The sequence below is a fragment of the Pseudomonas sp. SLBN-26 genome, from assembly GCF_006715895.1.
Lineage (GTDB): Bacteria > Pseudomonadota > Gammaproteobacteria > Pseudomonadales > Pseudomonadaceae > Metapseudomonas > Metapseudomonas otitidis.
On sequence record NZ_VFOB01000001.1, the window covers coordinates 778656 to 836326 of the forward strand.

Annotated in this window: 31 protein-coding genes (2 of these 31 cut by a window edge); 19 read left to right on the forward strand and 12 right to left on the reverse strand. The window is 69.1% G+C overall.

The window, feature by feature from the left end; genetic code table 11:
- Positions 1 to 439: the 3' portion of a chemotaxis protein CheC gene (locus FBY21_RS03755; protein WP_139233677.1), read on the forward strand. The gene continues 164 nt to the left of window position 1, outside the view; the window shows 439 of its 603 coding nt (coding positions 165-603); its start codon lies beyond the left edge, outside the window; the stop codon is at positions 437 to 439.
- 1 nt (position 440) lies between these two features.
- Entirely contained in the window at positions 441 to 1775 is a 1335-nt protein-coding gene (locus FBY21_RS03760; RefSeq protein WP_074972162.1) for an ATP-binding protein, read from the forward strand.
- Here the strand turns inward: FBY21_RS03760 and FBY21_RS03765 are convergent.
- Positions 1760 to 2437: a DUF6901 family protein gene (locus FBY21_RS03765; RefSeq protein ID WP_142008722.1), complete on the reverse strand. Its 678-nt coding sequence runs from the start codon at positions 2435 to 2437 to the stop codon at positions 1760 to 1762. The two genes, FBY21_RS03760 and FBY21_RS03765, sit on opposite strands and share 16 nt — an antisense overlap.
- Positions 2438 to 2557: 120 nt before the next feature.
- Between FBY21_RS03765 and FBY21_RS03770 the strand changes: the two genes are divergently transcribed.
- From FBY21_RS03770 to FBY21_RS03785, 4 genes are read left to right on the forward strand one after another with little or no spacing between them, the layout of a single operon-like run.
- Positions 2558 to 3844 (forward strand): ATP-binding protein, encoded by a 1287-nt coding sequence (locus tag FBY21_RS03770; protein ID WP_253543633.1) that lies wholly within the window; start codon positions 2558 to 2560, stop codon positions 3842 to 3844.
- Positions 3837 to 5186 carry an HD domain-containing phosphohydrolase gene (locus FBY21_RS03775; RefSeq protein WP_142008725.1) on the forward strand — a complete coding sequence of 450 codons (1350 nt, stop codon included), beginning with the start codon at positions 3837 to 3839 and terminating at the stop codon, positions 5184 to 5186. Before FBY21_RS03770 ends, FBY21_RS03775 begins: the two co-directional genes overlap by 8 nt.
- Positions 5187 to 5190: 4 nt before the next feature.
- Positions 5191 to 5733, forward strand: a complete 543-nt coding sequence (locus FBY21_RS03780) for a response regulator (RefSeq protein WP_044399431.1) — start codon at positions 5191 to 5193, stop codon at positions 5731 to 5733.
- On the forward strand, positions 5733 to 7376 hold the full coding sequence (locus tag FBY21_RS03785) for an EAL domain-containing protein (RefSeq protein ID WP_142008727.1): 1644 nt from the start codon (positions 5733 to 5735) through the stop codon (positions 7374 to 7376). The genes FBY21_RS03780 and FBY21_RS03785 overlap by 1 nt, the downstream gene beginning before the upstream one ends.
- A gap of 70 nt (positions 7377 to 7446) precedes the next feature.
- Here the strand turns inward: FBY21_RS03785 and FBY21_RS03790 are convergent, their stop codons facing one another.
- From FBY21_RS03790 to FBY21_RS03805, 4 genes are all read right to left on the reverse strand, one after another.
- Positions 7447 to 10053, reverse strand: coding sequence for a TonB-dependent receptor (locus FBY21_RS03790; RefSeq protein WP_142008729.1), 2607 nt, complete (start codon positions 10051 to 10053; stop codon positions 7447 to 7449).
- A gap of 647 nt (positions 10054 to 10700) precedes the next feature.
- The gene (locus tag FBY21_RS03795) at positions 10701 to 11726 is read right to left on the reverse strand and encodes a FecR family protein (RefSeq protein ID WP_083422442.1); all 1026 of its coding nucleotides are present in this window, start codon (positions 11724 to 11726) and stop codon (positions 10701 to 10703) included.
- Positions 11723 to 12244, reverse strand: a complete 522-nt coding sequence (locus tag FBY21_RS03800) for an RNA polymerase sigma factor (protein ID WP_044399411.1) — start codon at positions 12242 to 12244, stop codon at positions 11723 to 11725. Before FBY21_RS03800 ends, FBY21_RS03795 begins: the two co-directional genes overlap by 4 nt.
- A gap of 67 nt (positions 12245 to 12311) precedes the next feature.
- On the reverse strand, positions 12312 to 13193 hold the full coding sequence (locus FBY21_RS03805) for a formate/nitrite transporter family protein (RefSeq protein ID WP_142008731.1): 882 nt from the start codon (positions 13191 to 13193) through the stop codon (positions 12312 to 12314).
- Between the two features lie 133 nt (positions 13194 to 13326).
- Between FBY21_RS03805 and FBY21_RS03810 the strand changes: the two genes are divergently transcribed.
- From FBY21_RS03810 to FBY21_RS30055, 3 genes are all read left to right on the forward strand, one after another.
- The gene (locus tag FBY21_RS03810) at positions 13327 to 14070 is read left to right on the forward strand and encodes an AAA family ATPase (RefSeq protein WP_142008733.1); all 744 of its coding nucleotides are present in this window, start codon (positions 13327 to 13329) and stop codon (positions 14068 to 14070) included.
- A 31-nt stretch (positions 14071 to 14101) separates the two neighbouring features.
- On the forward strand, positions 14102 to 14533 hold the full coding sequence (locus tag FBY21_RS03815; RefSeq protein WP_142008736.1) for a hypothetical protein: 432 nt from the start codon (positions 14102 to 14104) through the stop codon (positions 14531 to 14533).
- Between the two features lie 272 nt (positions 14534 to 14805).
- Positions 14806 to 16476, forward strand: a complete 1671-nt coding sequence (locus FBY21_RS30055; RefSeq protein WP_142008738.1) for a methyl-accepting chemotaxis protein — start codon at positions 14806 to 14808, stop codon at positions 16474 to 16476.
- On the opposite strand, the gene FBY21_RS03825 is transcribed toward FBY21_RS30055, so the two are convergent.
- Entirely contained in the window at positions 16461 to 16772 is a 312-nt protein-coding gene (locus tag FBY21_RS03825) for a cyclic-phosphate processing receiver domain-containing protein (protein ID WP_044399400.1), read from the reverse strand. The two genes, FBY21_RS30055 and FBY21_RS03825, sit on opposite strands and share 16 nt — an antisense overlap.
- Positions 16773 to 16776: 4 nt before the next feature.
- Entirely contained in the window at positions 16777 to 17286 is a 510-nt protein-coding gene (locus FBY21_RS03830; protein WP_142008741.1) for a hypothetical protein, read from the reverse strand.
- Between the two features lie 152 nt (positions 17287 to 17438).
- Here FBY21_RS03830 and FBY21_RS03835 point away from each other — a divergent pair, with 152 nt between their 5' ends.
- From FBY21_RS03835 to FBY21_RS03860, 6 genes are all read left to right on the forward strand, one after another.
- Entirely contained in the window at positions 17439 to 18848 is a 1410-nt protein-coding gene (locus FBY21_RS03835; protein ID WP_142008744.1) for an aspartate aminotransferase family protein, read from the forward strand.
- An 18-nt stretch (positions 18849 to 18866) separates the two neighbouring features.
- Positions 18867 to 19844 (forward strand): TauD/TfdA family dioxygenase, encoded by a 978-nt coding sequence (locus tag FBY21_RS03840; protein ID WP_074972187.1) that lies wholly within the window; start codon positions 18867 to 18869, stop codon positions 19842 to 19844.
- 122 nt (positions 19845 to 19966) lie between these two features.
- A complete protein-coding gene (locus FBY21_RS03845) occupies positions 19967 to 23371 on the forward strand; it encodes an amino acid adenylation domain-containing protein (protein WP_253543635.1) in 3405 nt (1134 codons plus the stop codon).
- 2 nt (positions 23372 to 23373) lie between these two features.
- The gene (locus FBY21_RS03850; RefSeq protein ID WP_142008746.1) at positions 23374 to 31278 is read left to right on the forward strand and encodes a non-ribosomal peptide synthetase; all 7905 of its coding nucleotides are present in this window, start codon (positions 23374 to 23376) and stop codon (positions 31276 to 31278) included.
- On the forward strand, positions 31271 to 43564 hold the full coding sequence (locus tag FBY21_RS03855) for a non-ribosomal peptide synthase/polyketide synthase (RefSeq protein ID WP_142008748.1): 12294 nt from the start codon (positions 31271 to 31273) through the stop codon (positions 43562 to 43564). The genes FBY21_RS03850 and FBY21_RS03855 overlap by 8 nt, the downstream gene beginning before the upstream one ends.
- 59 nt (positions 43565 to 43623) lie before the next feature.
- The gene (locus FBY21_RS03860; protein ID WP_142008750.1) at positions 43624 to 44574 is read left to right on the forward strand and encodes an alpha/beta hydrolase; all 951 of its coding nucleotides are present in this window, start codon (positions 43624 to 43626) and stop codon (positions 44572 to 44574) included.
- Positions 44575 to 45236: 662 nt separating this feature from the next.
- Here FBY21_RS03860 and FBY21_RS03865 read toward each other — a convergent pair.
- From FBY21_RS03865 to pvdM, 5 genes are all read right to left on the reverse strand, one after another.
- The gene (locus tag FBY21_RS03865; protein ID WP_160158558.1) at positions 45237 to 47645 is read right to left on the reverse strand and encodes a TonB-dependent siderophore receptor; all 2409 of its coding nucleotides are present in this window, start codon (positions 47643 to 47645) and stop codon (positions 45237 to 45239) included.
- A gap of 114 nt (positions 47646 to 47759) precedes the next feature.
- Positions 47760 to 49409 (reverse strand): cyclic peptide export ABC transporter, encoded by a 1650-nt coding sequence (locus FBY21_RS03870; RefSeq protein ID WP_142008754.1) that lies wholly within the window; start codon positions 49407 to 49409, stop codon positions 47760 to 47762.
- A gap of 283 nt (positions 49410 to 49692) precedes the next feature.
- Entirely contained in the window at positions 49693 to 50547 is an 855-nt protein-coding gene (locus tag FBY21_RS03875) for a formylglycine-generating enzyme family protein (protein ID WP_074972201.1), read from the reverse strand.
- Positions 50548 to 50571: 24 nt separating this feature from the next.
- Positions 50572 to 51861: a pyoverdine-tailoring periplasmic protein PvdN gene (pvdN, locus tag FBY21_RS03880; protein WP_142008756.1), complete on the reverse strand. Its 1290-nt coding sequence runs from the start codon at positions 51859 to 51861 to the stop codon at positions 50572 to 50574.
- Positions 51858 to 53213: a pyoverdine-tailoring dipeptidase-like protein PvdM gene (gene pvdM, locus FBY21_RS03885; RefSeq protein WP_142008758.1), complete on the reverse strand. Its 1356-nt coding sequence runs from the start codon at positions 53211 to 53213 to the stop codon at positions 51858 to 51860. Before pvdM ends, pvdN begins: the two co-directional genes overlap by 4 nt.
- Before the next feature lie 271 nt (positions 53214 to 53484).
- Here pvdM and FBY21_RS03890 point away from each other — a divergent pair, with 271 nt between their 5' ends.
- The 4 genes from FBY21_RS03890 to pcaF all read left to right on the forward strand — a co-directional run.
- On the forward strand, positions 53485 to 55119 hold the full coding sequence (locus FBY21_RS03890) for a twin-arginine translocation signal domain-containing protein (protein WP_142008760.1): 1635 nt from the start codon (positions 53485 to 53487) through the stop codon (positions 55117 to 55119).
- Between the two features lie 190 nt (positions 55120 to 55309).
- On the forward strand, positions 55310 to 56158 hold the full coding sequence (locus FBY21_RS03895) for a CoA transferase subunit A (RefSeq protein ID WP_044399355.1): 849 nt from the start codon (positions 55310 to 55312) through the stop codon (positions 56156 to 56158).
- Positions 56158 to 56943 (forward strand): CoA-transferase subunit beta, encoded by a 786-nt coding sequence (locus FBY21_RS03900; RefSeq protein WP_044399351.1) that lies wholly within the window; start codon positions 56158 to 56160, stop codon positions 56941 to 56943. The genes FBY21_RS03895 and FBY21_RS03900 overlap by 1 nt, the downstream gene beginning before the upstream one ends.
- A protein-coding gene (gene pcaF, locus FBY21_RS03905) for a 3-oxoadipyl-CoA thiolase (protein WP_142008762.1) crosses the window boundary here: on the forward strand, positions 56940 to 57671 show its 5' portion. Its footprint extends 486 nt past the window's final position; 732 of the gene's 1218 nt are visible here — the first part of the coding sequence; its start codon is at positions 56940 to 56942; its stop codon lies off the right edge, out of view. The genes FBY21_RS03900 and pcaF overlap by 4 nt, the downstream gene beginning before the upstream one ends.

Below are 57671 nucleotides of genomic sequence, written 5' to 3' on the forward strand. Positions count from 1 at the left end.
AGAGCTGGGCGGTTGCCAGGTGGTGGACGTCACCCGCCAGTCCTTTCTCGGGCAGATGCGCGGCGAGGCGTTCGTCTGCTTCGGCTGCCACGGTGCCGACCAGCTCGCCGACCTGATGGGCTATGACGAGCACGACACCCAGCAGCGTGAGGAGCTGATGCTGGATGTCACCAACATCCTCAGTGGCGCCTGCATCAACAGCCTCGCACAGCAGTTCGAGATCCCGGTGAGCTATGGCGCCCCCTCGGTGTTCTCTCGCCACGCGTCCTTTCAGGACGCCTTGGGCGCCAAGTCCCTGCAGGACCATCGGGCGCTCATCATGGAGATCCGCTTCGAGGTCGAGGCCTGCGAATTCAGCTGTGACCTGCTGCTGTGCATCGCCGAGGAGACGGTGGGCAGCGTGCTGGCGGTCATCGACCGGTTGCTGAGTGAGCTGTGACATGAGCGCCCCAGGCTCCCCGGGTCCGTCCTCCTCGGTGCTGGAAACCGTGCTGGAGAACATCAATCTGGGGGTGCTGGTGGTGGACGCGGATTGCCGCGTGCTGTTCTGGAACCGCTTCATGGTCATCCACGGTGGGCGCATGCCGGAGGATGCGGTCGGACGCTCGCTGTTCGAGCTGTTTCCCGAGCTGCCCGAGCGCTGGTTGCGGCAGAAGGTGCGCGGGGTACTGACCCTGCGCAACCTGGCCTTCACCACCTGGCAGCAGCGCCCGCACCTGTTCCCCTTCGGCGGCACCCGGCCGATCACCAGCCAGCTGTCGAGCATGTACCAGAACTGCACCTTCTTCCCCTTGGAGAACGAGCAGGGCGAACCGGCGGCGGTGTGCATCACCGTTGCCGATGCCACCGACACCGCCGCTCGCCAGCAGGACCTGGAGCGCCTCAATGCCCTGCTGGAAGTGGAGAAGGAGCAACAGGCGCAGTTGATCCGCCGCCTGGAAGAGGCCCAGGCGCAACTGCTGCAATCGGAGAAGATGGCCGCCATCGGCCAGCTTGCCGCCGGTGTGGCCCACGAGATCAACAACCCGGTGGGATTCGTCTATTCCAACCTCAACAGCCTGCGCGGTTACCTGGAGCAGCTCATGGGGTTGGTGGACGGCTTGCAGGCGAAGATCGAGACCTGTGGTGATGCGTCCCTGGTGAGCGAGTGCCGGGCGTTGAAGCAGGCCGCCGATTACGACTTCCTGCGCGAGGACACGCCGATCCTGCTCAACGAGTCCTGCGATGGGCTGGAGCGGGTCAAGCGCATCGTCAAGGACCTGCGGGATTTCTCCCACGTGGACAACGGCGAGTGGCAGATGGCCGACCTGCACCATGGGCTGGACAGCACGCTGAACGTCATCTGGAACGAGATCAAGTTCAAGGCCAAGGTGGTCAAGCACTACGGCCAGCTGCCGCCGGTGCAATGCATCGCCTCGCAGATCAACCAGGTGTTCCTCAACCTGATCGTCAATGCCGCCCAGGCCATCGTCGATCACGGCACCATCACCCTCACCACCGGCACCCAGGGCGACGCGGTGTTCATCGACATCCAGGATGATGGACCCGGTGTGCCGGAAGACCTCCGGCGGCGCATCTTCGAACCCTTCTTCACCACCAAACCGGTGGGCAAGGGCACTGGGCTCGGGTTGTCGGTTTCCTACAACATCATCGAGCGCCACCACGGCACGCTCAGCGTGACGTCGCCTGCCGAGGGCGGGGCCTGCTTCCGCGTCGTGCTACCGGTGCGCCAGCCCCCCGGCGAGCTGCCAGCCTCGCCTCAGGTCTCCAGGTAGGGCGCGAACAGCTCGCCCAGCATCTCCTCCGGTGATTGCAGGTTCTCCAGGGTTTCGGCTGCCAGCACATCCAGCAGCACCAGGCCATTGACGCTCTGTTCCGCGCGACTGGCGGAGCGCAGGCGCTCGGCCAATCCCAGGTTCACCTCGCGCAGGGCCCGGTACATCGCCAGAAGGCCGTCGATGTCGTAGTTCGCGCTCATTCCATGCCGCTGACGCAGGTATTGCCCGATGAAATAGGTGCCCAAGGCCCGGAACAGGGTCTCCCCAGCACCGCTGAAGGGCTGGTGGAAGTGCGCCATCGGGGCCAGCAGCCGGGTGCGCGGGCATCCCGAGGTTGCACCGATCAGGCCGATCAGCGAGCTGAGCACCCGCTGCAGTGAGGTCACCTGCTCCAGGTGGCGGCCGTGCCAGTCTATGCTCACTCTCACCATGTCGAACGAACGCCTTCCCTCCAGCGCACGCAAGGGGCCCGTCAGGGCCAGGGCGAAGGGGCAGTAGGGGGTGACCTCGGCACGCAGGGGGCAGTTGCGGCACTGGCAATGCTCCAGCCGTGCCCATTCCGGGGCGGGGTCCGGCTGGGGGGAGGGCGCCTCCAGCGACACTTCGGCACCGTCCTCGAACGTCAGGTGGTAGTGCGCTAGGGAATTCGTCGCGTGCATGGGACCTCCCGGCGTGAAACGGTTTCCGACGAAGTGACAGTAGACTGACGTCAAATTGCCATCATCTACAATCCGCGTGCCTATACTCAGCTTAGGCCCGATGTGAACAGGTGCTCTCCCATGAGCTCGACGGTTCTCCAGCAACAGATGGTCGCAGCGGTGGAGCAGATCCCCGCCGGCTTCCTGCTGCTGGACGGGTCGCAACGGGTCCTCTACTGCAACCCCTTCATCCACCAGCGCTGCTCGCGTGACCTCTCCGGCATCGTCGGCATGCACCTCGTGGAGGCCTTTCCTGAAGTCGACACGCCGCGCTGGCACGGTCTTTTCGACCAGATCCGGCAGGGCGGCCAGCCGGTGCAGACCATCTGGCACGACCAGCCCTACCTGATCCTGCTCAGCACCCAGCCGGACGATGACGAGCCGACACCGCTGCCGATGCTCCAGGCCACCCTGCTGTACCGCATCGAGTCCGACCCCGGCGAGGCGATCTACGGCCTGGCGATCTTCGACAGCAGCCGCGCGGCGGCCAACCCGGCGCTGCAGCATGCCCTGATCGCACTGCGTAGCAAGCATGGCGAGTTGCACGAGCTGAGCATCAAGCTGCAGGCCGCCAACCGCCAGCTGCTGCAGTCGGAGAAGATGGCCGCCATCGGCCAGCTCGCCGCCGGCGTCGCCCACGAGATCAACAACCCGGTGGGCTTCGTCGCCAGCAACCTCAAGACCCTGGTGGGTTACGTGCATCAGCTGCTGCAACTGGTGGACCAGATGAGCGAGTGGGGCGGCCTGGAACTGGAGCGCTTGAAGAGCCAGTTCGACTACGACTTCATCCGCGACGACATCAACGGCCTGCTGAGCGAGTCCGCCGATGGCGTGGAGCGGGTCAAGCGCATCATCTCCTCGCTGCGCGACTTCTCCCACAGCGGGGACGAGCGCTTCGTGCCCGCCGACCTGCACGAAGGCATCCGCAGCACCCTCAACGTGGTCAACAACGAGGTCAAGTACAAGGCCGAGGTGGTGTGCGACTTCGGTGAGCTGCCGCTGGTGGAATGCATACCCGCACAGATCAACCAGGTGGTGATGAACCTGCTGGTCAACGCCGCCCAGTCCATCGAGAGCTTCGGGCACATCGTCATCCACACCGAGCGCATCGGCGACGACGTGCTGATCGAGGTCAGCGACAGCGGTTGCGGCATCCCCGAGAGTCAGCTGATGCAGATCTTCGACCCGTTCTTCACCACCAAACCCGTCGGCAAGGGCACCGGGCTGGGACTCGCGCTATCGTTCAGCATCGTGGAGAAGCACGGCGGCAGCCTCACCGTCACCAGCGAGGTGGGCCAGGGCTCGACCTTCCGTATCCGCCTGCCGATCCACCAGGGAGAAACCAGTGGAGGAGCACACCATGACTGACGTACAAGACAGCCTGCCGCGCCCGCGCGTCATGCTCGTCGACGACGAGGAGAACATCCTCAACAGCCTCCGACGGTTGCTCCGGGGGCAGCCCTACGACCTGGTCATGGCCCACAGCGGTGACGAGGCACTGCAGCTGTTCGAGACCCAGCCCATCGACCTGGTGGTGTCCGACGCACGCATGCCCGGCATGGACGGCGCCACGCTGCTGGCCGAGATCCACAAGCGCGACCCGGGCTGCATGAGCGTGCTGCTCACCGGCTATGCCGACATCAACACCATCATCACCGCCATCAACGAAGGGCAGATCTACCGCTACCTGAGCAAGCCCTGGAACGATGAAGAACTGCTGCTGACCATCCGCCAGGCCCTGGCCTACCAGTTCGCCGAGCGTGAGCGCGAGCGCCTGCAGCAGCTGACCCAGGAGCAGAACCAGCAGCTCAAGAACCTCAACGACAACCTCGAGAAGCGCGTCCAGGCGCGCACCGCCGAGCTGCAGCAGACGGCCGACATGCTCGACCTCGCCTACGAGGAGCTGCGCCGCAGCTACGTGCTCAGCACCGAAGTGTTCTCCCTGCTGGTCAACCAGCGCCTGCCCCGGGAGAAACAGACCAACCAGCAGATCATCGCCCTGATCCGCGCCTTCGCCGCCGACCTCGGCATGCCCGAGGACCAGGCCCGCGACCTGAGCATGGCCGCCGCCCTCTACAACATCGGCAAGCTGAGCCTGCCGGATGCGCTGATCACCGGCCCCTCGGACCTGATGCACAGCAAGGACCGTGACCTCTACCGGCGCTACCCCTCTCAGAGCGAATCGGTGCTGATGGCCCTGGAGCCGCTGCACGACGCCGCCCGCCTGATCCGCCACCACCAGGAGCGCTGGGACGGCTCCGGCTTCCCCGACCACCTGCGGGGCAACGACATCCCCCTGGGCTCGCGCATGCTCAAGCTGGCGGTGGACTTCGTCGAACTGCAATGCGGCCTGGTGCTGGAGCGCCGCCTCAACCGCGACGAAGCCCTGCTGTTCATCCGCAAGTACGCCGAGCGGCTCTACGACCCGGAACTGGTGGAGCGCTTCGTCACCATCTGCTCCACGGTCATGCCCGACGTCACCATCGGCGACCCGGGCGTGCGGGCGGTGGACACCCGGCATCTGGAGCCCGGCATGGTGCTGGCGCGCAACCTCCACGCCGACAACGGCATGTTGCTGCTCAACGAAGGCAAGGTCCTCTCGGACCTGCTGATCCGCAAGCTGATTGCCTTCGAAGGCATCGAATCGGCTTCCTACACCTTGTTCGTCCGTGAGCCTGAAGCGGCCAAGCCCCGCGCTCACCTGGAGTGATGCCATGTCCAGATTGCTGCTGCTGGATGACGAGCCCGCCGTGGTCAATGCCATCTGCCGTGAACTGCGCGGAGAGGGCTGGCAACTCGACGCCTTCACCGACCCCCAGGTAGCCCTGGAGGCGTTGTCGCAGAACACCTACGAGCTGATCCTCTCCGACCTGCGCATGCCCGAGCTGGACGGCATCGCCTTCCTCCAGTTCGCCAAGCAGCTGCAGCCCGACGCCCTGCGCCTGCTGCTCAGCGGCGACAGCGACCGCGAAACGCTGGTGCGCGCCATCAACCGGGCCGAGGTCTACCGCTTCATCTCCAAGCCCTGGGACGCCTACGAGCTGCGCAGCACCCTGCACACCTGCCTCGAACTGCAGCACAGCCAGGTCGAGCGCAAGGCGCTGCTCGAACGGGTCAGGCAACAGCAACACGCCATCGACGCCCACGAGGCGCACCTGCGGAAGATGCGCCAGGAACACCCCGAGATCTTCGCCGTCGCCCGGAGCGAGGACGGCGCCATCCTGCTCGAGGACGAGAGCGAACCGGAGCCTCGCTGATGGACATCCAAACGCCTGCTTCCGCCTCCCTGGCGGACAGGATTGCCGCCCAGGGACCCTGCGCCCCGGGTGCCTTGCTGGCATTGATCGACCTCGACGACTTCCACATCCTCAACGCCCACCACGGCCTGGAAACCGGCGATCTGGTGATGCTGCACCTCGAGGACCGCCTGCGAGAGGCCCTGCGCGATGGCGAATGGCTGTGGCGCAACGGCCCGGACAGCTTCCTGCTGGGCGTGCCGGATGGCCGCGACACCCCCGACCGCCTCGGCGCCTCCCTCTGCGCCCTGGTGGAAGCACCGCTGGAACTGGCCGGGCAGGTGTTCCACCTGCGTGCCAGCGTCGGCCTGGCGGTGGCCTGGGTACGCGACCGCACCTTCGCCAGCCTCTACAGCCGCACCGAGCTGGCCCAGCGCGAAGCGCGCCGCGAAGGCGGCGGGCGCTACCGCTACCTCGACGAAGCCCGCCTGGTGGCTGCCCGACGCGAGGCCGAGCTCTGCGGCCAACTGCGCGCCGCCCTGCGGGAAGAGCAGCTGGTGCTGCACTATCAGCCACAGATCGATTGCCAGACCGGCGAAGTCTGCGGCTACGAAGCCCTGGTGCGCTGGCAGCACCCCACCCGCGGCCTGCTGGGGCCGGACAAGTTCATCCCGGTGGCGGAGCGGCTGGGGCTGATGGTGGGGCTCGGGCAATGGGTGCTGGGCCGCGCCATCGCCGATGCCCGCGCGCTGCTGGCGGAGAAGCACGCCACCCTCGCAGTGAACCTGTCGCCCTCCCAGCTGCGGGACCGCCAACTGGTGGGTTTCGTCCAGCGCACCCTGCAGCGCCACGGCCTGGAGGCCTCGCGGCTGGAGCTGGAGATCACCGAGTCCTGCCTGCTGGACGACGAAGCCCTGGTGCGCGAGCAACTGGCCGGCCTGCGCCGCCTTGGCGTACGCCTGGCCCTGGACGACTTCGGCACCGGCTTCTGCAACCTCGGCTACCTCCAGACCCTGCCGGTGGACCGGGTCAAGGTGGACCGGTGCTTCCTCAGTGGCACCGGCGAGGACGCCCACGCCCTGGCCCTGTTTCGCGCACTGATGGCCATGCTCCAGCACCTGTCCGTGGAAGTGCTCTGCGAAGGCGTGGAGCAGGAAACCCAGATGCGCCTGCTGCAGAGCCTGCGCTGCAACCAGTGGCAGGGCTACTTCGCCGCCCGACCGATGCCCCTGGACGCCGTCGTGCCCTGGCGCGGCCAGGCACGGCGCTGGTTCCCCCAACCGGCCTGCGCCGACCACCCCGACGCTCCCACGCTGCTGCTGGTGGACGACGAACCGGCCGTACACGGCGCCCTGCGACGCGTATTGCGGGGTCGTGGCTGGAACGTGCTGTGCGCCGGCAACGCCGAGGAAGCTTTCGCCCTGCTGGCCAGCCAGCCCGTGCAGGTGATCATTTCCGACCACAGCATGCCGGGCATCACCGGGGTGGAACTGCTCAGCCGCGCACGCCAGCTCTACCCGGCGTGCCGGCGCATCCTCCTCACCGGCCACAACGACGCCCAGACGCTGATGCAGGCCATCAGCCAGAGCGCGGTCTGTCGCTTCATCAGCAAGCCCTGGAACGACGCACACCTGGTTCAGGCGGTGGAGTTGGCGTTGCAGTAAAGGACGAGCGGCATGGATGCTGCGCTGAAAAAAGGGGCCCTTGGGCCCCTTTGTCGTGTCGAGTGGTTGCTCAGATATCCCACACCAGATTGACCGCGAAATTGCGCCCTGGCTGGGTCAGTCGATCGAGGTTGGCCGGGCTGGTCACGCCGGCCTCGCCCACACCGTCGTAGCCCCGCACGTCATCCCACAGCCAGTACTTCTTGTCGGTGAGGTTGTAGAGGCCCGCGTTCACCGTCAGGTCGTCGGTCAGTTTGTAGTAGCCGGTCAGGTCGAGCACGCCGAAGCCCGGGGTCTTGAACTGGCTGCTGCGGCCATCCGGGGCGTTGAAGTCACCCTGGTCGATGCGGGTCTTGCGCTTGACCAGGGTCCAGCTCAGAAGGGTGCCGTAGGTGTCCTGCTCGTAGCCCAGGCCGAACACGCCGGTCAGCGGGTTGACGCTGTTCAGCGCCGCGCCGGTGTCGTCGTCGCGGCCCCGGGCGTAGGCGATGGAGGCCTGGCTGTAGAGGCCGGTCGGGGCACCGAAGGCGTCCAGGTTCAGCCGGCCCTTGGCCTCGATGCCACGGATGCTGGCGTGGGCGATGTTCACGCTCTTGAAGGTGGTGCCGCTGGTGGCGACGCTGGCGTTCTCGTCGATGAAGTCGCGGTACTCGTTGTAGAAGGCCGCCACGTCGAAGCTGCCGGCATCGAACTGGCCGCGCAGGCCCGCTTCCACGCCGCGGCTCTTCTCCGGCTCCAGGTTGGGGTTGGGCTCGACCACGTAGCCGCCGGCGATGTTCTCGAAGCGGCCGTAGAGCGCCTTGGCGCTCGGCGTGCGGAAGCCCTCGGCGTACTGGCCGAATGCGGTGTAGTGCTCGTCGAAGTCGTAGGTGACGCCGAACTTGGGCGAGACGCGGTCCCAGGTCTGGGCCTTGTCGCTGAAGGCGGTGACGCTGGCGTTGCTGATGGTGGCGAGGAACTCGTCGGTCAGCTCGGGCTTGAGGCGGGTGTAGTCGTAGCGCAGGCCCGGCAGGAAGGTCCACTGGTTCCAGCGGATCTGGTCCTGCAGGAACAGGCCGTAGGTCTGGATGGTCGGGTCCGGGAAGTCGCTCTGCGGAGCCAGGCTGTCGCTGGCGGTGGGGCTGGTCTGGCCGACGCGGTTGGTGCAGCTGCCCACCGAGGCTACGCACACGGCGCTGCCGCTGCGCAGGCCGGTGACTTCCTCGCGCTTGAGGCTGGCGCCGTAGGTCAGCAGGTGTTCGGTCTCGCCCAGGGAGAAGGCCTTGTCGAACTGCGCATCGAGCACCCAGAGGCGGTCCTTGTAGGTGGTCTCGCGGTAGCGCATCACGTCACGCAGGGTGTTGCCGCCGAATCCGGGCGCATAGCGCTCCTGGGTGCTCTGGTCGGTCTTGGCGATCTGGTAGTTCAGGCTCCACTTCAGGTTGTCCGCCAGCAGGCTGTCCAGGGCCAGGGTGTGCTCCAGGCCGAAGCGCTCGCGGGTGATGGTGTCGTTGCCGCTGCGGGCCTTGTAGTAGCCAAAGCCGCTGCCGGCGTTGAACGGTCCGCCCACGGCGCTGAGCTGGTTGGTGTCGCGGTCGTCCTTGTACTTCTCGTAGGTCAGCTGCAGGCGGTCGGTGTCGTTGTAGTTCCAGCCCAGCTTGGCCAGCAGGTTGGTGGTGCGCACGTCTTCCGGGTTGGCTTCGGTGCGGCCCAGGCCGGTGCCGCCATGGCCGCCGTAGGACTCGGTCTCGTGGCCGTTGCGCTGGGAGAGATGCAGCAGGGCGTCGAACTGCTCGTGACGGCCGGCGACGGTGCCGGAGGTGAGCCAGCTGTCGTCGGCGGAGCTGTAGCCGGTCTTCAGGCGGGCGCCGGTGTCGCGGCTGGGCTTGATGATGTCGTCGGCGTCCAGGGTGAAGTAGCTCACCGCACCACCGATGGCGTTGCTGCCGTACAGTGCCGAGGCCGGGCCCCGGAGGATCTCCACGCGCTTGACGATCTCCGGGTCCACGTAGTTGCGGTGGGTCTGGGCGTAGGGGCCGTAGAAGAAGCTGTTGGGCACCTCGACACCGTCCACCTGGGTCAGCACCCGGTCACCGTCGATGCCACGGATGTTGTAGCCGGTGATGCCGGCACGCTGGCCGGCGCCGCCTACCGATACGCCGGGTTCGCCACGTACCAGGTCCTTGATGCTGTTGACGTTGCGGCGGTCCAGCTGCTCGCGGCTGGCCACGCTGACGCTGGCAGGCACCTCGCTGGCTCGCTGCTCCTGGCGGGTGGCGGTGACGGCCAGGGGTTGCAGTTCCATGGCCAGGCCCGGGGTCGCGGTCTTGAGCAGCACCACGCTGCGTTCGCCCACCAGCTTGTAGTCCAGCCCGGTGCCGTTGAGCAGGCGCTTCAGGGCCTGTTCGGCCGGCAGCCGGCCGTTGACGCCCGGGGACTGGAGGCCGCTGGCCAGGTCCGCCGAGAGCCCCACCTGCCAGCCACTGGTGGCGCTGAAGGCATTGAGCGCATCAACCAGGGGCTGGCGGGCGATGGTGAAGCTGTAGCCGCCCTGGCTGGCCAGTTGGCCGGTTGCCTGGGGCGCAGCGCCTTGGGCGCTGGCGGGTGCGCTGCCCAGAGCGATGGACAGGGCCAGCAGCGAGAGGCTGGCAGGGTGGGCGAGGCGACGCAGGGCGGGGGAGGTGGAACGCGTGGTCATGGGTTCGGCTCTCTTCGGTCCGTCTGGTGATGCGCATCTAATGCGAATCAGTTGCATTGGCATCTGACCAGACGAACGTCCCGCCGCAATCGCGTAAAAAAACTTTCAGCCGGCTTTGCCGCAGAGCCGCCACGCGCCTGGAACGGGCCTGAGCGACTTCCCGGAAACGGCAGCCGCGCCGTTGGCGCATCGCGGATCAATCCGCTCCCACCGGGTGCCGCCAGGCGGGTTGGGACATTCCCTGTATGGCCGTCACGTACGGGGCATCGATGCGGTTCGCCGGGCTCACCGCATCCTACGGGCTTCACACAAAAGGCAGCGCGCCATTGGCTCGGCGCGGAGTGGATGGCGCTTTTTCCATCCACCAATTGCGTTCGCCGTGACCCCGCAGGGTGGACCGATGAAGCGCGGTCCCCCCTGCGTCCTGGCAAGGACCACCTTTGCCGTGATGAGAAATCAGAAGCCCTATCGACCTCGCCTCGCTACGGCAAATGGACATGGAATTTCCCACGCGGGCACCAACGTAGCCCGGGCTTCAGCCCGGGGAATCCGCGCGCAAGGCTCCCGGCCCGTGCCGCCAGCAAGCGCGCAGGGGCCCGCATCCGAGACAGTCATGTGGCGTGGAGGAGGGTGGCAGGGCGCCGGGATCAGTCGATGACCACCAGCGCGGGGTACTCGTGCAGGCGCGCGGCGGTGATGTCCGCCAGGGCGCGGACCACGGCGATGGGGTCGTCGAGGCGGTAGTTGCCGGTCACCGCGCGTTCGCCCAGGCGCTCGTCGGTGTTGATGATCCAGCCGGGGTAGTAGCGCCGCAACTCCGCCAGCACCTCGCGCAGCGGGCAGTCCTGGAACACCAGGCGACCACGTACCCAGGCCAGGTCCTCGGCGGCCAGGCGGCGCCGATCACTGAAGCCATCCGGGCCGATGCGCACGCTGTCGCCGGCGGCGAGGCTCATGCGCGCATCGCTGCGACGGGAACGCAGGTCCAGCTCGCCGCGTTCCACGCTGACCTCGGCTTCGTCCCCCAGGTAGCGCACGGCGAACGTGGTGTCGCGTACCGACAGGCTCACGGGGCCGGCTTCCACCTCGAACGGGCGGCTGGGGTCCCGGGCCACGTTGAAATAGGCCTCGCCCTGCAGCAGGCGGGCGCTGCGCTGGGTCGGGTCGATGTCGGCGGCGAAGGCCGTACGGGTGTTGAGCAGCACCCGCGAGCCGTCGGCCAGCTCCACGGTCTGGCGCTGGCCGGTGGCGGTCAGGTGGTCGGCCTGCACGCGCAAGACCAGCTCGTTGTGAAAACCCACGCCCACCGCCAGCAGCACCGCGGCTGCCAAACCCCACAGCGGACGCAGCCGGCGGCCGGAGCGGGGACGGGCGAGGGTGGGTTCCAGACGGGCAGCGGCTTCACCCAGCAGCGGGGCGTTCCACATCCGCCGCGCGGCCTCGAAGGCGCGGGCGTGCTCGGGGGACTGCGTGCGCCAGCACTCGAAGCGCTGGCGGCACGCGTCATCGGCTTCCTCCAGCAGGATCAGCCAGTCCAGCGCCTCGCCCAGGCAGGCCGGGTCCACCGGTGGGTGGGCATCGGAAGCAGGGCGGTGATCGTCGGGCACGGGCGCGTCCTCGGGGCGGGGGGCGCCTATTCTTGTCGAACCCGGGCAGGAGCGAAACCCCGTCATGCGGGCGGGTCCAGCCGGCTCATCAGGGTGAGGCAGAGGGTCATGATCAGTTTCAGTTCCTTCTGCACCGTGCTGGGCGAGACGCCGAGCTGCTCGGCGATCTCGCCGTAGCTCAGGCCATGCAGGCGGCTGAGCACGAAGATCCGCTGCTGGCGGGGCGTCAACTGGCCGAGGGTGTCGCCCAGGCGCTCCAGCAGGCGCTCGGCGTGCAGGCCGTCCTCGGTGGAGGAGGTGGGGGCCGCCACGGCCTCGATCACCGCCTCGGGCACGTCCTCCAGCAGCGTCCGTGATTGCATGCGCACGCGCCGCAGGTGATCCAGGGCCAGGTTGCGCCCGGTCTGGAAGAGGAACGGCTCCAGGTGGTCGATGGGCCGCTCGTGGAGGGTCCGCGCCACCCGCAGGTAGGTTTCCTGCACCAGGTCCTCGGCCACGCTGGGGCTCTTCACCATGCGGGCCAGGGTGCGCAACAGCGGCATGCGCTGGGCGAGGAATACGGCATCGAGGTTGGAAGGGGTCACTGCGACATCCGGCCACCAGAAAGTCGCAAATGATAATTGCTTTTATTTGTGTTGGGTAGCGGCCCGCTCAGCTCCGCTTGCGCTGCCTTGGCGCCTCCGCCTCGGCCGTGCGCGCATCGTGCAGGCGGCGCGTGTCGCTGCGCACCTGGGCGTGGCTGATCAGGGCGAAGATCAGGCTGCCGCCGACGATGTTGCCCGCCAGGGTGGGGCCGGCGAAGTCGAGCCAGAAGGTTGCCCAATCGAGGTGCCCGGCGAACACCAGGTAGGACACCTCAGCCGAGCCGACCACGATGTGGGTGAAGTCCCCCAGGGCCATCAGGTAGGTGACGAGGATGATCAGCAGCGGCTTGGCGCTTTCCTGGGAGGGGATCATCCACACCAGGGTGGCGATCATCCAGCCGGAGACGATGCCCTTGGCGAACATCTGGCCGTTGTCGTTCTCCATCACCTTGCGGCCGATGTCGAGGAAGGCACGGTCCGTGGCGCCGTCGAAGATCGGCAGGTGCAGCATCACCCAGGCCACCAGCAGGGTGCCGGCCAGGTTGCCCGCCAGCACCACGCTCCACAGGCGCAGCAGGCGGCCGAGGTTGTGCAGGGTCGGCTGGCTCATCACCGGCAGCACGGCGGTCAGGGTGTTCTCGGTGAACAGCTGCTGGCGCGCGAGGATCACCGCCAGGAAGCCCGCCGAGTAGCCCAGGCTGGCGATCACCTGGCTGGAGGGGCTGTCCGGCAGGCGCGCATGCAGCAAACCCATCGCCATCAGCGACAGGCCCATGGTCAGGCCCGCTGCCAGGGCCGACCACCACAGCGCGGCGGCCTTGCGCTCCAGTTCCTGGTCGCCCTGGGTGCGGATGATCTCGTGGAGCACCGCCGCCCGGGGCGGCTGGTTCTCGTTCACGTCCTGGCGTTCGCGGGGGGACAGCCCCGGTGTCTTGCCGTCTTCGCTCATGGTGGGCTCCTGCAGGTGATGCAGGGTTGATCCTCGCAAGCGGCGTTTGGTTCGGCTGCGTTTCGTGCCGCTCGGCGGCTGGTGGAAGGAGTCGCCGCTGGCTAGGATGGCGGCCTGTTTTCGGAGGCCCGCGATGGACACGCGCTACCTGATCGACATGCGCCTGAAGGCCGACAAGGCCGAGGGCCGCAGCGACTACCCCTATTCGCTCCCGGCGGTCAGGCACCTGGGGCGCCTGGAGTTCAGCCCCACCGTGACCTTCCTGGTGGGGGAGAACGGTTCGGGCAAGTCCACCCTCATGGAGGCGCTGGCCGTGACCCTGGGCTTCAACCCCGAGGGTGGCACCCGCAACTTCAACTTCGGCACCTGGGCTTCCCACTCCGAACTGCACCAGGCCCTGCGGGTCGGCAAGGGCGTGCGCCGCGCCCGCGACGGGTTCTTCCTGCGGGCGGAGAGCTTCTTCAACGTCGCCACCGAGATCGAGCGGATGGACGCCGAGCCCGCCCCGGCGCCGCCGGTGATCGACTCCTACGGCGGGCTCTCGCTGCACGAGCAGTCCCACGGCGAATCCTTCTTCGCACTGATGATGAATCGCTTCGGCGGCAAGGGCGTCTACCTGCTGGACGAACCCGAGGCCGCGCTCTCGCCCCAGCGCCAGCTGGCGATGCTGGCGCGCATCCACGACCTGGTGAAGGACGACTCGCAGTTCGTCATCGCCACCCACTCGCCGATCCTCATGGCCTACCCGGGCGCCTGGATCTACCAGTGCGGGCCCCAGGGCCTCGAGCGGGTGAACTACGACGACACCGAACACGTGCGGGTGACCCGGGGCTTTCTCGCCAACCCCGCACGCACGCTGCGCACCCTGCTGGATTGAACCTGCCCACCACCTACGGACGGACCCGACCATGGACGACCTGTTCCCCAACCCCTTCCTGCTGGCCGGTGGCGCACTGAGTGCGCTCGCCGCGCTGCTGCACCTCGGCTGCATCCGCTATGGCGCGCCCTGGTACCGCTTCTTCGGCGCCGGTGAGCGCATGGCGCGCCTGGCCGAGGCCGGCAGCCCGTTCCCCACGCGGGTGACCCTGGGCATCACCTTGGTGCTCGGCCTGTTTGCGCTGTACGCGTTCTGCGCCGGGCTCGGCCGGCCGCTGCCCCTGAGCCGCCTGGCCCTGGGCGGGGTCGCCGCCGTCTACCTGCTGCGCGGAGTCGCCGGGCTGGCGCTGATCCCTGTCGGGCTCGGCCGCAGCCCGGCGTTCTGGCTGTGGAGTTCGCTCATCTGCCTGACCCTGGGTGGCCTGCACCTGGCGGGATTGCTGCAGGCCTGGCCGGCGCTCTGAGGCCGCCTCCAGGCGCGCCAGGCTGACGGCCCGTAGCGCGTGATGGCGGTGTGCCCACCCAGCCTTCAGCGGGAAATGCCGCCCCGCTGCGTCAGGTCGTTCGACCCGCCTGGCGCCGCTTTTCCTACAGGCTCGGCAGGGCCTGCGCCGCAGACGGCCCGGCATCGGCCGGCTGCCCTCGCTTCGGTTCCAGCCCCTTCGCGTCGCCTCCTGAACAGGGCTGGGCCCTGTGCTAGAACCCGGAGCCAGTTCACTGACCGGAGGGGTGGGAAATGAAGGGATTGTCCATCAAGCAGAAGATCCTCGCGCTGGCCATGCTGCCATTGCTGTTGCTCGCGCTGGCCGGCGCCTGGACCGGCTTCGACCAGGCCCGCGACCTGCGCGACCTGGGGCGTGACACCCTGCGCCAGTCGCTGCTGGATGCGCGCCGCGACCAGTTGGCCAACTACATGGAGCTGGCCCTGTCCGCCGTCGAGCCGGCCCTCGCGCGGGGCGAGCCGGAGCGGGCCAAGGACCTGCTGCGCGCCCTGCGCTTCGACGGCGACAGCGGCTACTTCTTCGTCTACGACACCCACGGCGTGCAGGTGGTCAGTGGCGACAACCCCTCGCGGGAAGGCAACGACTACTGGAGTTCCAGCACCCCGGACGGACGCGCCCTGGTGCAGGAGTACATCGAGGCCGCCAAGCGCGGCGGCGACTACCTGGAATACGGCTGGACCAAGCCGGGCCAGGACGCCCCATCCCCCAAGCTCGCCCACGTCGTCCCCGTGCCCGGCAACGACTGGGTGCTGGGCACCGGCTTCTACATCGACGACCTAGACGCCCTGGTCGCCGCCCTCGACGAGGAGTTCGCCGGAGCCCTGCGCGAGAGCCTGATGCGCGGCGGCTTCTCCGTGGTGCTGCTGCTCGGGCTGGTGGTGGGGCTGGTGATGCTGCTGGTGCGCAGCATCCATGCACCGCTGGGCCAGGCCGTCTCCACCATGGAGGACATCGCCCGGGGCGAGGGCGACCTGACCCGCCGGCTGGACGAATCCAGCGGTCATGAACTCGGCGCCCTGGCCACCTCCTTCAACCGCTTCGCCGAACAGGTGCGCCACCTGGTGCGGCAGACCCGCGAGTCCTCCGACACCCTGGGCCGCGCCAGCGAAGAGCTGGAAGCCTTCATGGCCGGCATCGGCCAGGGCATCGACACCCAGCACCGCGAGAGCGACCAGCTGGCCACCGCCACCGAGGAAATGTCCGGCGCGGCCCAGCAGATCGCCGGCAGTGCCTCCAGCGCCGCCCAGGCCGCCCGTGATGCCGAGCACCGGGTGGACGAGGCACGCAGCCTGGTGGGCGGTGCCACGGCGGAGATCCGCGGGCTGGAAGGCCAGGTGGCGGAAGGCGTCGCCACCATCCGCCAGCTCGGCAGCGAGTCCGAGAACATCGGCGGGGTACTGGACGTGATCCGTGGCGTGGCCGAGCAGATCAACCTGCTGGCGCTCAACGCCGCCATCGAAGCGGCCCGTGCCGGCGAGCAGGGGCGGGGGTTCGCCGTGGTGGCGGACGAAGTGCGCACCCTGGCCGGCCGCACCCAGAGCAGCACGGCGGAAATCCAGGGGATGATCGAGCGCCTCCAGGGGGGCGCCCGCGAAGCCATCGCCGTCATCGAGCAGATCCGCCAGGGCTGCGCCCGCAGCGTCGCCGAAGTGGCCCGGGTCGGTCAGGCCCTGGAGGCCATCAGCGAGGCCGCCGGCATCATCAACGGCATGAACGCCCAGATCGCCGACGCCGCTGCCGAGCAGACCCGGGTCTGCGAGTCGATCAACCACAACGTGCACCAGATCGTCACCATCGCCCAGCACACCGCCGAGAGCAGCCACACCGCCAACGGCATCACCCAGCGCCTGGCCGAGATGGCCGGCGGCCTGCAGCGCCTGGTAGGACGCTACCGCGCCGATTGAGCGTTGCGCGCCGCCAGCGCCTCGATGGCCCGCACCCCGGCGCGCATCCGCGCCACGGCGGCGGAATTGGCCGAATGCACATGGATGTGCGGCGGCACGAACCCCCGCAGCGCCACCGCTTCCTCGATCCACAGGATCACGTCATAGCCGGTGCCACGCTGGTCATCGCCCAGGTCGTGGTCCAGGCTCAGTTCGCTGACCTGGCCGGTCTCCAGCAGCGCGATCACCTCATCCGGCCACCAGGCACGGACCCAGCCCTCGGGCGTCGCGCGTTCGTCGTCCAGATAGACCTTCATTGCATCAGAGCTCCGTTACCCATTGCTCGCTGGCTTCGCTCAGGGGTGGTGGCGGCTGGTTCAGGCGTACCGCCTCCTCATCGCCGCAGTTGAAGAACACCAGGTAGTCACCGCCTTCCAGGGTGATTCTGAAACCCTCCAGCAGGCACGCCTCATGCTGCTGGTAAACGACGTGCAACCCCTCGACTCCGATCACCTGCCGGCCGATGAGATGCCTGGCGTCCAGCGTGGCGAGCAGGTCCTCGGCCCTCCAGTCGCAACGGGCGTCGTCGCTGATGTCGAACCCCTCGGGCACCTGGAGTGCGCGGCTCGCCGCCATGACACTCTCGCCGTCGGAGGCCAGTGACAGCGTCACTGCCTTGCCGCCTTCGCAGGTGAACTCCACCTCGCCGATGGCTTCCGGCTCGGGAGCACCGTTGAACAGGTAGCGGGCATTGCGGACCCGGACCAGCTTCCGCCCCAGCAGTGTGCGAACCGTTTCCAGGCTGGCGCGTGCCTGCTCCAGGGTTTGCATCGTGTCGTCCCACCTCGTTTCGAGGCGCGCAGTGTAGCGGTTCGTCCGCCGCTAAATCCCCATCACCCTGCAACGTCTTCTGTGCACACGGCCGGTATGCGTCACACGCACCCGGCCCGGAGCCAGATGCCACTTTCATCGAGGGTCGAAGGATGCACGTCGCCACCAGCCTCACCACCAGCCAGCCGCACGCCGTTGCCGAAGACGAGACGCTCTACCAGTTCGAAACCTCACCGCTGCTGGCCCGCCAGGCCCGGCAGGAATCCAATGCCCGCAGCTACCCCCGGCGCATTCCCCTGGCGCTCAAGCGCGCGCGTGGGCTGTATGTCGAGGACGTCGAGGGCCGCACCTTCATCGACTGCCTCGCCGGTGCCGGCACCCTGGCCCTCGGGCACAACCACCCGGTGGTGATCGAGGCCATCCGCCAGGTGCTCGCCGACGAGCTGCCGCTGCACACCCTCGACCTCACCACCCCGGTGAAGGACCAGTTCGTCCAGGACCTCTTCGGCCTGCTGCCCGAGGGCCTGGCCCGCGAGGCGAAGATCCAGTTCTGCGGCCCCACCGGCACCGACGCGGTGGAGGCGGCGCTGAAGCTGGTGCGCACCGCCACCGGGCGCAGCACCATCCTCTCGTTCCAGGGCGGCTACCACGGCATGAGCCAGGGCGCCCTGGGGCTGATGGGCAACCTGGGGCCGAAGAAGGCCCTGGGCGCCGTGCTCGGCAATGGCGTGCAGTTCGCCCCCTATCCCTATGACTACCGCTGCCCCTTCGGCCTGGGTGGCGAGGCCGGCGTGCGCGCCAACCTGCATTACCTGGAAAACCTGCTCAGCGACCCCGAGGCCGGCGTGCTGCTGCCGGCGGCGGTGATCGTCGAAGCGGTGCAGGGGGAGGGCGGCGTGGTGCCGGCGGACATCGAGTGGCTGCGCGGCCTGCGCCGCATCACCGAGAAGGCCGGCGTGGCGCTGATCGTCGACGAGATTCAGAGCGGCTTCGGCCGCACCGGCAGGACGTTCGCCTTCGAGCACGCCGGCATCGTGCCCGACGTGGTGGTGCTGTCCAAGGCCATCGGCGGCAGCCTGCCGCTGGCGGTGATGGTCTACCGCGAATGGCTCGACGCCTGGGGCCCGGGCGCCCACGCCGGCACCTTCCGTGGCAACCAGATGGCCATGGCCGCCGGCTCGGCGGTGATGCGCTACCTCAAGGACCACGACATCCCCGCCCATGCTGCCGCCATGGGCGAGCGCCTGGCCGGCCACCTGCGCGAACTGCAGCGCGACTACCCGCAACTGGGCGACATCCGTGGGCGCGGGCTGATGCTCGGCGTCGAACTGGTGGACCCCTCCGGCACGCCGGATGCCCTCGGCCACCCGCCCACCTGCAGCGCCCTGGCCTCGCGCCTGCAGGCCCAGTGCCTGAAGCGCGGGCTGATCCTCGAACTGGGCGGCCGCCACGGCAGCGTGGTGCGCTTCCTGCCGCCGCTGATCATCACCGCCGACCAGGTGGACGAAGTCGCCCGGCGCTTTGCCCGGGCCCTGGTCGCTGCGTTGCAGGAAGCGGCCTGAGGCCGCCGGGAGATCGTCATGAGCACCTTGCTGGAACTCCTCGCCCGGCCCCTGCTGCCGGGCGCGGGCAACCTGCCGCTGCTGGTCCAGGCCCCGGAGCCGGGGCTGGACCTGAACGAGGCGCTGGAGCCGATCCGCGAGCTGGTGGACCGCCACCTGCTCAGCGTCGGCGGCATCCTCTTCCGTGGGTTCGACGTGGGCGGCGCGGAAGCCTTCCGCCGCTTCGCCGCCGGCTTCGGCCACCCGCTGCTGAACTACGAGTTCGGCTCCACCCCGCGCACCAACGTCACCCAGGGCGTGTACACCTCCACCGAGTACCCGCCGCACCAGAAAATCCCGCTGCACAACGAACAGGCCTACACCCGCGAATGGCCGATGAAGATCTGGTTCTACAGCATGGTCGCCGCCGAGACCGGCGGCGAAACGCCCATCGCCGACAGCCGCGAGGTGTTCCGCCGCATCGACCCACGCATCCACGAACGCTTCACCCGCCATGGGCTGATGTACGTGCGCAACTTCGGCAACGGCCTCGACGTGCCCTGGGAGCAGGTGTTCAACAGCGACGACCCGGCGGTGGTGGAAGCCTACTGCCAGCGCCACCGCATCGCCTGCGAATGGAAGGAGGACGGCGAACTGCGCACCCGCCAGGTGTGCCAGGCCGTCGCCCGCCACCCACGCACCGGGGAGGACGTCTGGTTCAACCAGGCGCACCTGTTCCACGTCTCCAACCTCCCCCCGGAGGTGCGCGAGAGCCTGCTGGAGATCGTCGAGGAGGAGGACCTGCCGCGTAACGTCTACTACGGCGACGGCTCGCCCATCGAGGACGCCATCCTCGACGAAGTGCGTGGCGTGCTCGACGACTGCACCATCGCCTTCCCCTGGCAGGAAGGCGACGTGATGATGCTCGACAACATGCTCGCCGCCCACGCCCGTAGCCGCTTCACCGGCGCACGCAAGGTCATCGTCGCCATGGCCGAGGGGCACGGCGCCGATTGAGGTCTGGCGCGAGCGTCCTGCCAGGGCCGCTCGCGCCGCTTCAACGGCTAAATGCAAAGCCAAATCGTTCGTTCATCTGGTATCGCGGAGCCCAGGGCTCCCTCCACCCGATCGGACGACCCATGACCACCCTCGATCAATCCCGCCTCCTGGCCCGTCGGTTCATCGACCTGCCCCCCGAAAAGCGCCACCTGTTCCTCGAAGCCCTCAAGGGCGAGCAGATGGACTTCGCCAGCTTCCCCATCCCCGATTGCAGCGGCAGCCCCAGCCGCGACCTGTTGTCCTACGCCCAGCAGCGCATGTGGTTCCTCTGGCAGCTGGAGCCCACCAGCGCCGCCTACAACCTGCCCGGCGCTGTGCGCCTGCTGGGCCCGCTGGAGCACAGCGCGCTGGACCGCGCCTTCGCCGACCTGGTGGCACGCCACGAGTGCCTGCGCACCACCTTCCACGAGGCCGACGGCCAGGCCTTCCAGCGGGTCGGCGACGGTGCCGACGCCCAGGTGCGCCACCTGGACCTGTCCGCCCTGGCACCCGACGAGCGCCTGCAATGCACCCGCGAAGCGGTCGCCCGTGAGGCTGGCCAGCCCTTCGACCTGGAGCAGGGCCCGCTGCTTCGGGTGGTGCTGCTGCGCCTCGCCGCCGACGAGCACGTGCTGCTGCTGACCATGCACCACATCATTGCCGACGGCTGGTCGATGAACATCCTCATCGAGGAGTTCATGCGCTGCCTGGACGCCCGCAGCGCCGGTGCCGAACCGCAGCTCCCGGCGTTGCCCGTGCAGTACCGCGACTACGCCCTGTGGCAACGCAGCTGGCTGGAGGCCGGCGAGCGCGAGCGCCAGCTCGACTACTGGCGCGGCCAGCTGGGCGAGGAGCAACTGCCCCTGGAGCTGCCCAGCGACCGCCCGCGCCCGGCACAGCCCAGCCATGCCGGTGCGCGCATCGAGTTCGCCCTCGAACCGACGCTGCACGCCGGCCTCAAGGCCCTGGCCCAGCGCCAGGGCGTGACCCTGTTCGTGGTGCTGCTGGCGGTCTTCAAGACCCTGCTGTACCGCTACAGCGGCCAGGGCGACATCCGTGTCGGCGGGCTGATCGCCAACCGCAACCGGGGCGAGGTCGAGGGCCTGATCGGCTTCTTCGTCAACACCCAGGTGCTGCGCAGCCAGCTGGATGGGCGCCTGCCGTTCGCACAGCTGCTGCAGGACCTGCGCCTCACCGCACTGGGTGCCCAGGCGCACCAGGAGCTGCCCTTCGACGCGCTGGCGGAGGCCCTGCAGTCCAGTCGCAGCCAGAGCCAGAACCCGCTGTTCCAGGTCATGTACAACCACCAGCCGCTGGTCACCGACATCCAGGGCATGCGCCTGGGCTGTGGCCTGCAACTGGCGCACCTGGACGCTGAGCAGAGCGTCTCCGGCGCCCGCCACCATGCTGCCGCCAGCGACCTGATGCTGGAGACCCGGGAGGAGGGCGAGCGCCTGCTGGCCGCCTTCACCTACGCCACCGACCTGTTCGACGGCACCACCGTCGAGCGCATGGCCGGTCACTGGCGCAACCTGCTGCACAGCGTGGTCGCCGACCCCAGTCGCCGTCTTGGCGAACTGCAGCTGCTGGCCGGCGAAGAAGCCCGTCAATTGCAGGCCTGGGCCCTGCGCGGCGCCGCTCCCCAGGCACCGGAGCCGGCCCACCTGCGCTTCCAGGCCCAGGCCGCGCGCACCCCCGAAGCCATCGCCCTGGTGCTGGCCGGCGAAGGCGCCGGCGCCCAGCTGACCTACGCCGAGCTGGAACGCCGCAGCAACCGCCTGGCCCACCGCCTGGTGCAACTGGGCGTCGGCCCCGAGGTGCTGGTGGGCGTCGCCCTGGAGCGCTCCCTGGACATGGGCGTGGCCTTGCTGGCGGTGCTCAAGGCCGGTGGCGCCTACGTGCCCCTGGACCCCCAGGCGCCCGGCGAGCGCATCGCCCAGGTGTTCGACGACAGCGGCCTGCGCCTGCTGCTGACCCAGGCCGCAGTGCACGACACGCTGCCCCAGGTCCCGGGCATCCGGAGCCTGTGCCTGGGCCAGGCCGGCAACGGGCTCGAAGACCAGCCGGAGCACGCGCCGAACGTGGCGGTGGCGCCCGGCAACCTGGCCTACGTGATCTACACCTCCGGCTCCACCGGCCGGCCCAAGGGCGTGGCCATCAGCCACGGCGCCCTGGCCGAGTTCTGCGTGCTGGCCGCCGATTACTCGCGCCTGCAGCCAGGCGACCGCGTGCTGCAGTTCGCCACCTGCAGCTTCGACGGCTTCGTCGAGCAGTTCTACCCGCCGCTGTGCGTCGGCGCCCGCGTGGTGCTGCGCGACGGCCGCCTGTGGGACAGCGCGGCCTTCCAGCAGGCCCTGGTGGCGCACGGCATCACCCTGGCCGACCTGCCCGCCGCCTACTGGCACATGCTGGTGCAGGACTACGCCCGGGGTGCCCCGCAGGCCTTCGGCGCGCTGCGCCAGATCCACGTCGGCGGCGAAGCCATGGCGGTGGACGGCCTCGACCTCTGGCGCCGTGCCGGGCTGGCCGGCGTGCGCCTGCTCAACACCTACGGCCCCACCGAGGCCACGGTGGTTTCCAGCGTCCATGACTGCAGCGAGCTGGCCTCGACCGATGTCTCCTGGCGCGGCATCCCCATCGGCCAGGGCCTGGCCGGGCGCCGCCTGTTCATCCTCGACGGCGAGCTGCAGCCGGTGCCGGCGGGCGCCATCGGCGAGCTGTACATCGGCGGGCCGGGCCTGGCACGGGGCTACCACGGCCAGCCGGGGCTCACCGCCCAGCGCTTCCTGCCCGACCCGCAGGTGCCCGGCGAGCGCCTCTACCGCACCGGCGACCGCGCGCGTTTCAACGCCAGCGGCGCCATCGAGTACATCGGCCGCGTCGACCACCAGGTGAAGGTGCGTGGCTTCCGCATCGAGCTGGGCGAGATCGAGATGCGCCTGCAGCAATGCCCCGGCGTGCGCGAGGCCGCCGTGCTGGCCCTGGACATGGCTGGCGGGCGGCAGCTGGTCGGCTACCTGGCCACCGAGCCCGACGGCAGCGGCCCCGACGCGCAGCGCCAGCGCATCCGCGAGGCCCTGCGCGCAACCCTGCCGGACTACATGGTGCCCACGCACCTGGTGCTGCTGGAGCGCCTGCCGCTGACCCCTAGCGGCAAGCTCGACCGCAAGGCCCTGCCCGAGCCCGACCCAAGCCAGCTGCAGGCCGCCTACCGCGCGCCGGCCAGCGAGCTGGAACGGCGCCTGGCCGGCATCTGGATGGAGGTGCTGCAGGTGCCCCGCGTCGGCCTCGACGACAGCTTCTTCGACCTGGGCGGGCACTCGCTGCTGGCGGCCCAGGTCATCGCCCGGATCAAGTCCGAGCTGGGCATCGCGCTGCCCATGCGTAGCCTGTTCGAACGCCCGCACCTGGCGGCCCTGGCCGAAGAGCTGGAGGCCCTGGGCGGCACCGCCGACGAGGACTGGGCCGACATGGAAGCGTTCATGAATTCACTGGAGGAGGTTTGAGCATGTCCCGCACCACCACGCTGCGCATCGCCGAGAAGTTCATCGGCCTGCCGCTCGAACAACGCCGCCAGTTCCTCGACAAGCTGCGCCAGGACGGCAAGGACTTCGGCCTGCTGCCGATCCCCGTGAGCCGCCACGGCCAGGACGCCATCCCGGTGTCCTACGCCCAGCAGCGCCTGCTGTTCCTCTGGCAGCTGGACCCCGGCAGCGCCGCCTACAACATGGCCGCCGGCCTGCGCCTGAAGGGCGAGCTGGACGAAGCCCGCCTGCAGCGCGCCTTCGATGCCCTGGTCGAGCGCCACGAAGCGCTGCGCACAGTGTTCCAGGTGGACGGCGAGCAGCCGTTGCAACGGGTGCTGCCGGCCGCGCCCCTGGCCCTGCGCCAGGTCGATCTCTCCAGCAGCAACGACCCCGAGACCGAGCTGGCCCGCCAGGTGGACGAGGAGGTGGGCCGGCCCTTCGACCTGCTGCACGGCCCGCTGCTGCGCGCCAGCCTGTTCCGCCTCGGCGAGGACACGTGCGTGCTGGTGGTGTGCATGCACCACATCGTCTCCGACGGCTGGTCCATGGACGTGATGGTTCGCGAGTTCGTCCAGGCCTACCAGGCCGGTGCCGAGAGCCTGCCGCCGCTGCCCCTGCAGTACGCCGACTACGCCCTGTGGCAGCGCCGCTGGCTGGAGGCGGGCGAGGGCGAACGCCAGCTGCAGCACTGGCGCGAGCAGCTGGGTGAGGAGCACCCGCTGCTGGAGGTGGCCCCCGACTTCCCCCGCCCGCCGGTACAGAGCCTCAAGGGCGAGACGCTGCGGTTCGATTTCGGCACGGCGCTCTCCAGCCGTTTGCGCGAAACCGCCCGCGTCGAGGGCGTGACCCTGTTCATGCTGGCCCTGGCCGGCTACGCGCTGTTCCTCTCGCGGCATTCCGGCCAGCGCGACATCCGCATCGGCGTGCCCAACGCCAACCGCGGGCGCGAGGAGGTGGAAGGGCTGATCGGCTTCTTCGTCAACACCCAGGTGCTGCGCTGCGTCATCGACGAACGCCAGTCGCTGCGCGAACTGCTGGCCCAGGTGCGCGAGGCCACCTTCGCCGCCCAGGCCAACCAGGAGCTGCCCTTCGAGCAACTGGTGGACGTGCTCGCGCCCGAGCGCAGCCTCGGCCACAACCCGCTGTTCCAGGCCAAGTTCAACCAGAACGTCGGCGTGCAGAAACAGACCGCGCTGCAACTGCCGGGCCTCGTCGTCAGCGAATACTCGCTGCGCAAGGAGGGCACCCACTTCGACCTGGCCCTGGACATCACCGATGACGGCGAGCGCATCCATGGTGAGATGACCTACGCCAGCGACCTCTACCAGCGCGCCAGCATTGAGGGCTTCATCGCCGCGTTGCGGACACTGTTCGAAACCCTGCTGGAGCGCCCCGACGCACCGTTGCACAGCCTGGCCGAACCCCCTGCGCCGCAGCCCGCCGCCGAGCGGCCGCAACCGGCCATGGTGTTGCAGCGCTGGGACGAGCAGGTGCGCCGCCAACCCGAGGCCCTGGCCGCCGTCTGCGCCGACCGCCAGCTGACCCATGCCGAGCTCGATGCCCGGGCCAACCGCCTGGCGCAGCACCTGCGCCGCCTTGGCGTCACCCCTGGCGTGCCCGTGGCGGTGCTGATGGAGCGCTCGCTGGACTGGCTGGTGAGCCTGCTCGGCATCCTCAAGGCCGGTGGCCTGTACATGCCGCTGGACGTCAAGGCACCCACCGAACGCCTGCAGGGCATGCTCCAGCGCAGCGGCGCCCGGGTGCTGCTGTGTGATGCGGGCGAGACGCGCCAGGCGGCACTGGCCGGCAGCGGCTGCCAGGTGCAGCCGTACCAGCCCGAACACTGGGCTGTGCTGCCCGCCGAGGCGCCTGTGCTTGCTGCGTTGCCCGAGGCTCCGGCCTACGTGATCCACACCTCCGGCTCCACCGGCCAGCCCAAGGGCGTGGTGGTCAGCCACGGCGCGCTGGCCAGCTATGTCGACGGCCTGCTGCAGCGCCTGGACCTGCCGGCGGACGCCAGCCTGGCGCTGGTCTCCACCATCGCCGCCGACCTCGGCCACACCGTGCTGTTCGGCGCCCTGTGTTCCGGGCGGACGCTGCACGTGCTGCCGGAGTCTCTGGGCTTCGACCCGGATGCTTTCGCCGCCTACATGGCCGAGCAGCGCATCGGCGTGCTGAAGATCGTCCCCAGCCACCTCGGTGGCCTGCTGCAGGCGGCCAATGCGGCTGATGCGTTGCCCGAGCACGCGCTGATCGTCGGCGGCGAGGCCTGTTCCCCGGCGCTGTACCGCAAGGTGCGGGAGCTGAAGCCCGGCTGCCGCTTCATCAACCACTACGGCCCCAGCGAGACCACCGTGGGCGTGCTCACCCACGAGGTGCGGGGTGAGCTGGCCGAAGGCGCCGGCATCCCCCTGGGCGAGGCCTTGCCGGGCGCCCGGGTGCAGGTGCTGGACGATGTGCTCAACCCGCTGCCGGCGCGCGTCGCCGGCGAGCTGTACATCGGCGGTGACAGCCTGGCCCAGGGCTACCTCGGCCAGGCCGCGCTCACCGCCGAACGCTTCGTGCCCGACCCCTTCGGCGCGCCGGGTGCGCGCCTGTACCGCAGCGGCGACCGCGTGCGCCGCGACGCTGAGGGGCTGCTGCACTTCCTCGGCCGCGCTGATGACCAGGTGAAGATCCGTGGCTACCGCGTCGAGCCGGGCGAGGTCGCCCGCGTGCTGCGTAGCCTGCCCGGCGTGCACGACGCCGTGGTGCTGGCCGTGCCCCAGGGCGACGACCCGGCTCAGCTGCAACTGATCGGCTGGTGCGTGCCCGAGGACGCCAACCTGAGCGCCCAGGCCCTGCGCGAACAGCTGCAGGCACGGCTGCCGGACTACCTGGTGCCGGCCCACCTGCTGCTGCTGGAGCGCCTGCCGCTGACCGCCAACGGCAAGCTGGACCGCCGCGCGCTGCCCCAGCCCGAGGTGCAGCAGAAGCGCCACGTGGCGCCGAGCACGCCGGTGGAGGAACAACTGGTGGCCATCTGGCAGGCGGTGCTCAAGCGCGAGGCCATCGGCGTCGAGGACAACTTCTTCGAGCTGGGCGGCGACTCCATCCTCAGCCTGCAGATCATTGCCCGGGCCAAGCGCCAGGGCATCAAGCTGACCCCACGTCAGCTGTTCGAGAAACAGACCATCGTCCAGCTGGCCCAGGTCGCCAAGGTGGACAGCCGCCCGGCAGCGCCCCGTGCGCCGGCCCAGGTCAGCGGCGAGATGCCCCTGTTGCCGGTGCAGGCCCGTTTCTTCGAGCGGGTGCAGGCCGAGCCCCATCACTACAACCAGGCGGTCATGCTGCAGCCGCGCCAGCCGCTGACTGCCCCCGTCGTCGAACAGGCGCTGGCGGTGCTGGTGGCCCAGCACGACGCCCTGCGCCTGGCCTTCCGCCAGCAGGCGGACGGCTGGCGTGCGGAACACCAGGCCACCGCGCCGGCCGGCCTGCTGTGGCAGCGCCAGGCGAGTGACGCGGCGCAGCTGCAGGCGATGGCCGACGAAGCGCAACGCAGCCTCGACCTGGGCGACGGGCCGCTGCTGCGCGCGGTGCTGTTCGACCTCGCCGACGGCAGCCAGCGCCTGCTGCTGGTGATCCATCACCTGGTGGTGGACGGCGTGTCCTGGCGCATCCTGCTGGAGGACCTGGAGCAGGCCTGCACGGCGCTGCTCGCCGGCCGCACCCCGGCGCCGGCGGAGAAGGGCACCGCCTTCAAGGCCTGGGCCGAGCGCCTGGGCCAATGGGCCCGCGAGCCGGCCCGTGACGCCGAGCTGGCCTATTGGCAGGCGAGCCTCAGCGGCCAGGCGGATGACCTGCCGGGCGCGCGCCGCGACGCTGGGCTGCAGGTGCGCCACGCCCGCACCCTGCATTGCCGTCTGGACGCCGAGACCACCCGCCAGCTGTTGCAGCAGGCGCCCGCCGCGTATCGCACCCAGGTCAACGACCTGCTGCTCACCGCCCTGGCGCGCGTGCTGTGCCGCTGGAGCGGGCAGGGCAGCGCGCTGGTGCAACTGGAGGGCCACGGCCGCGAAGACCTGTTCGAGGGCGTCGACCTGAGCCGCACCGTCGGCTGGTTCACCAGCCTGTTCCCGGTGGCGCTGAGCCCGGCCGAGGACTTGGCCGGCTCGATCAAGGCGATCAAGGAACAACTGCGTGGGGTGCCCGACCGGGGCATCGGCCATGGCGTGCTGCGCCACCTGGGCACGCCCGCGCAATGGGCTGCCCTGGCGGCGTTGCCCCAGGCGCGGGTGACCTTCAACTACCTCGGCCAGTTCGACCAGGGCTTCGGCGACGAGCGCCTGTTCGCGCCTGCCGCCGAAAGCGTCGGCGCCACCCAGTCGGCCGAGGCGCCGCTGGGCAACTGGCTGAGCGTCAACGGCCAGGTGCTGGGTGGTGAACTGGAGCTGGGCTGGACCTTCAGCCGGGAGATGTTCGACGAAACCGTCATCGCTGCACTGGCCGCCGACTACGCCCGCGAGCTGGCGGCGCTGGTCGGGCACTGCCTGGACGCCCAGGCCGGTGGCGCCACCCCGGCCGACTTCCCCCTGGCGGGCCTGACCCAGGCGCAACTGGACGCGCTGCCGGTGGACCTGCGCGAGGTGGAGGACATCTACCCGCTGTCGCCCATGCAGGAAGGCCTGCTGATGCACACGCTGCTGGAGCCGGGCTCCGGCATCTACATGATGCAGTACTGCTACAGCGTCGAAACCGAGATCGACCCCGAGCGCTTCGCCCGCGCCTGGCAGGCCGTCGGCCAGCGCCACGACGCGCTGCGCACCACCTTCTCCTGGACCGTGGGCGAGCGCCTGCTGCAGATCGTCCGCCGCACCGCGCAGCCGGACGTGCAACTGCACGACTGGCGCGACGTGCCGGCCGCCGAACACGAGGCCAAGCTGCGCGAGGTGCTCGCCGAGGAGCGCCGCCAGGGCTTCGACCTGCAGGGCGCCGTGCCTTTCCGCCTGCGGCTGATCCAGCTGGGCGAGCGCCGCTTCGGCTTCGTCCTGAGCAACCACCACATCCTCATTGACGCCTGGTGCCGCTCGCTGCTGGTGGACGAGTTCTTCGAGCTCTACGCCGCCCTCGGCGAAGGCCGTGAGGCGCGCCTGGCCCCGGCCTCGCGCTACGCCGACTTCATCCGCTGGCTGAAGCGCCAGGACCTGCCGGCCTCCGCGCAGCTGTGGCGCGAGCAACTGGCCGGCTTCGAGCAACCCACCGGCCTGCCTTTCGACCGCCAGCCGCTGAAGGATGCCGGGCATTCGAGCATCGGCGACCTGCACGCCCATCTGGAGGCGCATGAGGGGCGCCAGCTGCGCGAACTCGCCCAGCGCCACCAGCTCACCGTCAACACCCTGGTCCAGGCCGCCTGGGCGCTGGTGCTGCACCGCTACAGCGGCTCCCGTGACCTGGTCTTCGGCGTGACCGTGGCCGGCCGCCCGGTGGACGTGCCAGACATGCAGCGCACCGTCGGCCTGTTCATCAACAGCATCCCCCTGCGTGTGCACCTGCCCGAGGTGGGCAGCGCCACGACGGTGAGCGGCTGGCTGCAGCAGCTGTTCGCCCTCAACCTGCGCCTGCGCGAGCACGAGCACCTGCCGCTGGTGGACATCCAGGCCTGCAGCGAGATCGGCAAGGGCCAGTCGCTGTTCGACAGCCTCTTCGTGTTCGAGAACGCGCCCATCGAGGACGGCGTGCTGACCCAGGTGGAGAACCTCAACATCAGCTCGGATTCCGGGCGCACCCACACCAACTACCCGATGACCGTGGTCATCTACCCCGGCGATGCCCTGGGCCTGCACCTGTCCTACGACCGCCGCTGGTTCGACGAAACCACCGTCAGCCAGCTGCTGGGCGACTTCAAGCGCCTGCTGCTGGCCCTGGGCGAGCACCTGGAGGCGCGTTTCGACGCCTTGCCGCTGCTCGGCACGGACGAACGCGAGCACCTGCTGCACACCTTCAACCAGTCGGACCGCGACTACCCGCTGGACGGCGGCTACCCGCGCCTGTTCGAGGCCCAGGCGGCGCAGCACCCGCAACGCATCGCCGCCAGCTGCCAGGGCGAAAGCTGGAGCTACGCGCAGCTGGACGCACTGGGCAACCGCATGGCCCAGGCCCTGCTGGAGGCCGGCGTGCAGCCCGACCAGAGCGTGGCGTTGCTGGCCGAGCGTGGCCTGCCGCTGCTGGGGATGATCCTCGGCACCCTCAAGGCCGCCGCCGGCTACCTGCCGCTGGACCCGCACCTGCCGGCCCAGCGCCTGCGCCACATCCTCACCCTCAGCCGTGCGCCGGTGCTGGTGTGCACCGAGGCGTGCCTGCCGGCCCTGGCGCCGCTGCTGGCCGAGGTGGAGGAGGCCGCGCGCCCGCGCCTGCTGGTGTGGGAGCACGTGCAGGACGGCCGTGCCGCTGCCGCGCCGTGCCTGCCCATCGGGCCGCGCCACCTGGCCTACGTGATCTACACCTCCGGCTCCACCGGTGCGCCCAAGGGCGTGATGGTCGAGCATGCGGGGATGCTCAACAACCAGCTGAGCAAGCTGCCGTACCTGGGCCTCGGCATGGACGACGTGATCGCCCAGACCGCTTCCCAGAGCTTCGACATCTCCGTGTGGCAGTTCGTCACCGCCGGCCTCTGCGGCGCGCGGGTGGAGATCGTCCCGGACGAGATCGCCCACGACCCCGAGGCGCTGCTGAACCACGTCAACCAGGCCGGCATCACCGTGCTGGAGAGCGTGCCCTCGCTGATCCAGGGCATGCTCGAAGCCGCGCCCGTCGCGCTGCCGGGCCTGCGCTGGATGCTCACCACCGGCGAGGCGATGCCGCCGGAGCTGGCCCGTCGCTGGCTGCAGCGCTACCCCCGGATCCCGCTGGTCAACGCCTATGGCCCGGCCGAATGCTCGGACGACGTGTCGCTGACCCGGGTGGTCGAGGCGGACACCGGCAGCACCTACCTGCCCATCGGCCTGCCCACCGACAACAACCAGCTGCACGTGCTGGACGGCCAGCTGGAGCTGGTGTGCCCGCGCGCCGTGGGCGAGCTGTGCATCAGCGGCACCGGAGTCGGCCGGGGCTACGTCGGCGACCCGGTGCGCACCGCCCTGAGCTTCGTGCCCGACCCCTTCGCCCGGGTGCCCGGGCAGCGCCTGTACCGCTCCGGCGACCTGGTGCGGCGGCGCCTGGACGGTGTGCTGGAGTACGTCGGCCGGGTGGACCACCAGGTGAAGATCCGCGGCTTCCGCATCGAGCTGGGCGAGATCGAGGCGCGTATCCGCGAGCAGGAAGGCGTGCGCGACATCGCCGTGCTCGCCCAGGACCTGGCCGTGGGCCGCCACCTGGTGGCCTACCTGGTGGCCGATGCCGCCAGCTGGGGCGTGCGCGGCGACAGCGAGGACGACCAACGGGCCATCCGCGAGGCGCTCAAGGCCGCGCTGCGGCGCCAGCTGCCGGACTACATGGTGCCGGCGCACTGGGTGCTGCTGGAGAGCATGCCGCTGAACGCCAACGGCAAGCTCGACCGCAAGGCCCTGGCGCAACTCGACACCCGCCAGCTGCTGGCGGACTACGAGGCGCCGCGCAGCGAGCTGGAGCAGCGCCTGGCCGGCATCTGGGCCGAGCTGCTGCAGGTGGAGCGGGTCGGCCTGAAGGACAACTTCTTCGAGCTGGGCGGGCACTCGCTGCTGCTGGTGCGGGTGGCCTCGCGCCTGAAGAACGAACTGGGCATCGACCTACCGATGCAGGATTTCTACACCGCCACCTCCATCGAGGAGCTGGCGGCGCTGATCGAGAGAACGAGGGAGCAGGGCGGTATGGAAGACGATTTCGACGCGATCTTCGAGGCACTGGACGAGCTGGAGGCCTGCGATGCTTAAGCAGGAATCGTCCCAGGCCCAGGTCCTGGTCGAGCGCATCAAGGGGCTGGACCACCCGCGTCGCCAGGCCCTGTTCCGCAAGCTGGCGGAGAAGGGCGTCAACCTCGCCCGGCTACCCATCGTGCCGCTCAGCGAACGCGAGGGGCTGCCGCTGTCCTACGCCCAGCAGCGCCAGTGGTTCCTCTGGCAGCTGGAGCCGGACAGCGCCGCCTACAACATGCCCACGGCGCTGCGCCTGAAGGGCGAGCTGGACCTGGGCGCGTTGCAGCGGAGCTTCGACGCACTGGTGGCCCGGCACGAACCGCTGCGCACCACCTTCGTGCTGGAGGATGGGCAGCCGCGCCAGCGCATCCACCCCCAGGGCCGGGTCGTCATCGAGCACGAGCCCCTGACGGGCGCCGACGAGGTGCAGCTGGCCGAGGCCATCGGCCGGGAGGCGCAGCGCCCCTTTGACCTGGAACACGGCCCGCTGCTGCGGGTGCGTCTGCTGGAGCTGGGTGAGGACGACAGGGTGCTGGTGCTGACCCAGCACCACATCGTCTCCGATGGCTGGTCCATGCAGCTGATGGTGGAAGAGCTGATCGCCCTCTACCAGGGCTTCCGCCTCGGGCACGACGCCAAGCTGCCGCCGTTGGCCATCCAGTACGCCGACTACGCGGCCTGGCAGCGCCAGTGGATGGAGGCCGGCGAACGCGAGCGCCAGCTGGCCTACTGGACCGCACAGCTGGGTGGCGAGCAGCCGCTGCTGGAGCTGCCAGCCGACCGCCCGCGCCCCGCACTGCGCAGCGCCCAGGGCGCGCGCCTGAGCCTGGAGCTGGACGGCGCGTTGTTCGGCCGCCTCAAGCAGTTGGCGCAGCGTGAGGGCTGCTCGCCGTTCATGCTGCTGCTGGCTTCCTTCCAGCTCCTGCTGCAGCGTTACTGCGGGCAGGGCGACATCCGCGTCGGCGTGCCGTCCGCCAACCGCAACCGCGCCGAGACCGAGCGCCTGCTGGGCTTCTTCGTCAACACCCAGGTGCTGCGCGCCCAGGTGGAGAACGACGCCGCCTTCGTCGACCTGCTGCAACAGACCCGCCAGGCCGCCCTGGCTGCCCAGGCCCACCAGGACCTGCCGTTTGAGCAGCTGGTGGACGCCCTGCAACCTGAGCGCAGCCTCAGCCACAGCCCGCTGTTCCAGGTGATGTTCAACTACCAGGTGAGCGCCGGTGAGGTGGGCGGCCTGGCTGCCGTGTTGCCGGGCCTGCGGGTGGAACCGGTGCACTGGGCCATGCCCACCACCCAGTTCGACCTGAGCCTGGACTGCACCGAGCACCCCCGTGGCCTCAGTGCCTCGCTGATCTACGCCACCGACCTGTTCGACGCCGAGCGCATCCAGCGCATGGCGGTGCACTGGCAGAACCTGCTGGCCGCCATCGCCGAGCAGCCACGCAGCCGCCTCGGCGACCTGCCGATGCTGACCGCCAGTGAGCGTGAGCGCGCCATCCAGGGTTGGAACCACACCGCCCGCGACTACCACGGCAGCATCTACGTGCACCAGCTGTTCGAGCAGCGTGCGCTCAGCCAGCCGAATGCCCCGGCACTGACCTTCGCCGGCCGCACCCTCAGCTATGCCGAACTCAATGCCGAGGCCAACCGCCTGGCCCATCACCTGCGCAGCCTGGGCGTCGGTCCGGATGTGCTGGTGGGCATCGCCGCCGAGCGTTCGGTGGAGATGGTGGTGGGGCTCGTGGCCATCCTCAAGGCCGGCGGCGCCTACGTGCCGCTGGACCCGGAATACCCCCAGGACCGCCTTGCCTACATGTTTGAGGACAGCGGCATTGCGCTGCTGCTGACCCAATCGCACCTGCGCGACGGGCTGCCGATTCCCGCCGGGTTGCCGGTACTGGAGCTGGACCGATCCGCCGCCTGGGCCGATCAGGACGAAACCAACCCCGACGTACCGCTGCACCCGGAAAACCTCGCCTACGTCATCTACACCTCCGGCTCCACCGGCAAACCCAAGGGTGCCGGCAACCGCCATATCGCCCTGCACAACCGCCTGGCGTGGATGCAGGAGGCGTATCAACTGGGCGTTGAAGACAGCGTGCTGCAGAAGACGCCGTTCAGCTTCGACGTCTCGGTGTGGGAGTTCTTCTGGCCGCTGATGGAAGGTGCGCGCCTGGTGATGGCGCTACCTGGCGACCACCGTGACCCGGCGCGCCTGGTGCAACTGATTACCGAGGAAGGCATCAGCACGCTGCACTTCGTGCCCTCGATGCTGCAGGCCTTCGTCGGTGACGAAAACGCTGCCCGCTGCACCTCGCTGCGTCGCATCGTCTGCTCCGGCGAGTCGCTGCCGGTGGAGCTGCAACGCCAGGCGATGGCGCTGCTGCCCCAGGCGGGCCTGTACAACCTCTACGGCCCCACCGAAGCGGCTATCGACGTCACCCACTGGACCTGCGTGGAAGAGGGCAAGGACGCCGTGCCCATCGGCCAGCCCATCGCCAACCTGCAGACCTACGTCCTCGACTCTGAACTGAACCCGGTGAGCCCCGGCGTCACCGGCGAGCTGTACCTGGGTGGCATTGGCCTGGCGCGCGGCTACCACCGCCGCCCGGCGCTGACCGCCGAGCGCTTCGTCACCAGCCCCTTCGGCGAGGGCGAGCGCCTGTACCGCACCGGCGACCTGGCGCGCCAGCGCGAGGATGGGGTGATCGAATACGCCGGTCGTATCGATCACCAGGTGAAGATCCGTGGCCTGCGCATCGAGCTGGGCGAGATCGAAGCCCGCCTGCAGGAGCAGGACGCCGTGCGCGAAGCCGTGGTGGTGGCCGCCGATGGCCCCAGCGGCAAGCAACTGCTGGCCTACCTGGTGCCGGAGCCGGAATCCCTGGCCCGCGCCGAGGCGGAAATCCAGGGCGGCTACCTGCAGGGCGTCAAGGCACGCCTGCTGGAGGTGCTGCCGGACTACATGGTGCCGGCGCAGTGGGTGCTGCTGGAGCGCATGCCGCTGTCGCCCAACGGCAAGCTGGACCGCAAGGCCCTGCCCAAGCCCGACCCGGCCCAGGCCCGCAGCGAGTACCAGGCGCCGCGCAACGAACTGGAGCAGCGCCTGGCGCTGATCTGGCAGGACGTGCTGCGCCTGGAGCAGGTGGGCGTGGACGACAACTTCTTCGAGCTGGGCGGGGACTCCATCATCTCCATCCAGATCGTCAGCCGCGCCCGCCAGGCGGGCATCCGCATCGCCCCGCGCGACCTGTTCCAGCACCAGAGCATCCGCCGCCTGGCCACCGTGGCCCAGCTCAGCGAGGCGCTGCAGGTGGACCAGGGACCGGTCACCGGGGAAGCGCCGCTGCTGCCGATCCAGCAGGCGTTCTTCGCCACCGATATCCCCAACCGCCACCACTGGAACCAGTCCCTGCTGCTGGCCCCGAGCGAGCCGCTGGATGCCGTGCTGCTGACTGGCGCCCTGGCCCAGTTGCTGCAGCACCACGATGCCTTGCGCCTGCGCTATCGCCAGGTCGAAGGGGCCTGGGTGCAGGCCCATGCCGAGGCGGCCGCCGCCGATGAGCTGCTCTGGTGCGGCCAGCTGGACAGCCTCGATGCACTGCCGGCCTTCTGCAGCGAGGTGCAGCGCAGCCTCGACCTGGCTGCCGGCCCCATGCTGCGCCTGGCCCTGATCGAACTGCCTGACGGCGGGCAGCGCCTGCTGCTGGCGATCCATCACCTGGTGGTGGACGGCGTCTCCTGGCGCATCCTGCTGGAAGACCTGCAGACCGCGTACCGCCAGCTGCAGGCCGGCGAAACGCCGCGACTGCCGGCCAAGACAACGTCCTTCAAGGCCTGGGGCGAACGCCTCGGCGCCCAAGCCCGTTCCGGGGCGATGACCGATCAGCTCGGCTACTGGCAGCAGTTGCTGCACGACGCGCCGGTGGACCTGCCGCGCGACAATCCGGCGGGCGCCCTGGACAACCGCCATGCCCGCAGCGTTGCCACCCGGCTGGACGCCACCCGCACCCGGCAACTGCTGCAGGACGCACCGGCCGCGTACCGCACCCAGGTCAACGACCTGCTGCTGACCGCCCTGGCCCAGGCCGTCTGTGCCTGGACGGGCGAGGCCTCGGCGCTGGTGCAGCTGGAAGGCCACGGCCGCGAGGACCTGTTCGAGGACATCGACCTGTCGCGCACCGTCGGCTGGTTCACCAGCCTGTTCCCGGTGCGCCTGGAGCCGGCTGCCGACATCGGCACCGCCATCAAGCACATCAAGGAGCAACTGCGCAGCACCCCGGACAAGGGCCTGGGCCACGGCCTGCTGCGCCACCTGGGCAGCGACGAGGCCCGCGCCGCGCTCGCCGGCCTGCCGCAGCCGCGCATCACCTTCAACTACCTGGGCCAGTTCGACGGCGACTTCGCCGAGGGCACGCTCTGGGTGCCGGCCGAGGAGGGCCGTGGCGCCGGGCAGGATCCGCAGGCGCCCCTGGGCAACTGGCTCAGCGTCGATGGCCAGGTGTTCGGCGGCGAGCTGAGCCTGAACTGGACCTTCAGCGGCGACGTGTTCGCCGAGGCCACCATCACCCGCCTGGCAGAGGCCTACCAGCAGGCGCTGGAGGCGCTGATCGAACACTGCTGCGACACGCGCAACGCCGGCCTGACCCCCAGCGACGTGCCCCTGGCCGGGCTCGACCAGACCCAGCTGGACGCGCTGGCGCTGCCGGCCCGCGAGGTCGCCACCCTCTACCCGCTGTCGCCCATGCAGCAGGGCATGCTGTTCCACAGCCTGTACGAGGCCAGCGGGCGCACCTACGTCAACCAGATGCGCCTGGACATCCGTGGCCTTGACGTGGCGTGGTTCGCCAGTGCCTGGCAGCAGGCGGTCGACCGCCACGAGCTGCTGCGCGCCGGCTTCATCTGGGACGCGGGGTTGGACGCGCCGCGCCAGGTGATCCACCGCCAGGCGGCCCTGGAGATAGTCGTCGAAGAGGGGGTCGACACCGCCGATCTGGATGCCCGCGCTGCCCACGAGCTGGACCGTGGCTTCGACCTGGCGCGGCCACCGCTGCTCAGGCTGTACCTGCTGCGCACCGGCGACGACAGCCACCACCTGATCTACACCAGCCACCACATCCTCATGGACGGCTGGAGCAACTCGCGCCTGCTGGGCGAAGTGCTGCAGGCCTATGCCGGGCAGGACGTCGCCGCACCGGAAGGGCGCTACCAGGACTACCTCGCCTGGCTGCAGCGCCAGGACAGGGCCGCCAGCGAACGCTTCTGGCTGGAGCAGCTGGCGCCGCTGGAGGAACCGACCCGCCTGGCCCTGGCCTGTGGCCGCGTGGCCAGCCCCGAGCCCGGCCAGGCGCTGCACAGCGCACGCCTGGATGCCGGGCAGACCCGCCGCCTGCAAGCCTTCGCCCGCCAGCAGCAGGTCACCCTCAACACCCTGGTGCAGTCCGCCTGGCTGCTCCTGCTGCAGCGCTACAGCGGCCAGCGCAGCGTGGCCTTCGGCGCCACGGTGTCCGGGCGCCCGGTGGAGCTGCCGGGCATCGAGCAGCAGCTTGGGCTATTCATCAACACCCTGCCGGTGATCGCCACCCCGGACGGCGCCCTCAGCGTCGCCCAGTGGGCCAAGGCCGTGCAGGCGCAGAACCTGGCCCTGCGCGACCACGAGCACATGCCCCTGGCGGACGTGCAGCGCCTGGCCGGCCGCAACGGCGAAGCGCTGTTCGACACCCTGCTGGTGTTCGAGAACTACCCGGTTTCCGAAGCCCTGGAAGCGGCGCCGGGCGGGCTGGGCTTCAGCAACCTCGGCTACAGCGAACAGAGCGGCTACGCCCTGACCCTGATCGCCCAGGTGGGCGAGGAACTGGAGCTGGCCTTCAACTACCTGACCACGGATTTCGCTGCGCCGAGCATCCGCCGCATCGCCGGCCAGCTGGTGCACCTGTTGCTGCAGTTCATGGCGCAGCCGCAGCTCGCGCTTGGTGAACTGTCGTTGCTTGAGGAGGACGACCACCGCCGGGTGGTGGAGCAGTGGAACGCCACCGCCCGTGACTACCCCAGCAGCGTGTATGTGCACCAGCTGTTCGAGCAGCGTGCGTTCAGCCAGCCGAATGCCCCGGCGCTGACCTTCGCCGGCCGCACCCTCAACTACGCCGAACTGAACGCCGAGGCCAACCGCCTGGCCCATCACCTGCGCAGCCTGGGCGTCGGCCCGGACGTGCTGGTGGGCATCGCCGCCGAGCGTTCGGTGGAGATGGTGGTGGGGCTGCTGGCCATCCTCAAGGCCGGCGGCGCCTACGTGCCGCTGGACCCGGAATACCCCCAGGACCGCCTGGCCTACATGTTCGAGGACAGCGGCATTGCGCTGCTGCTGACCCAGTCGCACCTGCGAGCCAGCCTGCCGATTCCCGCCGGGCTGCCCGTACTGGAGCTGGACCAGGCCACCGCCTGGACCTCAGCCAGCGACGCCAACCCCGGCGTGCCACTGCACCCGGAGAACCTCGCCTACGTCATCTACACCTCCGGCTCCACCGGCAAGCCCAAGGGCGCCGGCAACCGTCATATCGCCCTGCACAACCGCCTGGCGTGGATGCAGGAGGCGTATCAACTGGGCGCCGAAGACAGCGTGCTGCAGAAGACGCCGTTCAGTTTCGACGTCTCGGTGTGGGAGTTCTTCTGGCCGCTGATGGAAGGTGCGCGCCTGGTCATGGCACTGCCTGGCGACCACCGTGACCCGGCGCGCCTGGCACAGCTGATCACCGAGGAAGGCATCAGCACACTGCACTTCGTGCCCTCGATGCTGCAGGCCTTCGTCGGTGACGAAAACGCCGCCCGCTGCACCTCGCTGCGCCGCATCGTCTGCTCCGGCGAGGCGCTGCCGGTGGAGCTGCAGCGCCAGGTGATGGCACTGCTGCCCCAGGCCGGCCTGTACAACCTCTACGGCCCCACCGAAGCGGCCATCGACGTCACCCACTGGACCTGCGTGGAGGAGGGCAAGGATGCCGTGCCCATCGGCCAGCCCATCGCCAACCTGCAGACCTACGTGCTGGACACCGAACTGAACCCGGTGAGCCCCGGCGTCACTGGCGAGCTGTACCTGGGCGGCATCGGCCTGGCACGTGGTTATCACCGTCGCCCGGCGCTGACCGCCGAGCGCTTCGTCACCAGCCCCTTCGGCGAGGGCGAGCGCCTGTATCGCACCGGCGACCTGGCGCGCCAACGCGAGGACGGGGTGATCGAATACGCCGGGCGTATCGACCACCAGGTGAAGATCCGTGGCCTGCGCATCGAGCTGGGCGAGATCGAAGCGCGCCTGCAGGAGCAGGACGCCGTGCGCGAAGCCGTGGTGGTGGCCGCCGACGGCCCCAGCGGCAAGCAGCTGGTGGCCTACCTGGTACCCGAGCAGGCTAACGCCCTGGAGGGGATCAAGGCCCACCTGGCGGCGGTGCTGCCGGACTACATGGTGCCGGCGCAGTGGGTGCTGCTGGAGCGCATGCCGCTCTCGCCCAACGGCAAGCTGGACCGCAAGGCCCTGCCCAAGCCGGACATGGCCCAGTCGAACCGCGACTACGTGGCCCCGGAGAGCGAGCTGGAACAGCGCCTGGCCGCCATCTGGCAGGAGGTGCTCCGGGTCGAGCGGGTCGGGCTGAACGACAATTTCTTCGAGTTGGGTGGGGATTCCATCGTGTCGATCCAGATCGCCAGCCGTTCGCGCCAGGCCGGCCTGGAGGTATCGCCGCGGCTGGTGTTCGAGAACCAGACCGTCGCCCAACTGGCCGCCGCCCTGGCTGGACTCGCGCCGGCAGTCGAGCAGGCACAGCCCGTCACCCGCGTGGAAGTCAGCGCGGAGCGCCGTGCGGCATTGCCGGTCGCGGAGAGCGAGATCGAGGACGTCTACCCGCTGTCGCCGATGCAGCAGGGCATGCTGTTCCACACCCTGGAGGACAGTGGCGAGGCGCTTTACATCAACCAGGTCAGCCTGCCGGTGGCGGGCCTCGACCTTGACCGCTTCGCCGACGCCTGGGCCTTCGTCACCGCCCGGCACGACGTGCTGCGCACCAGCTTCCACTGGCAGGCTGGTGACCCCTTGCAGGTGGTGCACCGCCACGCGCAGATGCCGATCCGCGTGCTCGACTGGCGCGACCGCGCCGTGACCGACGAAGCCCTGAAGGCGCTGGCACGCGAGGAGGCGTTGCAGGGCTTCGACCTGGCCAGGGCGCCGTTGCAGCGCATGCTGCTGGTCCATCTCGGCGAGTCCCGCTACCAGATGATCTGGACCAGCCACCACATCCTCATGGACGGCTGGAGCAGCTCTAACCTCTTCGCCGAGGTGCTCGAACGCTATGCCGGCAAACCGCTGGAGGAGCGCGCGGGGCGCTATGGCGATTTCATCGCCTGGCTGCAGGGCCAGGACCAGAGCGCGCTGGAAGGCTTCTGGCGCGAGCGCCTGGCGGACTGTGAGCCGACCGCCCTGGCCCAGGCTGTTCACCCGCGCCACGATGGCCAGGGCAGCGGCCACCACGCGCTCTACTCCAATTGGGATACCCGGTGGACCGCACGTATGCAGCAGTTCTGCCGGCAGTTGCGGATCACCCCGAACACCCTGATCCAGGGCGCCTGGCTGCTGTTGCTGCAGCGCTACACCGGGCAGCGCCGCGTGGCCTTCGGCGCCACCGTGGCGGGGCGGCCGGAGAGCCTTCCCCATGCCGACAGCATGCTGGGGCTGTTCATCAACACCCTGCCGGTGATCCAGAACCTGGAACCGACGCAGCGCCTGGACGACTGGCTGCGCCAGTTGCAGGGCTACAACCTGGATATCCGCGCCTGGTCCCACGCGCCGCTGGCGGATGTGCAGCGCTGGTCCGGCCTCGGCGGCCAGGCGCTGTTCGACAGCATCATCGTGTTCGAGAACTACCCGATTGATCAGCGCCTGCGCGAGGCCGAACCGGCCGGGCTGACCTTCGGCCAGTCCGATGACCTGGGGGTGACCAACTTCCCCATGGACCTGGCGGTGCACCTGGGCGACAGCCTGATGATCGAATACATGTACCTGCGTGGGAGCTTCTCCGAGGCGGCTGTGGAGGGAATCCGTCAGGTGATGGAAGACACCCTGGACGCCATGCTGCGCCAACCCGAGGAGCGCCTGGGCAACCTGCAGCGCCTGTCGGCTGCGCAGCTGCAGGCGGTCATGAGCTGGAGCCTGCCAGGTGAGTCGACCCACTCGCCGGTGTTGCTGCCGGAGCTGATCGCGCAGCAGGCCGCACGCCGGCCCGAGGCGACCGCGCTGGTCTGTGGCGGGCAGCGCCTGAGCTACGGCGAATTGGAGCGTCGCGCCAACAGCCTGGCCCGTGGGCTCGTGACCATGGGCGCAGGGCCGGAGACCGTGGTGGGGGTGGCGCTGGACCGTTCCGTGGAGCTGGTGGTCAGCCTGCTCGCGGTGATGAAGGCCGGTGCCGCCTATGTGCCGCTCGACCTGGAGTACCCGGCGGAGCGCCTGGCCTACATGATCGAGGACTCCTCGATGGCCCTGCTGATCACCCGCAGCGACCTGTGTGCGGGTGTGCCCACTGTCGAGGGCCTGAAGGTGGTGGAACTCGACGGACTGGCGCCGCTGGGCAACGGCGGGCCGCTGCCCAGCCGTCTCGACGCGGGCAACCTGGCGTACCTGATCTACACCTCGGGTTCCACCGGCCGGCCCAAGGGCGTGGCGGTGACCCACGGGCCGCTGAGCATGCATTGCCAGGCAATTGTCGGGCTCTACGAGATGGGCGATGACACCCGCGAGCTGCATTTCATGTCCTTCGCCTTCGACGGTGCCCACGAGCGCTGGCTGAGCACCTTGTCCAGTGGGGGGACGCTGGTGATTCGTGATGGCGGCCTGTGGACGCCCGAGCAGACCCTGCAGGCCCTGCACGAACACGGCATCACCATCGCCTGCTTCCCGCCGGCCTACCTCAAGCAGATGGCCGAGTTCGTGGAAAGCAGCGGCATGCCGGCGCCGCCGGTGCGCATCTACTGCTTCGGCGGGGACGCGGTGCCGGAGCAGAGCTTCGAGCAGGTCAAGGCAGCGCTGCGCCCGCAGTACTTCACCAATGGCTACGGACCCACCGAGACGGTGGTGACGCCAATGCTGTGGAAGGTGCCGGTGAGCGGGCAGTGCCAGGCGGCCTACGCGCCCATCGGGCGTGCGGTGGGGCAGCGTTCGCTGCACGTGCTGGACGAGAACCTCAACCCGCTGCCTGTCGGTTTCGCCGGCGAGCTCTACATCGGCGGCGAAGGCGTGGCCCGGGGCTACCAGGGGCGTCCGGAACTCACCGCCGAGCGCTTCGTACCGGACCCCTTCGGCCAGCCGGGCGCGCGCCTGTATCGCACGGGTGACCTCGTTCGCCTGCGCGAGGACGGCATTCTCGACTACGTCGGCCGCATCGACCATCAAGTGAAGGTGCGTGGCTTCCGCATCGAGTTGGGCGAGGTCGAGGCCTGCCTGCGCCGCCAGGAGGGCGTCGAGGATGCCTTGGTGGTGGCGCGGGACGCGGCTTCCGGCAAGCAGTTGATCGGCTACGTGGTCTGCCCGCAGATGAACGCGGGCGAGCGCCTGAAGGCTGCGCTGCGCCTTGAGCTGCCCGACTACATGGTGCCGGCACAGGTCATCGCCCTGGCGGCGTTCCCGATCACCCCCAACGGCAAGCTGGACCGCAAGGCGCTGCCCGAGCCGAGCTTCCAGCAGGACGCCTACGTGGCCCCGCGCGATGAGCGCGAGCGGCTGCTGGCAGGCATCTGGGCGGAGGTATTGCAGGTGGAGCAGGTCGGCGTCACCGACAACTTCTTCGAGCTGGGGGGCGACTCGATCCTCTGCCTGCAGGTGGTTTCGCGGGTGAAGAACCACCCGCAGCTGGACCTGGAGCTGAAACTGCGCGACCTGATGCGCTACCCGACCATTGCCGGCCTGTGCGAGCGGCCCGTCGAGGCAACGAGCACGCTGGCCGTGGTGGAGACCCAGCAGGCCGTGGAGGGTGCCTTCCGCCTGCTGCCGATCCAGGAATGGCTGTTCGCCGAGGAGATGGCCGAGCCGCACCATTTCAACCAGGCCCTGATGCTCAAGGCCCGCAACCCGCTGGACCTGGACGCCCTTGAACGCGCCCTGGCGGTGATCGAGCGCCATCACGACGCCCTGCGCCTGCGCTTCACCCGTGACGGCGGACGCTGGATGCAGCACTACCAGCCCGAAGGTGAAGGCGAGTCGGTGCTGTGGCGCCGCGAGGCCGCCGATACGGCGGAGCTGGAGCGCCTGGCCAACGAGGCGCAACGCAGCCTCGACTTGGCCAGCGGGCCGATGTGGCGGGCGTTGCACGTGACCCTGCCGGATGGCGAGGCGCGCCTGCTGCTGGTGATCCACCACCTGGTGGTGGACGCGGTGTCCTGGCGGGTGCTGCTGGAAGACCTGCGCAGCGCCTACGAGGCCTGCTGCCTGGGCGAGGCGCCCCGTCTGCCGGTGCGCAGCAGCAGCTACCGTGCCTGGGTCGAGCGCCTGGTCGACGACGCGCCACGCATTGCCGCCGAGGAACGCGACTGGTGGCTGGCACAGCTGGACCACCCGGTCCGCGACCTGCCATGCGACAACCCCCGGGGCCGCAACCAGGTCAGCCAGCAGGCCGTCGCGCGCATGGCGCTGTCGTCGACCCATACCGCGCGCCTGCTCAAGGAAGCTCCGGCTGCCTACGGCACCCAGATCAACGACCTGTTGCTGACGGCCCTGGCCCGTGTGCTGTGTCGCTGGAGCGAGCAGGATTCGGTGCTGGTGCAGCTGGAAGGCCATGGCCGCGAGGACCTGTTCGAGACGCTCGACCTGTCGCGGACGGTCGGCTGGTTCACCAGCATGTTCCCGGTGCGGCTGGCTCCCGCCGAAGGCCTGGGTGATTCCGTCCGGGCCATCCAGGGCCAACTGGCCGCGATCCCCAACAAGGGCATCGGCTACGGCGTGCTGCGCCACCTGGGCGATGCGGCCCTGGGCCAGCGCCTGGCGGGCTTGCCCCAGGCGCGGGTGACCTTCAACTACCTGGGGCAGCTCGACCAGAGCTTCGACGAGCAGGCGCTGCTGGTGCCGGCGGTGGAAGACACCGGTGACTGCTACAGCCCCGTGGCCCGCCTGGCCAACTGGCTGGAGATCATCGGCCAGGTCTACGACGGCAGCCTGGCGCTGCGCTGTGTCTACAGCGTCCGTCGCTACCGGCCGGAGACGGTGCAGGCGCTGATGGATGCCTACCGTGCCGAGCTGGAAGCGCTGATCGACCATTGCCTGGAGCAGGTGGGTTGAGCCATTTCGTCATGCAACCGGCGGCGGCCACCGGGGCCGCCGCCCCATCGAGGATCACCATGCTGCACCCTGAACTCGAAGCCTTTCTCGACCTGGCCGAGGCCAATGTCGCCAACGACCCGCTGCATCGCCTGGCACCCAGCCGGGCGCGCCAGGTCTTCCAGCAATCCACCGAGCAGCTGCGTTGGGCCGTGGCCGGCGAGGTGACCTGCGAGGCATTGGAGGCGCCAGCCCGCGATGGTCAGCACATTCCCCTGCGGCTCTATCGCCCGGTCGGCGCGGAGGGTGCCCTGCCGGTGCTGGTGTATTTCCATGGCGGCGGTTTCGTCGTCGGTAGCCTCGACAGCCACGAGGGCGTGTGCCGTGAGCTGTGCGCGCGCTCCGCCTGCGCGGTGCTGGCGGTGGGCTACCGGCTGGCACCGGAGCACCGCTTCCCCGTGGCCCTGGAGGATGGCGAGGACTGCCTGGCCTGGCTGGCCGGGGAGGGCGCCCGGCTGGGGCTGGACACCGGGCGTGTCGCCTTCGGTGGCGACAGTGCCGGCGCGACCCTGGCCACGGTGCTGGCCATCCAGGCGGCCCGGCAGGGCGAGCAGGCGGTGATCGTGCCCCGTGCCCAACTGCTCTGCTACCCGGTTACCGATGCCAGCCGGCAGAGCGTGTCGCGCACCCTGTTCGGCGAGGGCTACCTGCTGGAAAGCGAGACCCTGGAGTGGTTCTACGACCACTACGCGCGGACCTCGGCGGACCGCAGCGACTGGCGGTTCTCGCCGTTGCTGGCCGACGACCTTGCGGGCGTGGCACCCGCCGTCATCGCGCTGGCCGGGCTCGACCCGCTGCTGGACGAGGGTCGGGCCTACGCCGGGCGCCTGCGCGAGGCGGGCGTCGAGGTGGAGCAGGTGGAGCTGCCCGGCCTGACCCACGACCTGCTGCGCATGGCCCTGGTGGTGCCGGATGTGCTGCAGGTCTACGACCGACTCGCTGTGGCGTTGCGGACGTTGCTCCGCGCTTAGGCGCCATCTCGATGAAGACAGGCCCCGCTTCGGCGGGGCTTTTTCGTGAAGGGCTCCGAGAGTGACCCGTTAACGCCCGTCGTACAGGTAGCCCGGGCTTCAGCCCGGGAATCCGTGCAGGTCTGGTAGCGCGTGCCATTCCCCGGACTGAAGTCCGGGCTACGGGTGGATGGCGCTTTTCCCATCCACCAGTTGTATTCGCTGTGAGCCCGCATGGTGGACCGGTGAAGCGCGGTCCACCCTACGCCCTGGCAAGGATCGCCTTTGCCGTGATGAGCGCCGACCTCGCGTTGCTACGGCAAATTGATATGGAATCGCCCAAAGGGCGGCCCCCGCCGGCGCACCACCCGTAGCCCTGACCGGCGACAAACCGGTCTGTGGGAGCGGATTTGTACGCGATGGGCTACGTCTCGGCTGAGCTTCGGTTCGGCGCTGAGCGCGCGCATTGTGGCGTCGCTGTTGGGGGGAGTCCGTAGGAGCGAGCTCTGCTCGCGAAGCAGGTGGGCTGAAGCCCACCCTACGGGTTGATCCCCAATTCCGTAGCCCGGGCTATGCCCCGACTGGCGATACACCGGTCTGTGGGAGCGGATTCATCCGCGATGCTCTTGTTGGCTGAACGAAAAAAGCCGCCCCAGGGGGCGGCCTCGTGGTGGCGGCGGGACTCAGTACTCCCAACGCAGGCTGGCGGTCAGGCTGCGGGGGTCGCCGTACAGGTCGCTGTAGACGCTGGTGCTGGCGTAGTACTTCTTGTCGAACAGGTTGTTGACGTTGAGGCTGCCGGTGAAGTGCTCGTCGAAGCGGTAGCGCGCCAGCAGGTCCACGAGGGCATAGCTGCCCTGGGTGGCGGTCGCCTTGATCTGCTTCTCGTAGTAGCTGGTGGCGCTCTCCCAGCGCACGCCACCGCCGACGGTGAGGCGATTGAGGTCGCCGGTCAGGTCGTAGGTGGTGAACAGTTTGAGGGTGTTGCGCGGGAAGCCCACGTTCACGTCGACGCCTTGGGGGTAGTAGGTGTTCACGTGGCTGTAGCCGGCCTGCACTTGCCAGCCCGGCATCAGCTCACCCGTGGCCTCCAGCTCGATGCCCTTGACCTTGATCTTGGAGGGCTTCACCAGTTCGTTGTCGAAGGCGTCGTACAGGCCGGTGCCGACCGCGTAGTTGCTGAGCTTGGACTCGAACAGGGCGGCGGTGAGGTTCAGCTTGCCGTCGTAGTACTCGGCCTTGGTGCCCACTTCGTAGCTGTCGCCTTCGGTGGGGTCCATGAAGTTGCCTTCGACGGTCCGGCTCGACTGCGGCTTGTAGATGCTGGTGTAGCTGGCATAGACCGAGTAGGTGTCGTCCAGGTCGTAGACGATGCCGGCGTAGGGGGTGACTTCGCCGGTCTCGCGCTTCTTCAGGCTGGTGGGCTCGTAGCCGTAGTAGGCGGAGGTCTGGTCCACCTTGAAGTAGCTGAGGCGGGTGCCGAGGATCAGCGACAGGTCGTCGGTGGGCTTGAAGCGGGCGGTGGTGTAGGCCGCGTACTGGCGCTGGCTGTACTTCAGGTCGCCGATGCGGTTGAACGGCGGCTTGGAGATGTCGCCACGCCATTCGTAGACGTTGGGAATGGCCGGGTTCCAGCCGCTGCCACTGCGGTCGACCCACAGCGGGTAGGCACCGGTGTTGCTGCGGTAGCGCATGGCGCTGGCGCCCACCACCAGCTCATGCTCGCGGCCGAACAGGCTGAAGGGGCCGGAGGCGTAGGCGTCCACCGAGTTCTGCTCGGGCTTGCTCGGCCACTTGGCGAAATACAGGCTGGTGCCGGCGCCGGTCTGCTGGTTGGGGTAGCCGTTGCTGCTGAACCAGCCGTACTCCACGTCGTTGCGGTCGCGTACGTTGGTGACGGCGACCTTGGCCATCCAGTCGTTGTCGAAGCGGTGCTCGTAGGTGCCGAAGATCGAGGTGCGCTGGCGGTCTGCATAGCTCCAGTCGGCGGCGGAGTTGAACGAGCGCTTGAAGTCGGTGCGTTGGCCGTTGCTGTAGAAAGCCGGGAAGCCGAAGTAGCCGCAGGCGTCGCAGTTGCGCTCCTGGTAGTCGAGGCCGAGGCTGATGGTGTCGCGGTCGCTGAGGTCGGCTTCGATGATGCCGTAGGCCACCTTGCGCTCGGTGCTGAGGCGGTCAACGAAGGAGTTGGCGGTCTGGTAGGCCGTCACCATGCGGCCGCGCAGGGTGCCTTGCTCGTTCAGCGGGCCGGAGACGTCCACTTCGGTGCGGTAGTTGTCCCAGGAGCCGGCGCTGCCCTGGATCGAGGCGGCGAAGTCACTGGTGGGGCGCTTGCGCACCATGTTGATGGTGGCCGAGGGCTGGCCGATGCCGCCCAGCAGGCCGGTGGCGCCGCGAACGACCTCGACCCGGTCATACACCGCCATGTCGTTGGACTGGCTGCTCATGGAGGGCTCGAAGACCGTCGGGATGCCGTCGACCTGGAAGTTCTCGATCTTCATGCCACGGGAGAAGATGCCCACTTCGTCGTCCGAGGAGTTGCTCTTCTTCTTGTAGAGCACGCCCGGTGCGTTGGTCAGCACGTCTTCCAGGCTGTTCATTTTCTGGTCACGGATGCGCTGGCTGGTGATCACGCTGACCGATTGCGGGGTCTCGCGGATGGACAGCGGCAGCTTGGTCGCCGTGCCGGTGGCGCCGGTGGTGTAGGAGCCGGTGCCCTCGGTGGTGGCCCCCAGGCCGGTGGAGACCACGGAGGTGGCGCCCAGCTCCAGGGTGCTCTGGTCAGCGGCGCTGAGGGTGACGCTGTTGCCGTTGACCTGGTAGCTGATGCCCTTGCCGCGCAGTAGCATGTCCAGTGCGACCGTGGGCTCGTAGCGGCCCTTGATGGCCTGGGTGCGCTGGTTGTTGACCAGGCTCGGGCTGTAGAGGATCTGCAGGTTGCCTTGACGACCGAGCTCCTGGAGCGCGCTCGACAGGGATTGGGCGGGGATGTCGAGGTTGATCTCCTGGGCTTGCACCAGGCTGGCGTAGGGCGCGCTGAGCGCGAGGCCGATGCTGCTGGCGAGCAGGGTGGGGCGCAGTGAGCGATGAAGCATGACCTTCAAACGGGGTGAAAGAGACTTCGTCATCGAGATGGTCCAGTTTTTAATAGTGAGTAGTGTTCGCATTTAGTAGGACGGAAGACCGCCCGGAAACCGGAAAACTTTTTTTCACGCCGGCTGGCGGCTGCTCACGGCAGTGCCATTACGCAGCTGGATGAGCTGATCGGCCAGCTCGAAATACCGGTCGTCGTGGCTGATGACGATGATGGTCTTGCCCAGGCGTTTCAGCTCGGGCAGCAGCTCGGTATAGAAGATGCGGCGGAAGGTCGGGTCCTGGTCGGCGGCCCATTCGTCGAACACCAGCACCGGGCGCCGCTCCAGCCAGGCATTGACCAGCGCCAGGCGCTTGCGCTGGCCGGTGGAGAGGTCGGTGGTGGTGAAGGCGCCGTCGCGGATCTGCACCTTGTGGGCGATCTCCAGGCGTTGCAGGTACTTGTTGGCATCCGGTGGTATGGCGTCGCCGCCGTGGAGCAGGTCGTCGAACAGGTAGTAGTCGGCGAACACCGTGGTGAACAGTTGGCGGTAGTCATCCCGGGTGCGGGCGGTGACGGCCTGTCCATCCAACAGGATCTCGCCCTGGTCCGGGGTGTAGAGGCCCAGCAGCAGCTTGATCAGGGTGGTCTTGCCGCAGCCGTTCTCGCCGACGATGAAGAGGATCTCGCCCTGCTCGATGCGCAGGTCGATGGGCCCCAGGGCGAAGGGCGCGGCGCCCTCCACCGGCGGGAAGGCGAAGCGCACGCCCTTGAGCTCCAGGCTCTGCAACTGCCGGTCCGGCACGTCGGGGGCCTCCAGCAGCAGGTAGGGCTCGGGGGAGGAGAACTGCGCGGAGAGTTCACCGATGCGGCGGAAGGCGATCTGCGCGCGGCTGACGATGGGCAGGGTGGAGACCAGGTGCTCCAGCGGACCCTTCATGTACAGCAGCACCAGCACGAAGCCGCTGGTGGCCACGGCGTCCGCCAGGTTCCAGGCCTGCTGGATCACCAGCAGCAGCCCGATGACCACGAAGAACAGCATCGAGCCGAGGCTCTTGGCGATCACGAAGATGTTGATGGAGCGCACGTGGGTGTCGCGGATGTAGTCGGCGGTGCGCTGGATGCGCTCGCCGAACATGCGCTGGCGGCGCGGGCGGCTGATGCGCAGTTCCTTGGCGCCGGAGGCGATGCCGCTGTAGTGCTTCTGCAGTTCGTCCTCGGCTTCGCGCGCGGCGTTGAAGCCGTGGATGCCACGCAGCCGGGCCAGGTATTGGATGGCGGTGCCCAGCAGCACGGCGAAGGCGGTGACCAGGAACATCGGCCAGGACAGCCAGGCGAGGTAGCCCAGGCAGCCGGTGGTGACCGTCAGCGAGATGGCCAGGGGGGCGAAGGCGAAGGCCAGGTCGCTGACGGTGTCCACGTCGTGGGTCAGCACCGGGATCAGGCGGTGGCTGCGGTAGCGTTCGATCTGCTCGATGGGCGCGCAGAGCACCTTGCGCCCCAGGTCCTGGCGCAGGGTGGCGATGACGTGCTGGCCAACGTAGTTGGTGCCCATGTCCGAGCCGATGGAGCAGGCCAGCGCCAGTGCGCAGAGGCCGATGAAGGTCAGCAGGGTGCCGCTGGTCAGGCTGCCTTCGGCGTGCAGCAGGCCGTTGATGGTGGCCAGCAGCGCGGTGACGCTGAAGCCACCGAGGATGCCGAGGGCGATGGAGAGGGCGACCAGGCCGCGATAGGGCCGGATCAGGGTGAGTAGTTCACGCAGGGCGCCGGGGGCTTGTGTGTGCATGGGCAGGTCCGGATGGGGGCACGGGAAGGCGGGTCGGGCGACCCGCGACCGTGGCGTGTTCCGGGCGGCGCGACCTCATGGAGTAGACGCGCCGCAAGGCGCCTGATTTAGCCGCCGGTGGCGGCGTGGGCAGTAGCAGGCCGTTGAAAAACGTAGACGAGGCAGCCGATGCAAGGCGAAAACGGCCGAAAAAGCGCAGTTTACGTGGGGTAAATGAGCATTTTGAGGGCGTTTTCAACGCCGTAGCGGCAACGTAGTTAGTTTTTCAACAGCCTGGTAGTGCTCACAACTCCCGCGCCACTCGCAGCCCCAGCCAGTCGCCGCGCACGTAGGGCTCGCGGTAGTTGCGGTTGCCCGAGCGGGAGAAGATCGGCGGCTCGCTGTAGTCGTTGCCGCGGATGTGGCGGTACTCGCAGTTGGCTTCCTCCCACGCGCTGCCATCGCTGGGGGCGCCGACGTAGCTGTCGTGCAGGCAGTCCGCCACCCATTCGTAGACGTTGCCGTGCATGTCGTAGACGCCGAAGGCGTTGGCCGGGAAGCTGCCGGCCGGGGAGGTGTAGTTGAAGCCGTCGGCGGCGCCGTAGGTGTTGGCGTGCTGGGCGATGCTGTAGTCCTTGCCTTCGTCGAAGGGGAAGGGGAACGGGCCTTCGCTGCCGGCGCGGGCGGCGTACTCGCGTTCGGCTTCGCTGAGCAGGCGGTAGTGCTTGCCGGTCTTCTTCGACAGCCAGGCGACGTAGGCACGGGCCTCGTCATGGTCCATGCACACGGCGGGCTGGTCCGGGCCCTGGGGGTAGCTGGGCTTGCCGTTGGTGCAGCGGCGGCCGGGGCGGTCGTCGCCGTCGGGAAGGGTGATGCGGGCTTCCTTCATGTAGGCGTCCCATTCGCGGGCCAGCACCTGGAACTTGCTGATGGCGAAGGGCCTGGCGAAGGTCACGGTGTGCAGCGGGCCCTCATCGGGCTGGCGGCCCACTTCGTTCTCCGGGGTGCCCATGGTGAAGCTGCCGGCGGGCAGCACCACCATTTCGGGGCAGTTCTTGCAGTCCTTGAACAGGCTGCCGGGTTGCTTGGCGTCGGCGGCGAGGGCCGGTGCGCTGACGAGCAGGGCGACCACCAGGGCCAGGGGTTGGGTTGCAGGCATGGCGATTCTCTCGAAGGGAATGGGTCAGGCGAGCTGGGGGGCGAGGAGGGCCATCACCCGGTCGATCTGCGCTTCGTCGTTGAGCAGGCTGGGGGCCAGGCGCACCACGGGGCCGACGTCGCGGTCCACGGCGTCGCTGATCACCTTGCGCTCCAGCAGGTAGCGGGCGACGGCGTCGCAGTCGCGCCCCTCGACGCGGAAGAAGGTGAAGCCCGAGGACATCTCGCGGCTGCGCGGCGTGACCAGCTGCACCTTGGGGTGCTCGGCCAGGCGCGCCTTGAGGTAGTCGTTGAGCTGGTGGATGCGCGCCTGGACGTCGGCCTTGCCCAGTTGCAGGTGCAGCTCGAAGGCCGAGCCCACCGCCAGGCGGTGGTCGAAGGCGTGGTAGCCACCGGGGGTCATCAGGGTGCCGAAGGTCTCACCCTTGGTGAAGGTCGGCGTGCTGGGCACCAGGTGGGCCTGGGGCTGCGGGTAGCGGGCGATGATCACGCCGGTGCCACGGGGGCCGAACAGCCATTTGTGGGTGCCGGCGATGAAGTAGTCGCAGTTGAAATCGGCGAAGTTCAGGTCCTCGACGCCGAAGCCGTGCACGCCGTCCACCACGTAGAGGAGGCGGTCCGCTTCGTCGCGGCCCTGGTTGAGTTCCCGCACCAGCTGGCCGACTTCGCGCGCCGGCAGCTTCACGCCGCTGCCGGACTGCACCCAGGTCATGCCCAGTACGCGGGTCTCGGGGCGGATGGCCTGGCGGATGTTGTGGAGCATCTCGTCCACCGTGGCCAGGTGTGGGTCCTTGAACAGGGTGACGCGCCGCACCGGCGTGCCCATGAGGCGCTCGCGGTACTCCAGGCGGGTGTTGGTGGAGTAGTGCTCGTGGGCGCTGACGAGGATCTCCTTGCCAGGCGCCACCTGCAGGCCGCCGTAGATCATCGCCAGGCCGTCGGTGGTGCTGCCGGTGAGGGCCACCTGCGCGGGCTGCACGCCGAAGTAGCGGCCGGCCCAGGCGCGGACCTCGTCTTCATAGCCCCAGAGTTCCTCGCGGTCCCAGTCCAGCACCTCGCCGGGGTTGGCATCCAGCCGGGCACGGAAGTGGGCGATGGCCTCGCGTACCACGCGCGGGTGGGAGGCCAGGAGGAAGGTGCAGAAGTGCAGGTAGTCCGGATCGAGGTCGAACTGCTCGCGCAGGGCCAGCCACTTGTCCGTGGTGGGGTGGTTCGGCGATGGCGCGGCCTGGACGTTGCCGGCGAAGGCGGAGCCCAGGGGCAGGGCGGCGGCCAGCAGGCCGGCCTGCTTGAGGAAGGTGCGGCGGTCGCTCATGGGCGCACCTCCCCGGCGCTGGCCGGCGCGGCCAGGCGCTGCACCTCGCCCCACACCCGCAGGAAGTTGCCGCCCCAGAGCTTGGCGATGTCGGCGTCGGAGTAGCCGCGCTGGATCAGCTCGGCCGTCACGTTGTGCGACTCGCCGACGTTCATCCAGCCCTCGACGCCGCCGCCGTCGTTGAAGTCGCTGGCGATGCCCACGTGGTCGATGCCGACCTTGCGCACGGTGTAGTCGATGGCGTCCACCAGTTCCTTGACGCTGGCGCGGGGCTCTTCTTCGAGGATGGCGTAGAGCGCGCTGGCGTATTCGCCGAAGCGCTGTTCCGGCCAGATGGCGATGATCGGGTCACCCGGCATCAGCGCGTTGGCCAGGCCGTTGAGCGGCTGCAGGTCGAAGCGCGCGCGCAGGGCGTTGAGCTTGTCCAGGGTCGGCTGCGAGAGGGGCTTGAGGTAGGCGGGGAAGCCCACCACCTGGATCACCCCGCCGCTTGCCTTGATCCGCTGCATTTCCGCGTCGCTGAGGTTGCGCGGAATGTCCACCAGCGCGCGGGGCGCCGAATGCGAGGCGACGATGGGGGCGCGGCTGAGACGGGCGACGTCTTCCAGGGCCAGGGTGGACATCTGCGACACGTCGATCACTACGCCCAGGTCGTTGAGTCGCTTCACCGCCTGCTCGCCGAGGGGCGAGAGCCCGCCGAGGGCATCGGCGGTGTCGTTGAAGAAGGGCAGCGGGCGCGAGGAGTCGGCCCAGGCGTTGTTGCCGACGTAGCTGAAGCCGAACAGGCGCATGCCGCGTGCGTGCCAGGCGTCCAGCGCGTTCAGGTCCTCGCCCAGGGGGTAGGCGTTGAGCATGCTGATGACGATGGCGAACTTGCCTTCGCCATGCAGGCGGCGGAAGTCCTCGGGGCTGTAGGCGATGCCGACCTGGTTGGGGAAGTCGCGCACCAGGCCGCTGATGATCCTGTAGCGCAGCTCCTGCTGGTGGCGGGCCTCGTCGACGAAGGCGGCTGTGGGGCGATGGGGGGCGTTGGGACCGTTCCAGATCTCCGGCCAGCCGAAGATGGTCAGCGCCGCACCGGAGAGACGCCCGCGCCCGGCTTTGACCAGGTCGAACTGGCCTTCGCCGTCCTTGTCCGCCTCGTTGCCCTCGGTGCCGAAGTCGGTGGGCACGGTGATGTGGCTGTCGAAGGAGAGGATTCGCTCCTGCAGTTCCTCCGCGTGCTGCATCACGTCCCGGGGGTAGGGCGCGGCCTGCCGCAGGAAGAAGTGCCAGGTCGCTGCCGCGACCAGCGCCAGGAGGATCGCCAGGGCGATCAGGTAGAGGGCCTTGCGGGTCGTGTTCATTGCCATCCCGTTCGTTGCCAGGGGTTGATGCCGAGCGCACCCGGGGTGGGTGCCCGTGTCGGAAGAACGAGGGCAGGGTGGGGAAATTTAGAATCGGGCGCTGTTGATCCGTTGCAGGAAACGACCCGTGTCCGAAGCGCACTCCAGGGTTTTCCTGTGGCCGGGAAAGTGAGGCGGCGAAACCTGCCCCTTACGTATCAGCAAAGCAGCCATAAATTTACCCCCCGTTACCTCGTTCTAGCGGGATAGGCGTGGCTGACACGGATGCGATGTAGCGATGAGGTTTTCCAGACGTGGGTTCATGGGAGCGCTGGCGGTGGCCGGCGCAGCGGTACCGGCGGTGTGGTACGCGCGGCGTGAGCCGGATTACGACGAAACCCTCGAACCGGACCAGGTGGAAACCCCGGGGGAGGCCACGGTGGACGCCGCCGATTGGGGCGGGGTGCGCCTGGCCACCCAGTTGCGCGGCATCTGGGACCTGCGTTTCGACGGCCTCGATGGCGGCCTGGACGGGCTGCCCCGCGAGGGCGTGCAGATGCTGTTGGACATCGGCCCCACCGGCCGAGCCCTGCGCGGTTGCATCGACCAGGGCACCGCGCTGCGGGGCACGGGTGAACCCCGCTACCGGGTGCTCGGCGAGGTGGTGGACCAGGACGGCAAGCGCATCCGCTGGCGCTTGGTCCCGGCCGGCGAGTCAGCCCCCAGCCATGAACTGGAGGCCGTGCTGGACGAGGTCTGGGGCAACTGGGCCCAGGCCGGTGACGCCAGCCTGAGCGGGCGCATCCGCCGCATCGACCGGCCCCTGGCGCTGCCCGAGCCGGACAGCCGCTTCGTCGCCCGCAAGCGCGCCTTTCCCGAGGCGCGGCAGGTGACGCCCCTGGAGCCGGCGCTGCTGCAGTGGCTGGTGTCCCCCGAGCACCGCCTGTTCCACCAGCTCTGGCACGCCACCCGCGACAAGTGGCATCGCCTCGACGACCGTCGCCGCGATGCCCTGCGCGGTGCCGGCTGGCAACCCGGCCCACGGGATGCCGAGCGCGGCGCACGGGGCCGGCGCAAGCACCTCAACGGCTCCGGCGAAGACTTCCTCTTCATGCACCGGCACATGCTGGTCAAGGCGCGCCGCCTGCAGCCGGGCCTGCCCAACTGGAGCCGGCTGCCCTTGCCGTGCCCGTACCTGGAGCACGACCGCATCGGCTTCATCCGTTACCAGGAGAACCACGACGGCAACGCCGTGCCGCCGGCCTGGTTCGCCTGGGACGACGACGAGCTGGGCCAGTGGCTGCACGACATCAAGTCCGCCCAGGCCTTCTACAGCAACTTCCAGGTCTGGGAGTCGCAGTACCAGGACCCGGACTACCTCGCGCGCCTGACCCTCGCCCAACTGGGCTCGGAGATGGAGCTGAACATCCACGACTGGCTGCACATGCGCTGGGCCACCGTCACCCGTGACCCGTCCAACGGCATGCCGCTGCCCGGCGATCGCGACCAGGTGGACTACGGCGCCCGCTGGTTCCGCGCCGACAACGACTACCTCGGCGACCCGTTCTCGTCCCACGTCAACCCGGTGTTCTGGCGCTTCCACGGCTGGATCGACGACCGCATCGAAGACTGGTACCGCGCCCACGAGCGCGCCCACCCCGGCGAGGTGGTGGTGCGCGAGGTCCAGGGCGTGCGCTGGTTCGCGCCGGGGCGCTGGGTGGAGGTGGGCGACCCCTGGCTGGGCGCGCTGACCCATGGCTGCGGCGGGCTGGACGATGCCGGCGGCGGCGCCGGCGAACTGGAGGTGGAGGCCATGAAGCTGGCCCTGCGCATCACCTTCGGCGAGGACGACCTGGTCAGCCGGTTGCTGCCACGAACGCCCCGGCGTCCCTGGTATGCGCGCCACCTCAAGCGTCGCGACGAGGGCCGCTAGCCCCGGAGAGGGCGAATACTGGATTCGTTCGATTATCGAACGAATAGTCGATTATCGGATTGTTACACCCGGAGGCGGGGGGTACCTTGCTCCCCAGCCGACCCCGGCCAGGGCCCGCCGCCCTTGGCTTCACCGGGTGTCGCCACGGGCGCGCCGCCAGGCCGCCCTGGACAACAACACGAGATCGACCATGGCTGAAATCATTTCCCTCCGCGAGGCCGTCGAGCGTTTCATCAACGACGGCGACAAGGTAGCCCTCGAAGGCTTCACCCACCTGATTCCCACCGCCGCCTCCCACGAGATCATCCGCCAGGGCAAGAAAGACCTGCACCTGGTGCGCATGACCCCGGACCTGGTCTACGACCTGCTGATCGGCGCCGGCTGTGCCCGCAAGCTGACCTTCTCCTGGGGCGGCAACCCCGGTGTGGGCTCCCTGCACCGCCTGCGTGACGCGGTGGAGAAGCAGTGGCCCAACGCCCTGGAACTCGACGAGCACAGCCACGCCGACATGGCCAACGCCTACGTGGCCGGCGCTTCCGGTTTGCCGTTCGCCGTGCTGCGCGCCTATGCCGGCTCCGACCTGCCGAAGGTCAACCCGAACATCCGCTTCATCGACTGCCCCTTCACCGGCGAGACGCTCGCCGCCGTACCGTCAGTGCGCCCGGACGTCACCGTGATCCATGCGCAGAAGGCCGACCGCAAGGGCAACGTGCTGCTCTGGGGCATCCTCGGCGTGCAGAAGGAAGCGGCCCTGGCGGCCAAGCGCTGCATCGTCACCGTGGAAGAGATCGTCGACGACCTCGACGCGCCGATGAACGCCTGCGTGCTGCCCACCTGGGCCCTGACCGCGGTGTGCCACGTTCCCGGCGGCGCCAGCCCGTCCTACGCCCATGGCTACTACGAGCGCGACAACCGCTTCTACCAGGCCTGGGACCCCATCGCCCGCGACCGCGACACCTTCACCGCCTGGATCGACGAATACATCCGTGGCACCAAGGATTTCGCCCAGTTCCAGCAGAAGCTTGCGGAGGCCAAGTGATGAGCGCCCAGTACAGCACCAACGAAATGATGACCGTGGCGGCTGCCCGTCGCCTGAAGAACGGCGCCGTCTGCTTCGTCGGCATCGGCCTGCCGTCCAAGGCCGCCAACCTGGCGCGCCTGACCTCGTCCCCGGACGTGGTCCTGATCTACGAATCCGGCCCGATCGGTGCCAAGCCGAGCGTGCTGCCGCTGTCCATCGGTGACGGCGAGCTGGCCGAGACCGCTGACACCGTGGTCCCCACCGGCGAGATCTTCCGCTACTGGCTGCAGGGCGGGCGCATCGACGTCGGCTTCCTCGGCGCCGCCCAGGTGGACCGCTTCGGCAACATCAACACCACCGTGATCGGCGACTACCACACCCCCAAGGTGCGCCTGCCGGGTGCCGGCGGCGCGCCGGAGATCGCCGGTTCCGCCAAGGAGGTGCTGATCATCCTCAAGCAGTCCCATCGCACCTTCGTCGACAAGCTGGCCTTCATCACCTCCGTGGGCCACGGCGAAGGCGGCGACCATCGCCAGCAGCTCGGCCTGCCCGGCAAGGGGCCGGTGGCCATCATCACCGACCTCTGCATCATGGAGCCGGAAGCCGGCACCCACGAATTCATCGTCACCTCGCTGCACCCGGGCGTGACCCGCGAGCAGGTGGTGGCCAACACCGGCTGGGCCATCCGCTTCGCCGACCAGGTGGCCGAGACCGCCGCCCCCAACGAGGTGGAGCTGAGCGCCCTGCGTGCCCTGGAAGCCCGCACCGCGGCTGCCCACGGCCAGCAAGGGGGTGAGGAATGAGCCGCGACGTCTTCATCTGCGATGCCGTACGCACGCCCATCGGCCGCTTCGGCGGTGCCCTGGCACCCGTGCGCGCCGACGACCTGGCCGCCATTCCGCTCAAGGCCCTGATTGAGCGCAACCCCCAGGTGCGCTGGAGCGAGGTCGACGAAGTCTTCCTCGGTTGCGCCAACCAGGCCGGCGAGGACAACCGCAACGTCGCGCGCATGGCGCTGCTGCTGGCCGGCCTGCCGGATAGCATCCCGGGCGTTACCCTGAACCGCCTCTGCGCCTCGGGCATGGATGCGGTGGGCACCGCCTTCCGCGCCATCGCCTCGGGTGAAATGGAGCTGGCCCTGGCGGGTGGCGTCGAATCCATGTCCCGCGCGCCCTACGTGATGGGCAAGGCCGACAGCGCCTTCGGCCGCAACCAGAAGATCGAGGACACCACCATCGGCTGGCGCTTCATCAACCCGCTGATGAAGGCCCAGTACGGCGTCGACGCCATGCCGCAGACCGCCGACAACGTCGCCGACGACTACCAGGTCTCCCGCGCCGACCAGGACCTGTTCGCCCTGCGCAGCCAGCAGCGCGCCGGCCGCGCCCAGGCCGAAGGCTTCTTCGCCGAGGAGATCGTCCCGGTGGTGATCAAGGGCAGGAAGGGCGACACCGTGGTCGATGCCGACGAGCACCTGCGCCCGGACACCACCCTGGAAGCCCTCGCCAAGCTGAAACCGGTCAACGGCGAA

Bases quoted from the DNA above. Each gene is read 5' to 3' on its own strand.
- FBY21_RS03760 (WP_074972162.1), top strand. From the start codon at position 441: ATGAGCGCCCCAGGCTCCCCGGGTCCGTCCTCCTCGGTGCTGGAAACC.
- FBY21_RS03765 (WP_142008722.1), bottom strand. From the start codon at position 2,437: ATGCACGCGACGAATTCCCTAGCGCACTACCACCTGACGTTCGAGGAC.
- FBY21_RS03770 (WP_253543633.1), top strand. From the start codon at position 2,558: ATGAGCTCGACGGTTCTCCAGCAACAGATGGTCGCAGCGGTGGAGCAG.
- FBY21_RS03775 (WP_142008725.1), top strand. From the start codon at position 3,837: ATGACTGACGTACAAGACAGCCTGCCGCGCCCGCGCGTCATGCTCGTC.
- FBY21_RS03780 (WP_044399431.1), top strand. From the start codon at position 5,191: ATGTCCAGATTGCTGCTGCTGGATGACGAGCCCGCCGTGGTCAATGCC.
- FBY21_RS03785 (WP_142008727.1), top strand. From the start codon at position 5,733: ATGGACATCCAAACGCCTGCTTCCGCCTCCCTGGCGGACAGGATTGCC.
- FBY21_RS03790 (WP_142008729.1), bottom strand. From the start codon at position 10,053: ATGACCACGCGTTCCACCTCCCCCGCCCTGCGTCGCCTCGCCCACCCT.
- FBY21_RS03795 (WP_083422442.1), bottom strand. From the start codon at position 11,726: ATGACGGGGTTTCGCTCCTGCCCGGGTTCGACAAGAATAGGCGCCCCC.
- FBY21_RS03805 (WP_142008731.1), bottom strand. From the start codon at position 13,193: ATGAGCGAAGACGGCAAGACACCGGGGCTGTCCCCCCGCGAACGCCAG.
- FBY21_RS03810 (WP_142008733.1), top strand. From the start codon at position 13,327: ATGGACACGCGCTACCTGATCGACATGCGCCTGAAGGCCGACAAGGCC.
- FBY21_RS03815 (WP_142008736.1), top strand. From the start codon at position 14,102: ATGGACGACCTGTTCCCCAACCCCTTCCTGCTGGCCGGTGGCGCACTG.
- FBY21_RS30055 (WP_142008738.1), top strand. From the start codon at position 14,806: ATGAAGGGATTGTCCATCAAGCAGAAGATCCTCGCGCTGGCCATGCTG.
- FBY21_RS03825 (WP_044399400.1), bottom strand. From the start codon at position 16,772: ATGAAGGTCTATCTGGACGACGAACGCGCGACGCCCGAGGGCTGGGTC.
- FBY21_RS03830 (WP_142008741.1), bottom strand. From the start codon at position 17,286: ATGCAAACCCTGGAGCAGGCACGCGCCAGCCTGGAAACGGTTCGCACA.
- FBY21_RS03835 (WP_142008744.1), top strand. From the start codon at position 17,439: ATGCACGTCGCCACCAGCCTCACCACCAGCCAGCCGCACGCCGTTGCC.
- FBY21_RS03840 (WP_074972187.1), top strand. From the start codon at position 18,867: ATGAGCACCTTGCTGGAACTCCTCGCCCGGCCCCTGCTGCCGGGCGCG.
- FBY21_RS03845 (WP_253543635.1), top strand. From the start codon at position 19,967: ATGACCACCCTCGATCAATCCCGCCTCCTGGCCCGTCGGTTCATCGAC.
- FBY21_RS03850 (WP_142008746.1), top strand. From the start codon at position 23,374: ATGTCCCGCACCACCACGCTGCGCATCGCCGAGAAGTTCATCGGCCTG.
- FBY21_RS03855 (WP_142008748.1), top strand. From the start codon at position 31,271: ATGCTTAAGCAGGAATCGTCCCAGGCCCAGGTCCTGGTCGAGCGCATC.
- FBY21_RS03860 (WP_142008750.1), top strand. From the start codon at position 43,624: ATGCTGCACCCTGAACTCGAAGCCTTTCTCGACCTGGCCGAGGCCAAT.
- FBY21_RS03865 (WP_160158558.1), bottom strand. From the start codon at position 47,645: ATGCTTCATCGCTCACTGCGCCCCACCCTGCTCGCCAGCAGCATCGGC.
- FBY21_RS03870 (WP_142008754.1), bottom strand. From the start codon at position 49,409: ATGCACACACAAGCCCCCGGCGCCCTGCGTGAACTACTCACCCTGATC.
- FBY21_RS03875 (WP_074972201.1), bottom strand. From the start codon at position 50,547: ATGCCTGCAACCCAACCCCTGGCCCTGGTGGTCGCCCTGCTCGTCAGC.
- pvdN (WP_142008756.1), bottom strand. From the start codon at position 51,861: ATGAGCGACCGCCGCACCTTCCTCAAGCAGGCCGGCCTGCTGGCCGCC.
- pvdM (WP_142008758.1), bottom strand. From the start codon at position 53,213: ATGGCAATGAACACGACCCGCAAGGCCCTCTACCTGATCGCCCTGGCG.
- FBY21_RS03890 (WP_142008760.1), top strand. From the start codon at position 53,485: ATGAGGTTTTCCAGACGTGGGTTCATGGGAGCGCTGGCGGTGGCCGGC.
- FBY21_RS03895 (WP_044399355.1), top strand. From the start codon at position 55,310: ATGGCTGAAATCATTTCCCTCCGCGAGGCCGTCGAGCGTTTCATCAAC.
- FBY21_RS03900 (WP_044399351.1), top strand. From the start codon at position 56,158: ATGAGCGCCCAGTACAGCACCAACGAAATGATGACCGTGGCGGCTGCC.